We start from the raw sequence: 57,671 nt of genomic DNA, 5'->3' as shown, positions 1-57,671 counted from the left end.
TGATTTGGTGGAGCAGATTCTCGCAGATGCTTTTGTGCCTATTGTTCTGGATGCAGACGGACTGAACACGGTGGCGTCCCATCCTTATCTGACCCGCTATTTTACAGAAAATATTATTATTACTCCTCATATGGGAGAAATGGCGAGGCTGTGTTCCTGTTCCGTAGAGCAGCTGAAGGAGGATCCGGTACAGGCAGCCAGGAGTTACAGCAGCCGATATGGGGTTGTGTGTGTGATGAAGGATGCAGCAACTGTTACAGCGGATAAAGATGGAAATGTGTGGCTGAATCCCAGCGGCTGCAGCGCCATGGCAAAGGCCGGTTCTGGAGATGTTCTGACCGGAGTAATTGCCGGACTTCTGGCAAGAGGGCTGGAATGTACAGATGCTGCTTTTCTAGGCGTATATGTGCATGGACTGGCGGGGGAAGAGGCCGCAAGGCGCTGGGGAATTCACAGCGTACTTGCCGGCAATCTGGCAGACTGTATTTTATGCCATAGGGAAATGCGTTCTATGACATAGGAAGGAAATGATCATGAAGCAGTATACACGGGTTTATGCGCCCATTGATTTAGATGCAATTCGATTTAATATGGAATCCATGAAACGTAATCTTGCTCCTGGAACAGGAATTCTGGGCGTTGTCAAGGCTGACGGCTATGGCCATGGGGCAGTGCCTGCGGCTATAGCTATGGAGCCCTATGTAGACGGTTATGCAGCAGCTACCTTGGAGGAGGCTTTGATGCTGCGCCGTCATGGAATCAGCAAAAGGATCCTGATTCTTGGAGTAACTCATAAAAGCCAATATAGAGAAATGCTGGATGCGGATATCCGCCCTACAATTTTTACTATGGAACAGGCTTTGCCTCTTTCTCAGCTGGCGGAAGCCAGGGGGGTTACAGCCGCAGTACATCTGGCTCTTGATACAGGAATGAGCAGGATTGGGATGACTCCGGATGAAAAGGGAGCTGATCTGGCAGCAGAAATAGCGGGGCTTCCCGGGATTTATGTGGAAGGTCTTTTTACTCATTTTGCCCGGGCAGATGAGCTAGATAAAACCTCTACAGAGGAGCAGCTGGAGCGGTATCTGCATTTTACAGAGCTTTTAAAAGAGAGGGGAGTGGAGATTCCTATAAAACACTGTGCCAACAGCGCGGCAATTATTGATCTGCCCCACATGGGCTTTGATATGGTTCGGGCGGGAATTTCTGTATATGGGCTGTATCCCTCCGATGAGGTGGATCGCAGCCGTGTTCCCTTAAAACCGGCGATGGGATTAAAAAGCTTTGTAACCTACGTAAAAGAGATCCTTCCAGGTCAGGCAGTCAGCTATGGAGGAACCTTTGTCGCAGATCATCCCATGAAGGTAGCAACCATTCCGGTGGGATACGGGGATGGCTATCCGCGCAGTCTTTCCGGAACAGGTTACGTGCTGATTTTTGGAAAAAAAGCGCCGATTCTTGGCCGCGTATGTATGGATCAGTTTATGGTAGATGTAACAGGAATTCCGGGAGTGAAGGAGGAAACGCCGGTTACTTTGATTGGAAGCGATCAGGGGGAAGAAATTACGGTGGAAGAGCTGGCAGAGCTGTGCGGCGGCTTTCACTATGAAATGATCTGCGATTTGGGCAAACGGATTCCGAGGGTTTATTACCAGAATGGACAGGTTGTGGGAACCAAGGATTATTTTGATGACAAATACGAGGATTTTTTTACTGGAAAGAGCCTTTCGTAACGGGAGAAGGTTACTGGGAATGTGTCTTAATTTATTTTTGTTTTAGAGTCAGGATTAACAGGTTTCCGTCTGCAGCATAAAATAATCACAGAAAGGTATACACCGGTCAAAAGACGGCAATACTACTGCTAAACAAGATTGACGGAGTGTGAAAACTGTGATTATCCGACGAGGAGATATTTATTATGCGGATCTGCGTCCGGTAGTAGGTTCAGAACAGGGAGGAGTCCGCCCTGTTCTGATTATACAGAACGATGTGGGAAACAAACACAGTCCAACGGTGATTTGTGCAGCGATTACGTCGAAAATGAACAAGGCGAAGCTGCCTACCCATGTGGAGCTGGATACCCGCAGATGTGATATGGTGAAGGATTCGGTAATTCTTTTAGAACAGCTGAGAACCATAGATAAGCAGAGATTGAAGGAAAGAATCTGCCATATTGACGATGAACTTCAGAAAAGGGTAGATCTGGCGCTGATGGTGAGCCTGGAGCTTCCTGCTCCTACATAGTTCGCCATTGACGAAAATTAATAAATTTAGTACAATAATTTACGTATTATTTATTTTCAAAGGAAAAAGGAGTTCCAAAAAAGCTATGGACGACGGTTATGGGCATCCAGGAATTTTCCTGGCAGCTGCGGCAATTGCAGTAATTGCCGGATACCTGATTTGGAGGTATCAAAAATCAAAAGCAGAAAATGTAACTGAGGAAGACATTAAAACCATGGTCAACGAGGGGCATGAGCAGGGGGTTCTGGAATCCAGTGAGGCAGAGATGATTTCCAACATCTTTGAATTTGACGATAAAGAAGCCGGCGATATCATGACCCACAGGAAGAATATTGTGGCGCTGGACGGTTCCATGACTGTGCGGGAGGCGTCGCGGTTTGTTCTTAAAGAGGCAAGCAATTCCCGTTTTCCGGTATATGGCGAGGATTTGGACGACATTATCGGAACGGTACATATCCGGGATGTGCTGGTTCATGCGGAGAATCCCGGGGAAGCGCAGACGGCTCTTCGCCTAGTTCCGGGAATGCTTAGGTCGGCTCATTTTATTCCGGAAACCCGCAATATCAATTCTCTGTTTAAGGAAATGCAGTCTCAGAAGATTCATATGGAAATCGTGATTGACGAGTATGGACAGACGGCGGGGCTGGTAACGATGGAGGATATTCTGGAAGAGATCGTGGGAAATATTCTGGATGAGTACGATGAGGACGAGCAGTTTATTGTTCGTGGAACAGACGGTATTCTGACGATGAGCGGCATGACGCCTCTGGAGGATGCTCAGGAGGAGCTGGGAGTGACATTCCCTGAGGAGGATCTGGAGAATTACGACACGATTAACGGACTTTTGATTTCCAGACTGGATCGTATCCCTGGCGAAGAGGAGAAGCCGGAGGTTCAGTACCAGGGATATCTGTTTTCCGTACTGAAGGTGGAAAATAAAATGATCGCTTCTGTCCGTGTGACAAGGCTTCCAGAGGAAGACAGGGAGACAGAGACTTCCGGAGAAGGAACTGGAGAGCAAGAACGGGAAGAAACGACCGAATAAGAGGAAAATAACGCTTTTTTCAGAAAAGGCGTTATTTTTATGTCATAGGAAAAGAGAAAAGAAAGAGGTACAGAAAGAAAAATGACACAGATGTTGACGGATACAGGAAATATGCTGAAGGATCGGAGATTTTTGGGGAAGGCAGTGACGATTGCTTTTCCGGTTGCCATGCAGGGGATGCTGAATACCATTGTAAACCTGGTGGATACGATGATGATAGGAACTTTGGGGGAAACCTCCATCGCTGCAGTAGGACTGGCAAATAAGGTGTTTTTTGTGTTTTCTCTGCTGGTTTTCGGAATTGTCAGCGGCTCTGGAGTTCTTGCAGCTCAGTACTGGGGAAACCATGATGTGAAAAATATACGGAAGGTGCTGGGACTGGCTCTTATGATTTCCATAGCCGGTTCCCTGTGTTTTCTGATTCCGGCACAGCTTTGCCCGGAGGCGGTTATGCGGATTTTTACAACCAGTCAGAGTTCCATTACAGTGGGCGCTGCCTATCTGGCTGTGGTATCCCTTTCCTACCCCTGTACGGCAATTTCCAATACCTATGTGGCTATGCTTCGGGCAGTGGGAAAAGTAAAGGCTCCTGTAGTTATCAGCTGCATAACCATTGGAATTAATATTTTATTTAACTATATTTTTATTTTCGGTCATTTTGGAGCGCCGGCCATGGGAGCTCCCGGCGCGGCCCTTGCTACGCTGATTGCCAGAATTGCCGAGTGCGGGGCTCTTCTTGCAGTAACCTTTATCAGCCGTTCCCCTCTTGCATGCCGGATAAAGGAGCTGTGGGGCTACAGCAGTGCGTTTCTGAGGCAGTTTGCCGTGACAACAGGGCCGGTGATTGCCAATGAATTTATGTGGGGCCTGGGAACTACCATGTACTCCCTTGCTTATGGACGAATGGGAGACAATGCCGTAGCGGCAATTACGATTGCGACTACGATTCAGGATATTGTGGTTGTTTTGTTCCAGGGGCTCAGCGCAGCGGCGGCTGTGATTCTGGGACATGAAATGGGCGGAGGAAATCTGAAACGGGCAGAAAAATATGCGAAATATTTCCTGATTCTTCAGTTTCTGGTAACGCTTGCAGCAATGGGAATCTGTTTTGGAATCCGCGGCACCGTGATCGGAATGTACAGTATATCTCCAGAGGTTGCAGATCATGTAAGACGCTGCCTCAATGTATTTATCCTGTATATGCCGGCAAAAATGTTTAACTACGTCAATATTGTCGGTGTCCTCAGAAGCGGAGGAGATACCAGAGTCTGCCTGTTTATTGATACCAGCGGCGTATGGATGATCGGAATTCCCATGGCATTTTTGGGAGGACTTTTCTTAAAGCAGCCGATTTATGTGGTTTACGCCATGGTCATGTTTGAGGAGGTATACAAGGCAGTGATTGGATATGCCCGGTACCGCCAGAAAAAGTGGCTGAGGAATCTGAATATGGAGTTGCAGATGCATCAGGGAGAGGCCTGAGTGAAAAAATGGTTCTCCTGTCAGGGGAAACTCAGGAAGAAAGGGTTGTCATTCCGGGAAAATAGTGCTAGAATGAAAAAGATGTTTTGAACAGGGACGAAAAGAGAAAAAGATAAGGAGTTAGATTTTATGTCAGGACATTCCAAGTTTGCCAATATTAAACACAAAAAAGAGAAGAATGATGCAGCAAAGGGAAAGATTTTTACAGTGATCGGCCGTGAAATTGCTGTAGCTGTAAAAGAGGGCGGTCCCGATCCGGCCAACAACAGCAAGCTGCGTGATGTGATTGCAAAGGCAAAGGCTAATAATATGCCGAATGATACCATTGACCGCGGTATCAAAAAAGCAGCAGGTGATGCAAACTCTGTTAATTATGAGGTGCTGACCTATGAGGGATACGGCCCCAATGGCGTGGCTGTTATTGTAGATACACTGACAGACAACAAGAACCGTACTGCTGCCAATGTAAGAAGCGCATTTACCAAGGGAAACGGAAATATCGGTACCCAGGGAAGCGTATCTTTCATGTTTGACAAAAAGGGGCAGATTGTCATTGATAAAGAAGAGTGTGAAATGGATCCGGATGAGCTGATGATGCTGGCTCTGGATGCAGGCGCAGAGGACTTTGCAGAGGAAGAGGACAGCTACGAGGTAATTACAGCTCCAGAGGATTTCAGTGCAGTGCGTGAGGCTCTGGAGAAGGAAGGTATCCCCATGCTGGAGGCTGATGTAACGATGATTCCTCAGACCTGGGTGGAACTGACCGACGAGGAGGATATTAAGAGAATGAACCGCCTTCTGGATCTGCTGGATGATGATGACGATGTGCAGGCGGTATATCACAACTGGGATACAGACGAAAGATAAGGAATAATGGATGTATAGACAACTCCTTCCTGAGCATTGGTATAATGTGCGGGAAGGAGTTTTTTTAACGATTTAAACAGAGGGGAGCTTTCCCGGTATTGAGGAGGAATAAAAATGGATTTGGCGATGACAGCCATGAGGCAGGTTTTTGTGTTGTTTATTTTGATGTTTGCAGGCTTTGCCGGTGTAAAGACAGGACTGATTCGGATGGAAGGCAAGAAAGCATTTTCGGATTTGCTGGTCAATCTGATCTGTCCCTGCATGATTCTTAATTCCTATTTTGCTGAATTTCAGCCGGAAATTTTCCGGAATCTTCTCTGGGCCTACGGCGTGTCACTGCTGCTGATTTTGGTGGGACTGGCTGTAACTGTGATTTTTACGAAAAAATTCCCCCCATCAGAAAGACCGATTCAGCAATTTGCCTGCATTTATTCCAATGCAGCCTTTATGGGATTTCCCCTGATTCAGGTGATGTTTGGTGAAGAAGGACTTCTTTATGCCAGCGCCTATGTAACGGTATTTAATATTTTGCTATGGACGCATGGTTATATTATGCTCAGCAAAGGAAGAGAAGGAAAGTCCAGAAGAGAAGCAGGGGGCTTCCGGACAACGATGAAAAAGCTTTTCACAACGCCGGTTCTGATTTCAGTGATGCTGGGACTGGTGATTTACCTGGGACGGATTCCGATTCCTGGTGTGCTGGCAGAGCCTATAAAGCTAATCAGCGGGATGAATACGCCTATGGCAATGTTTATTACAGGGATGATTATTGCAGACAGCAATCTGGGGAAGATTATCCGGAATGTACAGATTTCAGCTATGGTTTTACTTAGGCTGATTCTGATTCCTCTGGTATGCTTTGGAATTTATCTGGCTGCTGGATTTACGGGAATGCAGGCCCAGGTAGTCTTTCTTTTGGAGGCCTGTCCCTGTGCGGCGATTACATCTGTATTTGCTGTGCAGTTTGGATACAATGAGGAAATGGCTGCGGGTTCCGTTGTAGTCACTACTCTGCTAAGTATTATTACTCTGCCTTTGTGGGCGGGAATGATTTCTATGATTTAAGGCAACTATTCAGGACAGCGGGAGAACTGGAAGAAAAATCTGTGTCAGGCTTGCCTGTAAGCAGGGCTTTCTTCCAGTTCTCACATCGGAGGAATCTCCGATGCTTCTTGCTCGGCTTTGCCGGACAAGAAGATACCCCGTCCTGAACAGTTACGATTTTAGGAGGAAAAAGAATGTTCAGAAAAATGAGAAGATTCAAGCAGCAGATATCAGAGGAGGAGTGTCGGGAAATTTTGAAGCAGGAGCCCCGGGGCGTTCTGTCTTTAATTGGAGATAATGGATATCCCTATGGAATTCCCATGGATCACTGGTATTGCGAAGAGGATGGGAAGCTTTATTTTCATGGAGCAAAGGAAGGTCATAAGATTGATGCGATTGAGAAGTGTGACAAGGCTTCCTACTGTGTTTATGACAAAGGCTTCCGAAAAGAGGGTGAGTGGGCTCTGAATATAAAAAGTGTGGTGGTCTTTGGGAGGCTCCGCCCAATTCATGACGTGGAAAAGTCCATGAAGATATGCAGGGAGCTGTGCGGAAAATTTACAGAGGATCAGGAATACATTGAGCATGAAGTAAAACATGCCGGACCTCATGTGCTTTGTCTGGAGTTCACCCCAGAGCATATGACGGGAAAACTGGTAAATGAATCATAACAGAAGCATGGCGATCCTCGCGGAGCATTTTTGTTTCACAGGACGTATTTTTTTATGAAAGAAAAAACGGTCACCCCGAAAAGGGTGACCGCCAGATAAGGATATTCTACTGTAGAGTCAGAGAAATGTTCTGGAAGGTAACGTCTGCGCTTTTTGATACAAACATACCCACATAAACAAAATCAGAATCAATGGCAGTCAGCGGGAAATCAAAGCCTGCGCTGACAGGAGCGTTATCACCAAAGATACAGGTGTAGCCATCAGGACCTTTCCGGATTTCCAGATGTACAGTTTCTCCAGGATTGTAAATCCGGGATGCGGTACCGCCGGAGATCAGCTGCCCATTTTTTCGGGCAAAACAGTTCCAGGGCTGGTCAGAGGCCATCTGAAGAGGACCGGCTGCTACATAGTCGCCCATGGTGTCATTGATAACGGTGTCCAGATAAATATCATCACGAACCATCAGTCCAAAGGAATTCTGGTTTTCTTTTTCCAGATAGTTAATTGTCACATCAGCAGACAGGATGAAATTCCGGTTTGCCGGTACCTGCTGATAATACATGGCCAGGCCGTCGCTGGATGCGGCAATCTTTCCGGCATCGGCATCTCTGGTCAGCGGGGAGTCGCCGCCTGCTGCCATGCGGATGGAGCCGTCAGACTGAGGCTGAAGACTGAAATACAGATGATTCAGGAACTCATATCCGTCTATATCTCCAAACACAGTGGGCTTCCAGTCTCCGGAGGGATTCCACAGAGTGCTTGCTGCGGTGGGAGCGGAGAAATTCTGTCCCTGGTAAGAGGGATTTAAGGCCGCCTCTGTAAACTGGGGAACCTGAGGGTTGGCAACTACATAATTCTTCAGATTGCAGTTTGATTTTAACAGCTCGTCTGCAATGAACCAGGCATTGCAGGCAGCGCCGTACTGGTTGGTGTGGGTATTGTCAATGCTGGCTTCCCGCTGAGAGGTCCAGGCGTGGCGCTCCTTAACTCCCTGAGCTCCCAGGCGTTCATAGACGTCCTTGGTACGGGTGGTCAAATCCAGAACGGTTACGCTTTTGCCTACGCCCAGCTGTTTGATAGCCTTAGCATAATTGCCGCCCTGGAAGGTCCCTTCTTCATTGGTAACGGTTTCCGTAATATGTCCGCTTTCTCCTGTGTAATTGTTGCCCAGATCTCTGCGGACAATGGGAGTAACCAGAATCGGGATAGCCCCTCTTTCCTTGGCTGGCTGTATGTATTTTTCAAACAGATAGTACTGGAAGGAGCCGACTACGGAAGGAGAACCGCCGGGATTGGTATAGCGTCCCAGCTCCGGGCGTTTATCGTTGTGGCCGAAGCCAATCATCAGGTAGTCGCCGGCTTTTATATTCTGCAGGATCGTCTGGTACTGATCTGTATCTGCATAGGTTTTAGAACTGGTGCCGGAAACAGCCATATTCTGGATGTTGACACCCTGGATGTAGAGTCCCAGCTGTGTGCCCCAGCCGGCCCGGGGGGAATAATAATTCGTGTCATTAAAAGCTGCTGCAGTCGAGTCGCCGGCAACCCAGAGGGTGGGAATATTTAGTTCAGCGGTGCCGCTTACCAGAGGAGCAGTACCGGAAACAGATGAGGTATTCCCCTGAATCGGCGGAACAATGGTGTCGGCCACGGCCGGAATGGTAGAAAATGCCGAGGTCACAGCACAGATACAGCCCAGAAGAAGGGCTTTGATTCTTCCTGTATGTTTTTTCATGAATCCATTCTCCTAACTTGTATTTTTTTCAATTAGCAACTGTTCAGGACGGGTATCTTCTTGTCCGGCAAAGCCGAACAAGAAGCATCGGAGATTCCTCCGATGCGAGAGCTGGCAGGAAAACCCGCTTATAAGCAAGCTTGACGCGAATTTTTCTGCCAGCTCTCCCGCCGTCCTGAATAGTTACGTCAATTAGACTTATTATAGCGGATTAAAAAATGATTGCCAAGACCTTTTGAACAAATGTCCGAAATGGTCATAAGATTGTAAGAGAAAATTAAAAAAGAAGCTCGGCGGCGAGCTTCTTTGTCTGTGGCGGATCGCTTCTGCGCAAAATTTTTTTTGCTGCATGGCGATCCGCGCGGAAGGTTTTTATTTCATCAGACCTTTCAGATCCTCATAGAAGCCAGGGTAGGAAATGTTGACACATTCTGCCCCAAGAATCTCCGTTTCTCCATCAGCCATGCAGCCGGCAACTGCAAAGGTCATGGCAATCCTGTGATCCAGACGGCTGTCAATCACTGCGCCGTGAAGCGGCCGTCCGCCGTGAATAATCATACCGTCTTCTGTCTCCTCTACATCTGCGCCCATGGCAGAAAGATTGCGAACCATAACCTCGATTCGGTTGGATTCCTTGACTTTCAGCTCAGCGGCATCTCGGATGATGGTGTCTCCCTCGGCAAAGCAGGCCATGGCTGCAATTATGGGAAGCTCATCAATCAGCGTGGGGATAATAGCGCCTTCAATGACAGTTCCATGAAGGGAACTGGACGTGACAAGAATATCAGCGGCGGGTTCCCCTTCGGAGGTTTCATTTAATATGGTAATATTTCCTCCCATGGCTCTGCAGACACGAAGGATTCCATCCCGGGTAGGATTGATTCCTACATGTTTTAAAAGAAGCTCGGAGCCGGGAATGATCAGTCCTGCTGCAAGGAAAAAGGCAGCAGAGGAGATATCACCGGGAACACGGAGCTTCTGTCCGTAAAGTTCTTCTGCTGGAAGAATTCTCGTGGTGGTTCCCTGGTTTTCTACCTTGGCCCCAAAGCTTCGAAGCATTCGCTCTGTGTGATCTCTGGAAAGAAAAGGCTCCGTCACCTTTGTTTCCCCGTCTGCATAAAGACCGGCCAGAAGAATGGCCGATTTCACCTGGGCAGACGCTACAGGCGACTGATAGTGAATTCCGTGGAGATGGGTTCCCTCGATTTCAAGGGGAGCGCAGTCGTTGCCCTGGATGCTGCGGATTTTAGCCCCCATCTGGGAAAGGGGCTGGATAATCCGCCTCATGGGGCGTTTCTGGATGGATGCGTCGCCAGTCAGGGTAACAGAAAAATCCTGAGCAGACAAAATCCCGGAAATGAGCCGGGTGGTTGTTCCGCTGTTGCCGCAGTCCAGAACAGAATCCGGTTTTTTCAGACCATGAAGACCATTGCCATGTACAAGAACGCAGTTTCCTTTGTTTTCAATTTCTATCCCCATGCTGCGGAAGCAGGAGATGGTAGAAAGGCAGTCTGCCCCCTGGAGAAAATCATAGATTTCCGTGGTTCCTTTGGCGAGGGAGCCAAACATGACACTGCGGTGAGAGATGGATTTGTCGCCGGGAATCGTAAGCTCTCCCCGCAGACTGCCGCATTTTCTGAATTTCATAATATTTATACCCCTTTGATTAATTCGTAATTGTATTTTTTCAGCTGTGCCCATGCCTGATTCATGGATGCTTCATCATAAAAAGTAATTCGCAGAGCTCCTTCCCCGTGTTCCCGGTTGTGATTAATGCCGATATTGGACATGCTGATGCCACGGGCGCTTAAAATGCAGGCCAGGGTAGAAATGGCGCCTGGCTCATCCACAACATCCACGGTAAAGGAATAGTCGGGGATGACGGAGCCGCGGACTCCCTCAGAGATAGAGTTACGGTAGGTGCGGGAGGAGTCAAACAGCTGATGAACATAGGAGCCATTCCGATTTTCCAGGGCAGAGAGAATATCCTGAAGAGAGGAAATATAATCCTTCATCATCAAAATAATATTTTCTGTATTGGTCATACAGATCTGTTCCCACATTTCCGGAGACGAGGAGGCGATACGGGTAATATCCTTAAAGCCTCCGGCAGCCAGCCGCTTCATCAGCTCCTGGGTATTGTCAGAATCCCGAACCAGATTGACCAGGCTGGAAGCAATCAGATGAGGAAGGTGGCTGATAGCCGCCACAATCCGATCGTGCTCTCTGTAATCCAGCACAATGGGGATGGCATCAGAGAGCTTTGCTACCTGAACCATCCGGTCAATGTCTTCCTGCCGGGAAAGGGGCGTAGGTGTGATAATATAATAGGCATTTTCCAGAAGGTGATCGGTAGAATTTTCATAGCCGGTCTTTTCTGAACCGGCCATGGGATGACCTCCGATAAAAATCTCTTCCATGCCAAGCTGCCGGGCAGCCTGGTGAATACTGGTTTTTGTGCTGCCCACATCAGTAATCAGCGCTCCTTCCTTCAGGAAAGGACGGATTGCTTCCAGATAACCGGCATTATACTCTACAGGCGTACACAGAAAAATAATGTCACACTGGCCTAACTGGCTTCCGGGCTCATCAAGAATAAGGTCTACAACACCGTCCTGCTTTGCCTGTTCCAGCTTGGAGCGGCTGCGCATATAGGCCATAATCCGGGCCTCGGGGCAGGAGCGGCGGATGCTTTTTGCAATGGAACCGCCGATCAGGCCGAAGCCGATAAAACCAAAGGTTGTATCTGCCATGGTAAAACCTCCCTATTCAATAAACATGCAGTCAGATGCAGAAAGCAGATTAAAATTTCCGTCCGGAAAGCTCGGCATACGGTCTCAACTCTCCTGTAAGTGAATCAAACTGTTCAAAGGTCAAAGACTGAGGACCGTCAGAAAGAGCGCAGGCAGGGCACGGATGAACCTCAATCATCAGTCCGTCAGCACCAGCTGCAATGGCTGCCTTGGAAAGTGGAGCTACATAATCACGGACACCGGTGGCATGGCTGGGGTCTACGATAATGGGTAGGTGAGTCCGTTTACGCAGAACAGGAACAGCGCTGATATCCAGGGTATTTCTGGTGGAGGTTTCGTAAGTGCGGATTCCACGTTCGCAGAGAACAACATTGTGATTTCCCTCCGACATAATATATTCTGCTGCATTCAGCCATTCATCAATGGTAGCGGAAAGTCCGCGTTTTAAAAGAATCGGAATTCCGGAACGGCCAGCAGCCTTTAAAAGCTCAAAATTCTGCATGTTTCTGGCGCCGATCTGAAGCATATCTACATATTTGGATGCGGTATCAATAGCGTGCTCGCTGGTCACTTCACAGATCACGCTCAGTCCGGTAGCTTCCCTGGCCTCTTTCATATAGCGGAGGCCTTCTTCCTCCAGACCCTGGAAGGAATAGGGGGAGGTTCTTGGCTTGTAAGCGCCGCCACGCAGCAGGGTAGCGCCGGCCTTTTTAACGGCAAAGGCTGTTTCCATCAGCTGTTCCCGGCTTTCAATGGCGCAGGGGCCGGCCATAATGGTCAGAGTACCTGGCCCAATGGTGGTATTGCCAAGGGTGACTATGGTATCCTCCGGGTGGAATTTCCGGTTGGCAAGCTTGTAGGATTCGGTTACGGACATAACCTTGTCTACGCCTTCGCTGACTTCAAAATTGACCCCCTGAAGCTTGGATTTATCGCCTACTACCCCGATGATGGTTACCTGGTGACCGTGGGAAAGATGAACCTGAAGTCCCTTGTTTTCAATCTCATGGGCAACCCTTTGAATAGCTTCTTCGGGAGCGCCTGGTTTCATAATAATAATCATAGATAGATGTCCTCGATTTCTTCTGGAATTCTGTCACGTTTTCTGACATAAAGGTATTCTACTCGATTTGATGGTGATTGTCAACGCTTTATTACTTTAAACTTTTGAGCTTTAAAGCGGGCAAAAAAATAATTTGTGCAACTCGTCGGTTTTGCTTGAAAAATTCAAAATTTTTTAGTAAAATAGCATCATAGACAAAATTTGATGTACAGGAGGGAATTATATGAACGTTTATGGAACACAACAAATCCGAAACGTCGTGTTGCTTGGTCACGGCGGGGCCGGTAAGACGACGGTTGCAGAGGCACTGGCACTGGTAACCGGAGTCACGAAACGTATGGGCAAGGTAACCGATGGAAATACCATCAGCGATTACGATAAAGAGGAAATCAAACGTCAGTTTTCCATCTCCACATCTCTGATTCCGCTGGAGTATGAAGGTGACAACGGTATGATGAAGATCAATCTGTTGGATACTCCCGGATACTTCGATTTCGTAGGCGAGGTGGAAGAGGCTGTCAGCGTGGCTGACGCGGCAATCATTGTAGTAAACTGCAAGGCAGGTATTGAGGTTGGTACGGAAAAGGCATGGGAGCTGTGCGATAAGCTGAGACTGCCGAGAATCATTTTCGTAACCAATATGGACGACGATCATGCCAGCTTCCGTGAACTGGTTCTGAAGCTGGAGAGAAGATTCGGCAGAAGCGTGGCTCCGTTCCAGCTGCCGATCCGTGAAAATGAAAAATTTGTGGGCTATGTCAATGTTGTAAAGATGGCAGGACGCCGCTTTACCAATCTGAGCGATTACGAAGAATGCGAGATTCCTGATTACTCTCAGAAAAACCTGGGAATTGCAAGAGACGCTCTGTTAGAGGCTGTTGCAGAGACCAGCGAAGAGTATATGGAGCGGTATTTCTCCGGTGAAGAATTTACACTGGAAGAGATTCAGGGCGCTCTGCGGGAACATGTAATAGATGGATCCATTGTTCCGGTACTGATGGGATCCGGCATTAACTGCCAGGGCTTTAAAACCCTTCTGCAGGTAATTGACCGTTATCTTCCGACTCCGGATAAGTTTGAGTGTATTGGTGTGGATGTATCCACTGGCGAGCGTTTTACAGCCAAGTACAACGACCAGGTATCTCTGTCAGCCAGAGTATTTAAGACCATTGTTGATCCGTTTATCGGAAAATATTCTTTGATGAAGATTTGTACCGGTACTCTGAAACCGGACTGCACGATCTACAATGTAAATAAGGATACAGAGGAAAAGGTTGGAAAGCTGTATCTGCTGCGAGGCAAGGACACCATTGAGGTTCCGGAGTTAAAGGCAGGAGATATTGGTGCTGTTTCCAAGCTGGGCGTTACTCAGACCGGTGATACCATTGCTCTGCGCTCTGCACCGATTGTATACCACAAACCGCAGATTTCTACACCTTATACTTATATGCGTTATAAGACTGTAACCAAGGGCGATGAGGATAAGGTATCCAGCGCTTTAGCTAAGCTGATGGATGAGGATCTGACTCTGAAATCGGTCAACGATAAAGAAAACCGCCAGCTTCTTCTGTACGGTATTGGTGATCAGCAGCTGGAGGTTGTTGTCAGCAAGCTGTTAAACAGATATAAGGTTGAGATTGAATTAAGTAAGCCGAAATTTGCATTCCGTGAGACTATCCGCAAGAAAGTGGAGGTTCAGGGCAAATATAAAAAGCAGTCCGGCGGACACGGACAGTACGGCGATGTTAAGATGGAGTTTGAGCCCTCCGGCGATCTGGAGACACCGTATGTATTTGAAGAACGTGTATTCGGTGGCGCAGTTCCGAAAAACTACTTCCCGGCAGTGGAAAAGGGTATTCAGGAAAGCTGTGTGAAAGGCCCCATGGCTGCTTATCCGGTAGTTGGAATCAAGGCAACCCTGGTAGACGGTTCTTACCATCCCGTAGACTCCTCCGAGCTTGCATTTAAGACTGCAGCATCTATGGCGTTTAAGAAGGGCTTTATGGATGCCAATCCGGTACTCCTTGAGCCGATTGCGTCCCTGAAGGTAACCGTTCCGGATAAATTCACCGGCGATGTAATGGGCGATTTGAACCGCAGAAGAGGACGTGTCCTGGGTATGAACTCTGATCACCATGGCAAACAGGTGATTGAGGCAGATATCCCCATGTCTGAGCTGTTTGGCTACAATACCGATCTGCGTTCCATGACCGGCGGAATCGGTGTGTTTGAATATGAGTTCAGCCGTTACGAGCAGGCACCTGGCGATATCCAGAAGAAAGAAATCGAAGCCCGCGCATCCAAGGTAGACAACGGCAACGATTAAGGTTATACTTACATAAGGTATCCGCAAAAGAAGCAGGCGATATGCCTGCTTCTTTTAATGGAGAAAACACAAACCAGGAGGAAAAGGATGAACGGAAGAAAAGTACTGTCCAGACTTGGCTGGGCATATACTGTATTTTTTCTGGCATCAACGGCAGTGCAATATCTGATTGTTCTGGCATCAGCCGCTGCACCGGAGCCGTGGCAGAAATTTTTATGGAATGATAATGTAACTATGGTTTTATCTCAGGCAAGTATGTATCTTGCGGGATTTCCCCTTTGCTTTCTGACTCTTCGGCGGCTTCCGGCGTGGCACCGCCCGGGGGATCGAAGAATCCGGGGAATGGAGCTGTTTTTCTTGGCTGTATTCTGTATGGGATTTGCCTACATGGGAAATCTTCTGGGAAGTGTGCTGGCGTCGGTGTGGGATATGACAAGAGGGGTTCAGAGCACCAATCCTGTTTCAGATGTGATTCAGACTTTGAATCCTGCAGTTATGATTTTTACAACGGTGGTTATTGCACCTCTTATGGAGGAACTGCTGTTTCGAAAGCTGCTGATTGATCGTCTCATCCCTTATGGACAGCCGCTGGCGGTTATCATTTCCGGAGTCAGCTTTGGCCTGTATCATGGAAATCTGTTCCAGTTCTTTTATGCCTGTATGCTGGGAATGATTTTTGCCTATCTGTACAGCAGTACCGGAAAGCTGCGCTACAATGTGGTACTTCATATGATAATCAACCTGACAGGAGGCGTGATCCCTCTGCTTTTGGTCCGGGGAGCAAATGCATTCCCGTGGATATCCATTGCGTCAGGCCCATTTTTGGTATCAGGAATGGCTGTCAGTATCATAGGAGCTGTGGTCATGGCCTGTATGTGGCTTCCAAAGCTGTCCTGGACCAGGGCATGGGGATGGAAGGAGGGAGAACGCGGACTTTCCGAGCTGTGTAAGGCGCCGGGAGTATGGGCTTTTCTGGCTGTGTGTGCGGTTCAGTTTTTATTTTCATAAAAGTTTTCCTGCCTGAATCTTCCCTGTTATGGCTTGACACATGCATGGGATTGTGATAAATTTAGAATCAGCAAAAATGCAGGGAAGGGAAGCAAGTAGGCTGTACAGATGTGCCCAGAGAACCGCCGGCTGGTGAAAGGCGGAGACAGAAAGACAGCTGAACTGGTCCTGGAGCAGCCATCCGAAGGGAGAGATCCTGGTAGGAGCGGACGGATTCTCACCGTTACAGGAGAAGCGATTTGTGACAGATTATCAGACAGGAGTATCTGCTGATGAAAATTGTCTGTGGCAGATCCATAAGGTGCATGTACAAGCATGAAACAGAGTGGTACCGCGCAGAGCATTAGAGAGAACAAGTGCCTGCGTCTCTGAGGCAAAAGCCTGGAGACGCAGGTTTTTTTATTTTAAATCACTGTTTTGAATAGTTATTCGAAATAAAAAACGCTCCGCGAGGATTCTAAATTCTATAAACAGAAACTGTACCTTATTATTCCATCATGATTCAGGAGGAAAGATTATGGCAAGCTACAACCACAGCGCCATTGAGAAAAAATGGCGGGAAAACTGGGAAAAAAATCCCATCAATGTAAATGACGGAAAAAAATCGAAATATTACTGTCTGGATATGTTCCCCTATCCGTCTGGCAGCGGACTTCATGTAGGTCACTGGAGAGGCTATGTAATTTCTGATGTGTGGAGCCGTTATCAGATGTTAAAGGGTCACTATGTGATTCATCCCATGGGCTGGGATGCATTTGGACTTCCGGCAGAGAACTATGCAATTAAGATGGGCGTTCATCCGGCAAAATCAACTGCGGAGAATGTAAAAAATATTAAACGTCAGATCAATGAAATTGCGGCCATTTATGATTGGGATATGGAGGTCAATACTACGGATCCGGATTTCTACAAATGGACCCAGTGGATTTTTGTAAAAATGTTTAAGGCAGGTCTTGCTTATGAGAAGGAATTCCCCATTAACTGGTGTCCTTCCTGTAAGACTGGTCTGGCAAACGAAGAGGTTGTCAACGGCTGCTGCGAACGCTGCGGTTCTCCTGTTACGAAGAAAAACCTGCGTCAGTGGATGTTAAAGATTACGGCCTATGCGGATCGCCTGTTAAATGATCTGGATAAGCTGGACTGGCCGGAAAAGGTAAAGAAGATGCAGAGCGAGTGGATTGGCAAATCCTATGGTGCAGAGGTTGATTTCCAGGTGGATGGAAAGGATGAAAAGATTACCGTTTATACCACCAGACCAGACACCCTTTATGGAGCAACCTTCATGGTTCTGGCACCGGAGCATCGTCTGGCAAAGGAACTGGCTACAGATGAGACCAGAGAGGCAGTGGAAAAATATATTTTCGATTCCTCAATGCGCTCTAACGTAGATCGTATGCAGGATAAGGAAAAAACAGGCGTATTTACCGGAAGCTATGCCATCAATCCTTTAAACGGCGCGAAGACACCGATCTGGCTGTCCGACTATGTACTGGCAGATTACGGTACCGGCGCAATCATGTGTGTACCAGCTCATGATGACCGTGACTTTGAATTTGCAAAAAAATTCAACATTCCGATCATTCAGGTTATTTCCAAAGATGGCAAGGAAATTGAAAATATGACAGAAGCCTATACCGAAGCCAGCGGCGTGATGATCAATTCCGGAGAATGGAACGGCATGGAGTCAGCAGTTCTGAAAAAAGAGGCTCCTGCCATGATCGAAGCAAGAGGGCTGGGCAAAAAGACTGTTAATTTCAAGCTTCGTGACTGGGTATTCTCCAGACAGCGTTACTGGGGCGAGCCGATTCCGATTGTTCATTGTCCCAAGTGCGGAAACGTTGCAGTTCCGGAGGAGGAGCTGCCCTTACGTCTTCCGGAGGTAGAGAGTTACCAGCCTACCGGTACCGGAGAATCTCCGCTGGCAGCTATCGATGAGTGGGTAAACTGCACCTGTCCGCAGTGCGGCGGTCCGGCAAAGCGTGAGACCAACACCATGCCTCAGTGGGCAGGTTCCTCCTGGTATTTCCTGCGGTATGTAGACAGCCACAACGATAAGGAGCTGGTATCCAGAGAGAAAGCAGACAAGTATCTGCCGGTTGATATGTATATTGGCGGCGTAGAGCATGCAGTGCTCCATCTGCTGTATTCCCGGTTCTATACCAAGTTCCTGCATGATATTGGCGTGATTGATTTTGACGAGCCCTTTAAAAAGCTGTTTAACCAGGGTATGATTACCGGCAAGAACGGCATTAAGATGAGTAAATCCAAGGGCAATGTTGTTTCTCCAGACGCTCTGGTTCGCGATTACGGCTGTGATGCACTGAGAATGTATGAGCTGTTTGTAGGACCGCCGGAGCTGGATGCAGAGTGGGATGAAAGAGGCATTGAGGGCGTTGCCCGTTTCCTCAGCCGTTTCTGGAATCTGGTTCAGGACAGCAAGGACAAGGATGTTGCAGAAACCAGAGAAATGGTTCGCCTGCGTCATAAACTGGTATTTGATATTGAGCAGAGATTCAATCAGTTTAACCTGAATACGGTAATTTCCGGATTTATGGAGTATAATAACAAGCTGATCGATCTGGCAAAGAAGATCGGCGGCATTGACAAAGAAACCTTAAAGACCTTTGTTGTTCTGCTGGCGCCCTTTGCTCCTCATATCGGCGAGGAGCTGTGGGAGCAGCTTGGCGGCACTGACAGCGTATTCCATGCCCAGTGGCCGGAGTGCGATGAGGAAGCCATGAAGGATGACGAGATCGAGATTGGCGTCCAGGTAAACGGAAAGGCAAGAGGCGTAGTTTCTCTTCCGGCAGATGTATCCAAGGAAGATGCCATTGCAGCAGGAAAGGCGGCTGTGGCAGATAAGATTACAGGAACGATTGTAAAAGAAATTTATGTTCCTGGAAAAATCATTAATATTGTTTGCAAGTAAACCCTGGCAACAGAAAATGGCGCAGATAGGAACCTCGTATCTGCGCCATTTTTAGAAAGGCGGATTACAGGATGAAAAAGAAATTTTGGAGAAAGGCGGCCCTTGGGGTAGTATTTCTTGTTATGGGAGCCGTTGGGCTGGGCTGCATTCCGCAGACCGGACTGCAGCTTCGGTCATTGGCAGCATCTCCTGTTGTGGCTGCGGGTCAGTCTGGGGAAACCAAACAGAGCAGAATAGAAGGATTGGTTTTAAGTCCCGGACAGGTGCAGAAGGAGGAACCGCAGATGGTGAAAAATGGGCTGGGCATTGTGCTGGAGCAGTTGGATGCAGCAAACGATCCTATGGTGGATCAGCTTGTAGTTGTCACAGGAACCGGAATGGACAGTTCCAGTGTGAAGGTCGGCTACTATGTGCGGGAGAAGAATGCAGAAGCTTCGGAGGCAGCTCTGGCAGAAAGCTTCTGGAAGGAGGAATTTTGCACAGAGGGCTACTGCGGTCATGACGGAATGTCCGGGGAAAAACGGGAGGGAGATCGGCGGACACCTTTGGGAATCTATTCCTTTACTCAGGCCTTCGGCAGTCTGGAAAATCCAGGAAGCCATCTTCCCTATAAGCAGCTGGATGAGGGGGATTACTGGGTAGATGATGGAAACAGCAGATACTATAATCAGATGGTAAATATCAGCCAGGTGGAAAAAGACTGGAGCTCTGCGGAGCATCTGATTGGGGTGATGCCTCAGTATCGGTACAGCCTGGTTTTGAATTATAATACAGAGGAGAGAACTCCGGGAAAAGGATCTGCTATTTTCCTTCATGGGCTTCATACCTGGAAAACCTGGACAGAAGGGTGTATTGCCATTCCAGAAGAATATGTCAGGCTCCTGGTGCAGCAGCTGGGGGAAAATGCCCGGATTGTGATTATGCCTCAGATTCCGGAAGTACAGATGGAGTAAACAGTTTTTTGATGAAACAGGATGATAAACAGGAAAAGGAAACCGGCTGTCAGGAGGACCTGGCAGCCAGTTTTTTTGCAAAAAATCGCAGAGTTTCCAGCTTCTTTTTTTCAGCAGGATTCATGTCTGCGCTAAGAATAGAAACCAGAAGCTCTGTTTCCGAATCGGAAAAGCGGATGTGGTTTCTGGCCGCATCGGCCTGAAGCTGGAGAAGTGCAGGAATCAGCTGATTTTTGGACATGGAGGTGAGCCGTCCGGCAAAATCGGTTATGTACTGCAGCTTTTTCGGATCCATCTGCTTCAGGCGCGGATCCTCCTGCCAGTGCTTCATATCAATCATAAAGACCTCCTTTTAGGGCATCTGCATGGCCTGCAGCATAACCTGCAGGTTTTCTATCATTTCAATCATGTCCCGTTCTTTAGGGCCAGCGTAGGGCTTCATGGCCTGCAGCATTTCCAGGGGAGAGTATCTGGAAGAGGAGCTGTGGGAAAGTCCCATGGCAGAGACGCCTTCCTCGGAAAACATGGTTCTGGCTCGGTTGAGCTCCTGCATTTTAACAAGAAGACAAATGAGCCTTTGCTGAGGAACCGGCATATAGGGAAGGGCGGCCTTGATCATTTGCAGCTTTGGATCTGCTGTCAGATAATCGAATTCGGTCAGGTGTATGTCTTTTTCCGCATCATCGTTCATGAAAAAATCCTTTTTTGTTTTGAAACAATATATGCGTTTTTCAAGGAATTCATTCCGACTGCATATAGTAATGGTACAGGAGGCTGATTTTATGTCAATAAGACTTGTTATAGATGGAAATGCGGTTTACGAAATAGATGAGGATTGTGAGGTATGCCGGAGAAATAAAGAGAAGGAAGAAGAAAGACAGATTCAGAGAACGCAGGAGGGAAATACAGGAAAGAAACAGAAAACATAAACGGTTTGCCGGCAGAAAGACGCCCCCTGGATGCAGGGGGCGAAGCCGGTTTCAGAAAAGAACCGTTTTAGCTGCACTTTTATCAGCAGAAGGAATTGCCTCCGCAGCAGCAAAGAAGGAGAATAATCCAGATCCAGTCACATCCACTATGTTCACATCCTCCGCATCCACATCCTCCGCTGTTTCCAAAATTACCGCCGCAGCAGCACAGAATCAGAATCAGCCAGATCAGATTGCAGCCGTTTCCTCCTGTATTACAGCCGCAGTTACAGTCACATCCACAGTTTGTTGCTGCTAAATCACTCATATTGAAGCCTCCAAAACTTATTTACACTGAAATTATATGTCAGGTGGCCTGTCACTGTTTCCATGTTTAGAAATAATTCAGAAAGTTTTACGTTACAGTCCAGGATTTGTTGTGTATAATAAGAGGTAAATGTGAAAAAAGGGAAAGGCGTGAAAAAATAGTATGAACATGAATGAAGAAACAGTCCGCCGACTTCGGGGACTGATTGTATTTACGGTGGCGGTTGTTGTAGTTGGTGTCAATTACCAGAAGCTGTTTGCTGCCGCAGGGGCACTGCTTAAGATGCTGGCGCCCTTTCTTCTGGGCGGAGCCATCGCATTTGCTTTGAATGTGCCGATGCGTTTTTTGGAAAATCGTCTGTGGAGCCATCTTGTGAAAAAGGAAAGCCGTTACAAGCGACCGGTTTGTTTGATTCTTGCCATTGTTGGGGTTGCTGGCGTTCTGGCTGTGGTGATGGTATTGGTAGTCCCGGAGCTGTTTCGAACCATTATGACACTGGAGCGGAGTATTCCGCAGTTTTTTGCTAATGTGCAGAGGGCTCTGGAAGGGCTGTTTGCAGATTATCCAGAGATAGAAACCTATATCAGCAGTGTGGAGATTGACTGGAAAAGTACGCTGGAGCAGATTGTATTCTTCCTGGGACATGGAGCGGGAACTGTGCTGTCTACGACAGTTTCGGCAGCAGTAGGCATTGTCAATGGCGTGGCTACCTTTTGTATTGGCTTTGTGTTTGCCCTGTATATTCTTCTTCAGAAAGAGAATCTGGCTCGTCAGGCAGGACGTCTTTTGCAGGCTTTTCTGCCGGAAAAAGCGGCATTGGAGACGGCTCGTGTGGCAAAGCTTACAGAAAAGACCTTTTCCAGTTTTCTTACGGGACAGTGTCTGGAAGCTATGATTTTAGGTTCTATGTTTTTTATTACTCTGACATTGCTGCAGATGCCCTATGCTCTGTTGATTGGAGTTCTGATTGCTTTTACAGCGCTGATTCCTATTTTTGGCGCTTTTGTAGGCTGCGCAGTGGGAGCCTTTTTGATTCTCTTGGTCAGTCCGGTGCAGGCCCTGATTTTTATTGTAGTATTTCAGATTCTCCAGCAGATTGAAGGCAATCTGATTTATCCGCATGTGGTAGGCGGGTCAGTAGGACTGCCGTCCATCTGGGTGTTGGTAGCCGTGACCTTGGGCGGCAGTATGATGGGTGTCCTTGGAATGTTGATTTTCATACCGCTGACTTCTGTGCTGTATGCGCTTTTACGGGAAACCGTGCACCGCAGACTGAGGGTTAAGCAGGAGGAGAAAAATACAGATAAAAAACTATCCAAAATTGACAGAAAAAGATAGATAATTTTAAAGATTTTTGCTAGTTCTTTTTTTAAAATCTATGCTATACTGAGTAAGTGCAAGACTACAAAAACTGTGTTACAAATAAAATTAATAACTGTTTAGGACGGAATATCTTCTTGTCCTGAATAGTTAGCAAAATTACAGGTGAGAATATGAATCTGAATGAACATGAAAGCAGCCGTGGAGCAGGACGCTCCAGGGCAAGAGGAAATTCCCGCGGCCGCAGTTCCTCTGCAGGAAGCAGAAAAACGGGGCAGTACAGGGAAGAAAGAGGAAGCTGCAAAGCTTCCCGCAGCACAAGAAGTAGTTCAGGAAGAAGCACTTCTTCCAGAACCTCTTCGGCAAGAGGCGGTCAGGGGAACAGAAACAGCCGGAGAAACGGAGGATCTGATTCTGGCTTTATGAAAATTGCCATAGGAGGTGTGGTGCTGATTTTGGCAATCAGCTGTATCGCCTTTTTGATAAAGGGAATGAATGGGGCAAAGCCGGAGGAAACAGAGTCAGAAAGCGCTGTGGAGTTGACTACAGGGCCGGAGAAGACCGTATACGTGGAAGGCATTGATATTACCGGCATGACTATGGATGAGGCGCGAAGTGCTATTTTGGACAAGTTTGGCTGGTCGATGAAGGTGACCTGGCAGGATCAGACCTATGAGGTTGCAGATCTGATGGAAGAAAAGGTATCGGCTCTTCTGACAGAGATTTATTCCGGAATGCCGAAGGAGTCGTATACGCTGGATACCAGCGGACTGGAAGACGCAGCGAAGTCTGAGGCAGCCAAGGCAGCTGCGCAGTGGGATAAAAAGGCCAAAAACGGTTCTATTTCCAGCTACGATGCTTCCTCTGGAAAATTTGTATTTTCTGGAGAGGAGGCCGGTCAGGCAGTGGATCAGGAGAAGCTGGCTGCAGATATTCTGGATGCTGTGAATCGAAAGGATTTCGGCGCAGTGGTGACAGCAGTGATGAATCCCGTAGAGCCGGAGATTTCTGAGGCTGCTGCCAGGGAAAAGTATAAGACCATTGGAAGTTTTACAACAAAGACAACGTCCAACAGCAAGCGCAATAACAACATTAAGCTTTCTTGTCAGGCGATCAACGGCATTGTTCTCCAGCCAGGAGAAGAATTTTCTTTCAATGACCGGGTTGGTCAGAGAACAGAAGCCAAGGGATACCAGGGGGCAGCTGCTTATAACAACGGCGAGGTCGTACAGGAGATTGGCGGTGGTGTATGTCAGACTTCTTCTACCTTATATAATGCGGTTGTCAAGGCTGGATTGAAAACCACAACCCGCCGTTCTCATACCTTTGAGCCGTCTTATGTAACGCCGGGAACAGATGCGACTGTAAGCTGGGGTGGACCAGATTATGCTTTTGTCAACAATTCCTCTACTGCAGTAGGCATTCGAGCCAGCTATGCAAACCAGGAGGTGACGATTTCCATATATGGAATTCCTGTTCTGGAGGAAGGCGTAAAGCATTCTTTAAAATCCACTAAGCTGAAGGACATGGATCCTCCGGCTCCGGTTTATGAAGAGGACGGAACCGTAGAACCGGGTGCAGAAAAGGTGAAGAGCTCCGGCAGCAAGGGTAGCCAGTGGGAGACGAGACTGGTGATTACTAAAGACGGAGAAGTGGTCAGCCAGGAGGTGGATCACACGGTTACTTATAAAGGACATGCGCCGGTTATCCTGCGGAATACTTCAGGAACAATGGCGCCTACAGAGTCCTCCGGTGACACTCAGCTGATTGAGAGCATTACAGATCCGTCCAATCCGTCTGTCAGCGGACCGCAGGAGGGAAGCTCTTCTGCAGTAGTATCTCCAGATGGAAACAGCGGACCGGGAAGTGCTCCAGGAACAGACAGCAGTTCCTCTGGAGCTGCACCAGGAGGAAACAGTGGGGCAGCGCCTGCGCCGGAAGGCAGCAGCCAGCAGGTTTCTCCGACTCCGGGAGCAGCGCCGGGAGGTTCAAATGGGCCAGGATCTGCAGCTCCGGGAAGCGCCGAGGTGTCTGGTGCGCCGGGAGGAGACGGAGCACAGCTGATTGTTCCAAATCCGGGAACATGAGAAAGTTTATAGAGAACGGATGATTCAGGGGTCTGAGAAAAACAAATTTTGTTTTTCTCAGACCCATTTTTTTTTGTTTGCTTTTTTCGGGAAAAAGAGATTGTATGCAAAATAATACGTGATTTTGTTGTTTTCCGGTTTGCAAAATGATAAAAAGTTGCTATAATATTAACAGGTCGGTCTCTCATTATCTGAGGGACTTAAAGTCCGGCTCATTTTTCCGGACAGACGCTGTTTCCGAAAAAGCCTTTCGGGGACAGGCACATTCACATTTGTAGGAGGAAAATCAAATGGCAAGAAAAATGAAAACCATGGATGGTAATCAGGCTGCCGCTCATGCATCATATGCGTTTACTGAAGTAGCAGCTATGTACCCCATCACCCCTTCTTCTGTAATGCCTGAGCATACAGACGAGTGGGCAACAGAAGGCAGAAAGAATATTTTTGGCCGTACCGTTCAGATTACAGAGATGCAGTCCGAGGCAGGTGCAGCAGGTGCAGTTCACGGTGCTCTGGCAGCAGGCGCTCTGACCACAACCTACACCGCTTCCCAGGGTCTGTTACTGATGATCCCGAACCTGTACAAAATTGCAGGTGAGCAGCTTCCGGGCGTTATCAACGTATCCGCTCGTGCTCTGGCAAGCCATGCACTTTCCATTTTTGGCGATCACTCCGACGTATACGCATGCCGTCAGACCGGATGCGCTATGCTGTGTGAATCCAGCGTTCAGGAAGTTATGGACCTGACTCCGGTTGCTCATCTGTCTGCAATCAAGGGCAAGGTTCCGTTCATTAACTTCTTCGACGGTTTCCGTACCTCCCACGAGATTCAGAAGATCGAAACTTGGGATTATGATGATCTGGCTGAGATGGCTGACTGGGACGCAATCGCAGAGTTCCGTAACCACGCTCTGAACCCGAATCATCCGTGCCAGAGAGGTTCTGCTCAGAACCCGGATATCTTCTTCCAGGCAAGAGAGGCATGCAACCCCTACTACGATGCTCTTCCGGCAGTAGTTCAGGATTACATGGACAAAGTAAATGCAAAACTGGGAACCGATTACAAGCTGTTTAACTACTACGGCGCAGAGGATGCCGAGCAGGTTATCGTAGCTATGGGTTCTGTAAATGATACCATCGAAGAGACCATCGATTACATGGCAAAGACCACCGGCGCAAAGGTTGGTGTTGTTAAGGTTCGTCTGTACAGACCATTCTGCGCACAGGCTCTGATCGATGCTATTCCGGATACCGTTAAGAAGATCACTGTTCTTGACAGAACCAAAGAGCCAGGCGCTCTGGGCGATCCGCTGTATCTGGATGTTGTTGCTGCATTAAAGGGCAGCAAGTTTGACGCTGTTGAGATTTACGCAGGCCGTTATGGTCTTGGTTCCAAGGATACCACTCCGGCACAGATCGTTGCTGTATACAACAACACCGAGAAGAAGAAATTCACCATCGGTATCGTTGATGATGTAACCAATCTGTCTCTGGAAACCGGTGCTCCCATCGTTACCACTCCGGAAGGAACTACCAACTGTAAGTTCTGGGGTCTGGGCGCTGACGGTACCGTAGGTGCAAATAAGAACTCCATCAAGATCATCGGTGACAATACCGATATGTATGCACAGGCATACTTTGATTATGACTCCAAGAAGTCCGGCGGTGTTACCATGTCTCACCTGCGCTTCGGTCATAAGAAGATCAAATCTACATACCTGATTCGTCAGGCAAACTTCGTAGCATGTCACAATCCGGCATATGTACGTAAGTACAACATGGTTCAGGAGCTGGTTGACGGCGGTACCTTCCTGTTAAACTGCCCGTGGAGCGCTGAAGAGTTAGAGCAGCATCTGCCGGGTCAGATGAAGAAGTTCATCGCTGATCACAACATCAACCTCTACACCATCGACGGTGTTAAGATCGGTATCGAGACCGGCATGGGCCCGACCCGTATCAATACCATTCTGCAGTCCGCATTCTTCAAGCTGACCGGCATTATCCCGGAGGAGAAGGCAATTCAGCTGATGAAGGACGCAGCTCAGAAGACCTACGGCCGTAAGGGTGAGGACGTTGTTAAGAAGAACTGGGCAGCTATCGATGCTGGTGCTACCGGCGTTGTTAAGGTAGAGGTTCCGGAGAGCTGGAAGAACTGCGAAGACGAAGGTCTTGATTACAAGGTAGTAACCGATGGAAGAAAAGACGTTGTTGACTTCGTAAACAACATCCAGACCAAGGTAAGCGCTCAGGAAGGTAACTCCCTGCCTGTATCTGCATTCAAGGACTACGTAGACGGCAGCACTCCGTCCGGTTCTGCAGCATACGAGAAGCGCGGTATTGCAGTTAACGTTCCGGTTTGGAATTCCGATAACTGTATCCAGTGTAACTTCTGTTCTTATGTCTGCCCGCATGCAGTAATCCGTCCGGTTGCTATGACCGCTGAGGAAGCTGCAAACGCACCGGCTGGCATGAAGATGCTGGATATGACCGGTATGCCTGGTTACAAGTTTGCTATCACCATCTCCGCACTTGACTGTACCGGATGTGGTTCCTGTGCAAACGTATGTCCTGGCAAGAAGGGCGAGAAGGCTCTGACCATGGACAAGCTGGCTGACCATATGGATGAGCAGCCGATTTTCGATTTCGGTACCACTGTTTCCGAGAAAGAAGACGTTGTTGCTAAATTCAAAGCTAACACCGTTAAGGGCAGCCAGTTCAAGAAACCGCTGCTTGAGTTCTCCGGCGCATGCGCAGGCTGTGGCGAGACTCCGTACGCTAAGCTGATCACCCAGCTGTTTGGTGACAGAATGTACATTGCAAACGCAACTGGATGTTCCTCTATCTGGGGTAACTCCTCACCGTCTACTCCTTACACTGTAAACGCTAAGGGCCAGGGTCCTGCATGGGATAACTCCCTGTTTGAGGATAACGCTGAGTTCGGTTATGGTATGCTGCTGGCTCAGAATGCAATCCGTGATGAGTTAAAGGAGAAGGTAGAAAACGTTGCTGCAAGCGAAGAGGCTTCTGAGGAAGTTAAGGCTGCATGTGCAGAGTGGCTGGATACCTTTGGAAGCGGCGCATTAAACGGCGTTGCTACTGACAAGCTGGTTGCAGCTCTGGAAGGCATCGACTGCCCGACCTGCAAGTACATTGTTGCTAACAAGGCATTCCTGGCTAAGAAGTCCCAGTGGATCTTCGGTGGTGACGGATGGGCTTACGATATCGGCTTCGGCGGCGTAGACCACGTTCTGGCATCTGGCAAGGATATCAACATTATGGTATTCGATACCGAGGTTTACTCCAACACCGGCGGTCAGTCTTCCAAGTCCACAAAGACCGGTGCAGTTGCTCAGTTCGCAGCTGGCGGTAAAGAGACCAAGAAGAAAGACCTTGCAAGCATTGCAATGTCCTACGGCTATGTATATGTAGCTCAGATTTCCATGGGTGCTGATTATGCTCAGACCGTTAAGGCAATCGCAGAGGCAGAGGCTTATCCGGGTCCGTCCCTGATTCTGGCTTATGCTCCGTGTATCAACCACGGTATTAAGAAGGGCATGAGCAAGGCTCAGACTGAGGAGAAGCTGGCTGTTGAGACCGGTTACTGGAACAACTTCCGCTTCAACCCGGCTGCAGAGAAGAAGTTTACTCTGGACAGCAAGGCTCCGAACATGGAAGGATATCAGGACTTCCTGAAGGGCGAGGTTCGTTATGCATCTCTGGCTATGAAGAATCCGGAGAGAGCAGCAAAACTGTTTGCTAAGAACGAGGCTGAGGCTAAGGAAAGATACGAGTATCTGACCAAGCTGGTTACCCTGTACGGAAACGAAGAATAATAAATACGCTTTTTCACTCGACTCCCTGAGTTATACTGACCGGGCAATCCGGTCAGTGCAGTGAGTCGTCTGAAATGGTGATTCGATTTCTAAAATTAGAAAATAAAAATCTCCCGTATCTGCAGTATTGCGGATACGGGAGATTTTTTAGTCATAGGAAAGTGCGTCCTATGACATAAAAACGCTCCGTGAGGATCGCCATGGGTGGAAGAGAATTGGGCTGATGAGACGACCCGTAGCAGGCGGAGAAGCCCACGAGCGAGCTTCTTTTTTATTAGCCGAAGAGGGCTCCTAAAAGTCCATAGGAAAGCAGGGACATAATAATAGTTGCCATTGCGATTCCAACAAGAATAGCAGCGATAGCCTTGCCAAATTTCATATGGAGCAGAGCGGCAACCAGGGAACCAGTCCATGCGCCTGTTCCGGGAAGAGGAATTCCCACAAACAGTGCCAGACCCCAGAAACCAAATTTTTCAATCTGTCCTTTATTTTTGTCAGCCTTCTGGCGAACCCAACGGGCGATTTTACAGAGGCCGGGGATTTTTTCCATTAAATCCAGTACCTTTTCAATCAAAAGCAGGATAAAGGGAATCGGGAGCAGGTTTCCGATGATGCAGATGGGAATGGCTCTTAAAATCGGAACATTCAAAAGAGCCGGTGAGGCAGCTAACAGGCCGCCGCGCAGTTCAAGAATGGGAATCATGGAAATGATAAAAATAATGATCTCTCCGGATACTTTGCCGCCTAAAGCCGCTGTAAGTCCCTGTACCAGTGAATCTGTCATAATAATCTCCTTTATAAAATCTTTTGCTGCCCATGCATGGGGCAAATCAAATCTCATTATATGCGATACTGCGCAAAATTTCAATTATAATCGGAAAAAAACCAGAAGGCTGCAGTATGTTTTGTGTAAAAAGACTATGTTGTTTTGCAGGAAAATATGTTAGACTAAAGCCTGATTTAAAATATCTGGCAGAAAGAACGAGGTAAAAAAGCATGAAGCGACTGTGGACACTGTTGGGAAGGCTGGTTTTGATTTCCATGGCGGTTAATCTGGCAGTGGAACTGTTTTCCAGAAAATCCCTGTCTGGCCTGGGCGGATATGTTTTTGGCAGTCCGCTGGTATTTCTGTTAAACGTACTGCTGACGCTGATTCCGTTTCTTTTCGTGTTTTTCATAAAAAGAAAAATCTTTTATATCGTACTGGTGGTTTTGGTTGAAATAGCAATGGGAATTGCTAATGGCGTTCTTCTGATGTTTCGGACAACACCCTTTACTGCGGCAGATTTGCGTCTGCTCAAATATGGGGCGACTCTGCTTACGACATATTTATCCTGGCCACAGATTATTATGGGAGCAGCCGCGCTGGGAGCGGCAGTTCTTGTCTGTGTTTTGCTTTGGAAAAAAGCGCCGGTAGATCCCTGTCCGGTCAACCTGACAGAATCTGTCTGCGTGGCTGCGGTTGCTTCTACGGTAATCTGGGCAGGGCTGAACCTTGCTGTATTTACTCAGGTAGTTGCAGTGCATTTTGGCAATATCGGACAGGCCTTTCAGGATTATGGATTTGCCTACTGTTTTGGCAACTCAGTTTTTAATACAGGAATCTCAAGACCGCAGGAATACGGGCAGAAAGAATTGGAGCGGCTAAAGGAGAAGGAGCTGGTTCCGGAAAATACATACTCTCTTGAAGAATACACAACTCCCAACATTATTATGGTACAGCTGGAATCCTTTTTCGATCCAACGCTCTGGGAGAATAACCCGGTGAAGCAGGATCCCATTCCCCTGTTTCGTTTTCTGACAAAGCATTTTCCATCGGGATATCTGAGTGTGCCTTCTGTGGGGGCAGGAACTGCCAATACGGAGTTTGAGTGCATTACCGGCATGAATCTTGATTTTTTTGGGCCCGGTGAATACCCGTACAAAACGGTTCTGCAAAAAAAGACCTGTGAAAGTATCGCATTCAATTTAAAGGATTTGGGATATCGGACCCATGCCATTCACAACAATGAGGCAACCTTTTACGACCGGTATAAGGTATTTCCACGTCTCGGTTTTGACACCTTTACTCCGATTGAATATATGTATCATGTGGAAAAAAATCCTACAGGGTGGTGTAAGGATCAGATACTGACAGAGGAAATTGAGAAAGCCCTTGATTCCTCTATAGGACAGGATTTTATTTATACGATTTCTGTTCAGGGACATGGAAAATACCCGTCTTTTTCTTATTACTGCGAACAGATTGGAGAAATGGATCTGTTTATCAGTCAGCTGATTACCATGCTGAATCAGAGAAAGGAGCCGGCAGTTCTGGTGCTGTATGGAGATCACCTTCCTGGCTTTGAATGGACGGAAAAGGAAATGAAAAACCGTTCTCTGTTTCAGACTCCCTATGTTATCTGGAATAATCTGGATCTTCCAAGGGAGAAGAGGGATATTGAGTCCTACCAGCTTACTTCTCATGTGCTGAATCTGATCAATATCCATGAGGGAACGATGATTCGTTTTCATCAGCGCCATCTGGAACGTGGAGATTCGAAAACTCAGGCATGCCTTGATGATATGAAAATCCTGGAGTATGATATTCTCTATGGAAAACAGAAGGTGTACGGGGGAAGCTCTCCTTATCAGGAAACAAAAATGGAATACGGAACCAGGCCAATTATTCAGAAGTCTACCGTGCGTTCGGGAAATCAGATTATTGTATCTGGTGAGGGCTTTAATGAGTGGTCGAAAATTTGTGTGGACGGAAAGCCGGTGGACACCTACTTTCATGATAACCGGCTGATTTCCATGGATGTTCCGCCAAAGGAAGGGGAGGACATTACGGTTTGGCAGATTGGCCGGGATAAAATCGGTTTGGGAATGGCAAGAAAGGCGGCTGCAGCTGTTGGGGAACAAAGAGAAAAATAGTCCGGAATGGGAAGCGCGCAGCTGGTTTTATAAAACAAAAAAGAGAGGATATCTGAAAGATGAAAACACGTATGATGGCATGGCTCAGAGAGGAGACGGTTCTTGTTGTTTCTGCGCTTCTGGCAGCAGGCTCCTGCTTATTGGTAAAGCCGGACGAGGAATATCTGTCTTATTTTTCGGGAAATATGGATACCATTTTGATTCTGTTTTGCCTGATGACTGTGGTGGCAGGACTGAGAAGTCTGGGAGTGTTTCGTTATGTGGGGCACTGCCTTTTGGAGAAAATCCGCTCAGAGCGGGGAATTGTGCTGCTTCTTGTATTTTTGTGCTTTTTGGGCAGTATGGTAATTACCAATGATGTGGCTTTGATTACCTTTGTGCCTTTTGGACTTCTGGTTCTGGAAATGGCCGGTATGACAAATCGGGTTTGCTTTGTGATTACTTTGATGACAATTGGAGCTAACTTAGGGAGTATGCTGACTCCAATGGGCAATCCGCAGAATTTGTATCTGTACAGTCTGTCGGGGATGAGCCTTTTGGAATTTGTGAAACTAATGCTTCCCTACACTTTAGCGGCGGCGTTAGGGCTCTTTCTCTGCAGCTTTTTTGGTTTCCGCGGAACAGAGATCTCTGTAGAAAAAGGGAAGAAAGAGGAAAAGCCGGAAATACCGTCAGTTATCTACTACAGCCTCCTGTTTCTGATCTGTCTTCAGACTGTAAGCGGAGGAATTCCGGCTTTTGCCCTTCTTCTGATCATATCAGGGGCTGTGATTGTCCGGGATCGGGGACTGTTTGGAAAGGTAGACTATTCGCTTTTGCTGACCTTTCTGTTTTTCTTTGTTTTTATTGGAAATATGAACCGCTATGCCCCGTTTCGCGATTTTGTGGTGTCCATGATTTCCGGTCATGAAACCCAGGCGGCAATTTTGATGAGCCAGGTGATCAGCAATGTTCCGGCAGCTTTGCTTCTGTCCAATTTTACCGGAGAGTGGGAAAGTCTGATTGTAGGAACGAATCTGGGAGGCCTTGGAACTTTGATTGCGTCTATGGCAAGTCTGATTTCCTATAAGCAGGCGGTTTCATACTGCCCGGAAAAGAAAAATCGTTATCTGGCTGTTTTTACCGGATGGAACCTGATTTTTCTGGCAGCACTGTGGGCGCTGAAGCTGTGTCTGTAAAAAGGAAAACTTGTGAAATTTATCGGGATGTGATAGACTATGCTTAATTCTTTTTAAAAGATTTTTAAAAGATATTTGAAGGATACAGGAGGAGAGACTATGGATAAGAAACAGTCACGAGATACTATCTGCATTCAGGGCGGATGGCAGCCGAAAAATGGAGAGCCGAGAGTGCTCCCTATTTATCAGAGCACTACTTTTAAATACGAAACCAGCGAGCAGATGGGACGTTTGTTTGATCTGGAGGAGAATGGTTATTTTTATACCCGTTTGGCAAATCCCACCAACGATGCAGTGGCGGATAAGATCTGCGCTTTAGAGGGCGGTGTGGCAGCGATGCTGACTTCTTCTGGACAGGCAGCTAATATGTATGCTGTTTTGAATATCTGTTCTGCAGGCGATCACATTATCAGTGCGGCAACCATATATGGCGGTACCTCCAATCTGTTTACGGTTACCTTAAAGCGGTTTGGAATTGAATGCACTCTGGTGGATCCGGATGCGCCGGAGGAGGAACTGGAAAAGGCTTTCCGTCCCAATACAAAGGCAGTGTTTGGAGAATCCATTGCCAATCCTGCACTGGTTGTGCTGGATCTGGAAAAGTTTGCCGGTCTGGCTCACAGACATGGGGTTCCTTTTATTGTGGACAATACCTTTGCGACACCGATTAACTGCCGTCCTTTTGAGTGGGGTGCAGACATTGTCACCCATTCTACTACAAAATATATGGACGGTCATGCCATGTGTGTAGGCGGCTGTATCGTAGACAGCGGTAATTTTGACTGGGAAGCTCACGCAGATAAGTTCCCGGGCCTGACTACACCGGACGAATCTTATCATGGCGTGATTTATACAAAAAAATTTGGCAAGGGAGCCTATATCACCAAGGCAACGGCACAGCTGATGCGGGATATGGGTTCGATTCAGTCTCCGCAGAATGCATTCCTGCTGAATATTGGTCTGGAAACCCTTCATTTAAGAATGCCCCGTCACTGTGAAAATGCGCTGAAGGTGGCTCAGTATCTTCAGAACAGAGAGGACGTGGCCTGGGTAAAATATCCGGGACTGAAAGGAGACCGCTATTACGAACTGGCTCAGAAGTATATGCCAAATGGAACCTGCGGCGTGATTTCCTTTGGATTAAAGGGAGGAAGAGCGGCTGCCGCAGAATTTATGGATAAACTGAAGCTGGCAGCGATTGTAACCCATGTGGCAGATGCAAGAACCTCTGTGCTTCATCCGGCCAGTCACACCCACCGGCAGTTAAATGACGAACAGCTGGTAGAGGCAGGGGTTGATCCGTCTCTGATTCGCTTCAGCGTAGGAATTGAGGCGGCAGAGGATATTATTGCAGATTTGGAGCAGGCTCTGGCATAAGACATCTTCGGAGAAGGTAAATGGGGAAAATGGAGAGAAAAGGCGGCCAAACAGAGAAAAAGTCAGGAGGAACAGAGCATGAGTGCTGTAGATAAGGCCAGAGGAAAGCTGAACAAGAAAACTCTGGGAAAACCACTTCGGATTATATTTGGGCGGACATCCTTTGTCGTTTTGTCGCTGCTGCTTCAGGTAGTTGTGCTGTTGGGGGCGTTTCAATGGCTCAGTGATCATTTCTTCTATGTATATGGAGGATTTACGCTGCTTAGTGCAGTTATTGTCATTTATATTATTAATAAAAGACAGAATCCGTCGTATCAGATGGCTTGGATTATTCCGGTTCTGGTATTTCCGGTATTTGGAGCGCTGTTCTATCTGTTTGTGGAATCACAGGTAGGCGTGCGGATCATTGACCGGCGGCTTCGCAGCTTGATTCAGGAGACAGAACCGTATTTAAAGCAGGATGAGGATGTTATGAATCGGCTGCGGCTGGCCAGCCGGGGCAATGCCCAGCTGGCAGTCTACATGAAAAATCATGGCGGCTATCCGATTTATGACAAGACCTATGCGGAATATTTTCCCCTGGGCGATGATATGTACCCGAAGCTTTTGGAGGAACTGAAAAAGGCAGAACGGTACATTTTTATGGAGTATTTCATTGTAGAAGAAGGGGAGATGTGGGACAGTGTTCTGGAAATTCTGAAGGAAAAGGCATCTCAGGGTGTGGAGGTCCGGTTTATGTATGACGGAACCTGCAGTCTGACGCTGCTTCCTTACGGATACCCCAAACAGCTGGAAAAATATGGAATCCGGTGCCGGATGTTTTCACCGGTTCGTCCCATGCTTTCCTCTTATCAGAATAACCGGGATCACAGAAAGATTACTGTGATTGACGGACACACTGCCTTTACCGGAGGAGTTAATCTGGCTGACGAATATATCAATCAGAAGGAACGGTTTGGCCACTGGAAGGATACGGCGATTATGCTGAAGGGGGACGCAGTCAACAGCTTTTTGATGATGTTCCTACAGATATGGAATATTACCGAGCAGAAGCCGGAGGATTACAGAAAATATCAGCTGGATCCAGGATACCAGTTCCCGCCGGAGCTGGATCGAAAGGGATATGTTATGCCTTACGGAGACAGCCCTCTTGATGAGGAGACCGTGGGACAGCATGTATATATGGATATTCTGAATGAATCACGATACTATGTACATATTATGACGCCGTATTTGATTCTTGACAGCGATATGATTACGGCGCTGACCTTTGCGGCAAAGCGGGGAATAGAGGTTATTATTATTATGCCCCACATTCCTGACAAAATTTATGCTTATGTTCTGGCAAGATCCTACTATGAGGAGTTATTACTGGCTGGCGTTCGGATTTTTGAGTATACTCCCGGATTTATTCACGCAAAGGTATTTACCAGTGATGATACGAAAGCTGTGGTGGGCTCAATTAATCTGGATTACCGCAGTCTCCACCTTCATTTTGAATGTGCCGCCTATCTGTTCCGCAATCAGGCAGTAGCACAGGCTGAGGCAGATTTCCAGGATACGCTGAAAAAAAGCCAGGAGATTACGGTGGAGGACTGCCGGAATTATCCCTTGGGGCGGAGAATGGCAGGAAAAATGCTGCGGCTGATTGCTCCGCTGATGTAGAGGAAGAATTTGGAAATAACACAGGAAGCGTTTGCCTGTTTAATAGTGGCGAACCTCATTGGCTTCTCGAATTTTTTGTAAAACAGGGGCAGCTTTTTCAGAAGAAAAGTATCGGAATGTAGATTCCGGTACTTTTTTTTGCAGATCGTCCCAGTTTCCGTCACGGAGAAGTTCCCGGACTCCAGAGGCGCTGATAGGACCGTCTGCATCTTCTCTGCGGGGGATGATGGTGCAGGAAATTCCGGCGGCCTCCAGCTCCTCCTTCATAACCTGATTATAAATTCCTGTTACCTGGCTGAAAGGCTCTTCGCCTACAAAGCGCTGGGAAATGTTCAGTGCCCCGGCAATTTTCTGGAAAACTTGAATGTCCAGACGGGCGTGAGAGCGGATCACGGTGTCCTTGTCCTTTAAAAAATAAGAAGGGAAGGTGGCATTGGAGATCATATAGGGGCCGGTCTGATGATAAACCAGATTGCCCAGATCCGCAGTTCCCTCCCGTACCAGCTGCTCCCGAACAGAGAGGGGAACCAGGGAAACGTCTTCGGATACAATAAATACATGAAGCAGATCTACTTTGGAAGCTGCGTATTCCACAAGCCAGCGATGACCCAGGGTAAAAGGATTGGCATTCATAACAACAGCGCCTGTCCGTGGATTTGCCAGCAGAGAAACCGCTTTTGCAGCTGAAGACTGACTGGTTTCCGTCTGAAGCTTTTTCAGATAATCAGCAAAGCCGGTACGCCTGTTTTCCATAAACACGACCTTTCCCTCAACCCGGGCGATTTCGTAGAATCCCAGATCGCCAAAAAATTTGGCAGTGCCGCATTTGGTATAAAGGAACAGACTGGTATTGCCTCTGCTGTACTGGTATTCCATAAGATGAGATAAAACCTGATTTAAAAGCCCTTCCCCCTGATGGTCTGAAGAGACGGCAAGACAGCGCAGGGTGTTGGAAAAGCAGGAACCGGTAGCGGCCAGATTGTAATCTTCATCGAAAAGGCCGACGCTGTAATCAAGATTCTTGTCCCGTTCGATTCCCTCCTGCTGTAAAAGCGCATCCATCTGCTTAGATGCACGGCGATCGGAGGGCCTTATTTGGCTGAGAATATATTCGGACATAGAGATTTCCTGCCACTCAAAATGTGATTAAATATACTCACATCGAGATAATGTAGACTTTCGCAAGTTCTACTTACTGCTTCTTCGTGTATGCTTTTGATTGACTAAAGCCATATCTACTCACAGGTTCCTGTACACTCCACAGTCGTCAATTCCCGAAATAGCCTTCGGTACATACTTACGTTTGCGTTTCATGATGCAACTTCGTAAGTCTTCGCATCTTTCAAATTGAGAGCAGCATTCATATCCCTGTTTTCGACGTAACCACAATTACATCGAAAGATTCTATCTGAAAGCTTTAAGTCTTTCTTAATAACTCCACAACAGTGGCAGGTTTTTGATGATGGATACCATCTGTCTACTACTCGTAATTCAATACCATTCTCCTTACATTTTGCCTGAAGTTTCACTTTAAATTCATAAAACCTCTGAGAAGCAACTGTTTTTGAAAGATGCCTGTTCTTCATCATTCCTGATACATTCAAATCCTCAATCGTTATATAAGATGGCTTGGTTTTTACTATCTCAGCGATTGTTTTGTTCATGTAATCCGTGCGGACATTGTCTATCCGATGATAAAGCTTCTGTACCTTAAGCTTTTGCTTTTGTATATTTGCTTTTTGAGTGGACTCTCCTTTCTTTAAATTTTCATACTTACGGGAGAGACATCTCTGCTCCCGAATCAGTCGTTTTTCAAGTTTTTTTAATCTTGCTGATTTGTTAATATTTTTATATGTCTTACCATTTGAAAGAATGGCAAAATCCTTTAACCCAAGGTCTATGCCAATTCCTTCACTGTAATCATTGGTAGTTATCTTGCTATCCGGTATTTCTGCCAGAACTGAAACATAAAACCTGCCAGCTTTCATAGAAACCGAACCGCTTTTTATGACATATCCATCTTTTGTAACAGGGATATATCCCTTTTCCTTCACTCTAACCCATCCAAGGGATGGAATGTTAATTCTATGTCTTTCGCAGCGGCAATCCTTTGGATTATTCTTTACGAAATACATTTTTACATCTGATTTTCCCTTCTTTTTAAACTTAGGGAAACCACTTTGATGTTTGAAAAACTTTTTAAATGCGGTTTGTCCATGATTTACTGACTGTGTTATTGCTTTTGAATAAGCCTCCTTAATCCATGCATATTCTGGGTGATTTGGTATATATTCATTGTTAAGCCAGACTCTGAATTGATGACTGCTCATAAACTTTTCACCATTTTCATGAAGTTCTTTATTATGAGCAAGATAGAAATTATAGATAAATCTACAGGTTCCTATCGTCTTACGAATCTTAACCTTTTGCTCCTCGGTTGGATTTATTTCCGTCTTGAAGCTCTTTAGCAATCTCCCCATCTCCTTCTATTTGTTTTTTATACTTACGAAGTCCGTATAACCTACAGGAGAATACATGAAGGTTTCTTGTAGATACTCTGGTATAAATAACCATCTGACGATTATCATTTTCTGTATGAATGCCTTTAAACGGAAGGTATTGGTCATAAGTGTTATCCCAACGCTGCAACGTTTTAACAGAGACACCTTTAAGCACTAATGTGAATCATTTTAATTACTTAATATTTCCTCCTCTGTGATAAATTGTCGATTGGTAACTGTTCAGGACGGATATCTGACACGAATTTTTCTGCCAGTTCTCCCGCCGTCCTGAATCGTAACGTCTATTGGTATTATACAACAAAAACAGAAAAAAGGCGAATACATCCCTGCCTATGGACTGTATGTGACCGGACTTATGGGGGGATTGTCCTGATATAAAAACGCACATAAAAACAAGAATCCTGGGTACACTAAGAAGGAAAAGCGAAGGTTTTCGAAGAAGATCTTTGAAAGATCCTATGTCAAATCAGAAAAGCAGGAGATGAAAATAATATGAGAGATCAATGTAGGCAGAAAGAAAACAGGATGGAAGAATACGACAAAACATTAGACAGTAACTCCAGGAGAGAAGAACAGGAAATCGAAGAAAAGGAGAATCAGAAGCTGGAGGACTACGGACAGATGACGCTGGAGGGAAACCAGAGGAAGCGGAAAATCCACCTGCTGTCGATTATCGGTGAAGTGGAGGGGCATGAAAATCTTTCTGGGAATTCCAAGGCAACCAAGTATGATCATGTGCTTCCTCAACTGGCTCAGCTGGAGGATGATGATTCGGTAGAGGGGCTTTTAGTACTGTTAAATACCTCTGGCGGAGATGTGGATGCAGGTCTTGCCATTGCGGAAATGATAGCCTCCATGAGTATGCCGACGGTATCTCTGGTGCTGGGAGGCAGCCATTCTATCGGCGTTCCTCTTGCGGTTTCTACGGATTATTCCTTTATTGTTCCGACAGGCACCATGATGGTGCATCCTGTGCGGATGAATGGAACCGTAATCGGCGCCTCTCAGACCTATGAGTATTTCGATATGATTCAGGACCGGATTTTAAGCTTTATCAGTTCTCATTCCCGGATTGCCTATGATCAGGTAAAACGGCTGATGCTGAATACAGAGATGCTGACCCGGGATCTGGGAACGGTGCTGGTAGGAGAAGAAGCGGTTAAGCAGGGGCTGATTGACCAGGTAGGAGGGATTCGGGATGCCCTTGTAAGGCTGTATGAGATGATTGACGGTCAGGCTGTCTGAGAAGATGACGGGCTTGCAATTCCCTGATTTTTTTTGTATACTATCCTCAATGGGAAAGAGGAGGCATACATTTGTGGCATCATCGAAGAATAAAACAACCAATTCGGTAAAAGGAAAGACAGCAGCAGGAAAGACATCGGGAAGAAAGCCCGGAAGACCGAGGAAAAATCCAGTGCCCGTACAGGAGGAGCCGGCAGGCTTTCTTCGGGCGGAGGTTATGATTCTTCTGTCTTTTGCGGCCGCAGTGCTGCTTTTTTTAAGCAATTTTCACCTGTGCGGCGTGGCAGGTGACTTTTTGCGTGGAGTACAGCTTGGATTATTTGGAATGGCGGGATATATTGCTCCGCTTATTTTGTTTGTGGGAACCTGCTTTGCCATGTCGAACAGGGGAAACCGTGCGGCTGCCAGAAAGCTGGCGGCTGCAGTAACCGCTTTTTTTCTTCTCTGCGGCTTCGCTCAGCTTTTTTTCGGACAGGATCCGGAAGAGGGCAAATCCATACTGGCTTATTACACCATGTCTGCCCGCAGCGGCTTTGGAGGCGGTCTGGCAGGCGGTCTGCTTTGCGCAGTTCTGAAGGGAATTTTAGGAACCATCGGCGCGTTTCTTGTTATGGCTGTCTTGATAATTATCTGCGCTGTGATTATTACAGAGCGTTCTTTTGTAAAGGCGGTCAAAAAGCACAGCGATGCAGCTTATCAGTACGCAAAGGAAGATATGGATCGGAGGCGGGAGCTTCATGCGGAGCGCCAGGAGGAGAGGCGCAGACGCAGGGAGGAGCAGGTTTCAGGCGTAAACTTAAGCTCAACGGATCTGTCTGCTTATGCCAGCGGGGATGAGGACTTTGAGGATGAGCTTCTGAGCCGGCCGGAGCCGGATTTCCGGGAGGATTCCACAGCTGGTGCTGATGACAGCATCCGCAGAGATCCTGCTCTGGCAGAAGGCCCGGATGAACAGTCGGATTTTGGTGCTTTCCATACAGAAAAGCCGGAAGTGGTTCCCTCGGAAGCAGACGTATTTACAGGCAGCATTTCTCTTCCGCCGGAATATCAGGATGAGGATGATACGGTTCCCTTTGATGTGGATGGGGAAATGCCGGAGCTTTCGGCACAGAGTCTTGCAGCAGACGGCATTCGTCGGTTTGAGGAGGCAGGGAATGTATTTTCTGACAGCTCAACAGGACAGGCAAAGGGGCTGGATCTGTTCCAGCCGGAAGAGATTTATATGCCGGAGACAAGAGAAACATCTTCGGAATCAGCTACATATGATCCGAAAGCACCTCTGGAGGAACAGGATCCGGGACAGGTGGTGAAAACCCTGTCCGGCAGTGAATTTGTAATTCCTGAGGAGGAAAAAAGGGTTGTAACTGCCGGCGGCAAGGTGATTGAGACAGAGACAGAGGCTCTGCAGAAAAAACTGGAGTCCAGACGTCAGGAGGCAAAGGCAGCTGTGGAGGCCGGAGAGGCTTCGGTTCAGCAGCAGATCCAGGCGAAGGAGGAAAAGCCCAAAAAGGAATATGTATTTCCGCCGGTCAGCCTGCTGAAGCGGGCGGCCCGCCCGACTGGAGGCCATTCCCAGCAGGAGTACAGAGAAACGGCGGTTAAGCTTCAGCAGACTCTGAGAGATTTTGGAGTAGGCGTGACTGTGACAAATATCAGCTGTGGTCCCTCTGTGACCCGGTATGAGCTGCACCCGGAGCAAGGGGTTAAGGTCAGCAAGATCGTAGGTCTGGCAGATGACATTAAGCTGAGTCTGGCAGCAGCGGATATCCGGATTGAGGCCCCGATTCCCGGAAAGTCGGCGGTAGGAATTGAAGTGCCCAACAAGGAGAATAATACTGTTTATTTAAGAGAACTGCTGGAATCGGACAATTTTAAAAATCATGGTTCCCGTCTGGCGTTTGCTGTAGGAAAGGATATCGGCGGCCAGGTGGTGGTAACGGATATTGCGAAAATGCCCCACCTGCTGATTGCAGGCGCGACGGGATCTGGTAAATCCGTATGCATCAACACACTGATTATGAGTATCATATACAAGTCCAGTCCAGAGGATGTAAAGCTGATTATGGTGGATCCTAAGGTGGTGGAGCTGAGTGTGTATAATGGTATCCCACATCTGCTGATTCCCGTAGTGACCGATCCGAAAAAGGCCTCTGGTGCATTAAACTGGGCAGTGGCAGAGATGACGGATCGATACAAAAAATTCGCTGAGTACAATGTCCGGGATTTGAAGGGTTATAATGCAAAGGTAGAGGGAATTCAGGATATTGAGGATGAGAAAAAGCCGAAAAAGCTGCCTCAGATTGTGATTATTGTAGACGAGCTGGCAGATTTGATGATGGTGGCTCCCGGTGAGGTAGAGGAAGCCATCTGCCGTCTAGCACAGCTTGCCCGTGCAGCAGGCATCCATCTGGTTATTGCGACTCAGCGTCCGTCGGTGAATGTTATTACTGGTCTGATTAAGGCCAATGTGCCTTCCCGTATTGCCTTTTCCGTATCCTCCGGTGTGGATTCCCGGACAATTATTGATATGAACGGAGCAGAAAAGCTGCTTGGTAAGGGCGATATGCTGTTTTATCCAGCAGGCTTCCCCAAGCCGCAGCGAGTGCAGGGTGCCTTTGTTTCGGATCAGGAGGTTCAGAAGGTGGTGGATTTCCTGACAGAGCAGGGAATGACCGCGGATTATAATCCTGAGGTAGAGCAGCAGATGAATGCGGCGCCTGCGGCAGCGGCAGCAGGTGGAACAAATGGCAGGGACGAATATTTTGAGCAGGCAGGAGCCTTTATTATTGAAAAGGAAAAAGCTTCAATCGGTATGCTGCAGCGTATGTTTAAGATAGGTTTTAACCGGGCAGCCAGAATTATGGATCAGCTTGCAGAGGCAGGCGTGGTAGGCGAGGAGGAAGGAACCAAGCCGAGAAAGGTTCTGATGACGATGGAAGAGTTCCGGCAGATGACGGGACAGAGAGAGTAATATCACAGAGAAACCATCAGAGCAGAAAGACCGGGAAAAAGGCGCCGGTGGAAACCGCCGGAATACAATCAGGTTAGCAACAGGAAACACCCATAAATACGAAAGCACAGGAGGATGGAGAAATGAAAACAGACATTGAAATTGCTCAGGAGGCAGAGATGCTCCACATTCGCGAGGTTGCACAGCGGTATGGAATTACAGAAGAGGAGCTGGAGCTGTACGGAAAGTATAAGGCCAAGCTGACAGATGAACTGTGGGAGCAGGTTAAGGACCGCAAGGATGGAAAGCTGGTTTTAGTAACTGCGATTAACCCGACTCCGGCCGGAGAGGGAAAGACAACCACCAGCATTGGTCTGGCAGATGCTTTAAACCGTAAGGGAACAAAAACCATGCTGGCTCTGCGGGAGCCGTCTTTAGGACCGTGCTTTGGCATTAAGGGAGGAGCTGCAGGAGGCGGTTATGCCCAGGTAGTGCCTATGGAGGATTTGAACCTGCATTTTACAGGAGATTTTCATGCAATTACTTCTGCAAATAACCTACTGGCGGCTCTGCTTGACAACCACATTCAGCAGGGAAATGCACTTCAGATCGATCCCCGGCAGATTCTGTGGAAGCGCTGTATGGATATGAATGATCGTGTCCTGAGAAATATCGTAGTAGGTCTTGGCGCAAAGGCAGACGGAGTAGTGAGAGAGGATCATTTTGTTATTACAGTTGCATCTGAGATTATGGCGATTCTCTGTCTGGCATCCGATATGGAGGATTTAAAGACCCGTCTGGGAAGAATCATTGTTGCATATAATTATGCAGGCGAGCCGGTTACTGCAGAGCAGCTTCATGCAGTAGGCGCTATGGCAGCACTGTTAAAGGATGCGATTAAGCCGAACCTGATTCAGACTCTGGAACATAACGGAGCCCTGGTTCATGGAGGACCCTTTGCAAACATTGCTCATGGCTGTAACAGTGTGCGTGCTACAAAGACAGCCTTAAAGCTGGCTGATGTAGTAGTGACAGAGGCTGGTTTCGGAGCAGATCTGGGCGCGGAAAAGTTTCTTGATATCAAGTGCCGGATGGCAGGCTTAAAGCCGGATGCAGTCGTTCTGGTGGCAACAGTGCGTGCGCTGAAATATAACGGCGGTGTTCCTAAGACAGAGCTGTCTCAGGAAAATCTGGAGGCATTAAAGAAAGGGATTGTGAATCTGGAGAAGCATATTGAGAATATCCAGAAATACGGAGTTCCGGTAGTGGTTACTCTGAATTCCTTTATTACAGATACAGAAGCAGAATATGCGCTGATCCGCGATTTTTGCGAGTCCAGAGGCTGTGAGTTTGCACTGTCCGAGGTATGGGCCAAGGGCGGCGAGGGCGGCGAGGTTCTGGCAGAAAAGGTTCTGGAAACTCTGAGTCATAAGGAAAGCCATTATCATCCTCTGTATCCGGATGAGATGAGCCTGAAGGATAAGGTATTTACCATTGCATCAGAGATTTATGGGGCAGACGGCGTTTCCTATACTCCGGCAGCAGAGCGGGCTCTGGCCAGAATTGAGCAGATGGGCTTTGGTTCTATGCCGGTATGTATGGCAAAAACCCAGTACTCCCTGTCTGATGACCAGAATAAGCTGGGACGACCCACCGGTTTTACGATCAATGTCCGGGATGTCTACGTTTCTGCAGGCGCAGGCTTTGTGGTTGTGCTGACCGGCGCGATTATGACAATGCCGGGTCTTCCAAAAAAACCGGCAGCAGACGGAATTGATGTAAATGAGGACGGAAAAATCACAGGATTATTCTAAAGATGATTCCAAAGAAAGCAGAAGCAATGCCATGGGCAGAAAGGAGCAGGCAGCTTGAAAGAAGCTGTCGGAAAATCAGATGAAAATTCGGGAATGGCTTGGAGAGATTTCCTATACGCTGCAGCAGGGAAGCCTGGATGCAGAGGTGTCTGAGGTAGTATATGATTCAAGAAAGGCCGGACCGGGAGCAGTGTTTATCTGCATGAAGGGAACCAGAAGGGATTCCCATGACTTTATTCCCCAGGTGACAGAGGCTGGAGTCCGGGTGCTTGTAACAGAGCATCCGGTAGAGGTATCTTCCCAGGTGACAGTGATTGTGGTGGGAAATGGAAGGGAAGCCCTGGCCAGACTGTCGGCAGCGCGGTTTGGAAACCCTTCTCGGAAGCTTTTGATGATTGGGGTTACAGGAACCAAGGGAAAGACCACAACCACCCATATGGTAAAAACCATTTTGGAGGCGGCGGGGAAGAAAACGGGGATGATTGGAACCAATGGCGTGATGATTGGAACGGATCATTATCCCACAGTAAACACAACGCCGGAGTCTTATGATCTCCACCGGTATTTTGCACAGATGACAGAGGCCGGATGTGAGTGCTGCGTCATGGAGGTATCCTCCCAGGCAATGAAAATGCACCGGGTGACGGGGATTGTGTTTGACTGTGCAGTCTTTACCAATATTTCTCCAGATCATATCGGACCAGATGAGCACGCAGATTTTGCGGAGTATCTTTTCTATAAAAAGCAGCTGTTTACCCAGAGCCGGAGAGCATTTGTCAATCTGGATGACGAACACTTCCAGGAGATTATAAAGGACATTCCCTGCCCATGGACTGGTTTTGGTCTTATGGAAAATCAGAAGGATTGTCCGCGTGCAGAGGATAGCTCAGAGAAAAACCATACAGGCAGTGATTATCTGGCTGAGCACATTGAGTATGTATCAGAGCCGGATTTTGTAGGAACTGGATTTGACATCCGGGGAGAGCATGAGATCCCGGTACGGGTCAGCATCCCTGGAAAATTCAATGTCTACAATGCGCTGGCAGCTGCAGCAGTTACCCTTTGGTGCGGAGTGCCAAAAGAGCGTCTTCAGCATGCCATGGAGCATTTGAAAATCAATGGACGCATGGAGATTGTACATACTTCCCAGCGGTGCTGCGTGATTGTGGATTATGCACACAATGCAGTCAGCATGGAAAGCCTTCTGTCCACTTTGCGGGACTATCATCCCAGACGTCTGGTGGTTGTGTTTGGCTGCGGCGGAAACCGTTCCAAGGATCGCCGGTATTCTATGGGAGAGATTGGCGGAAGAATGGCAGATCTTTCTATTATTACAGCAGATAATTCCCGGTTTGAGAAGGTAGAGGATATTATTGCAGATATCCGGGGAAGCATTGAGAAAACCGGAGGAAAATTTGTAGAAATTCCGGATCGGAGAGAGGCCATTGCCTACAGCATTACCCATGCAGAGCCAGGGGATATGATTGCTGTGATCGGCAAGGGACATGAGGATTATCAGGAAATCGAAGGTGTCCGTTATCCATTTTTGGATCGGGCTGTGGTTGAGGAGGTTATTGCCGGACTTGAGCAGAAGGATGCCGGACAGGAGAATAAATAAAAAAGAAAAGAGATACCAGATATGGAATGTATGACGGTAAATGATATTGTAAAGGCAACCGGCGGGAGATTGCTGTGTGGGGACGGGGAAATGGAATTAAAGCATATCAGCATTGATTCCCGAACCATGAAGGGGCAGGATCTGTTTGTTCCGATTATTGGAGAAAAGGTAGATGCCCACCGGTTTATTTCCCAGGCGTTTGAGGCAGGGGCGGCAGCTGTTTTGACCAGCGAGCACAACGAGATGGAGGATATGCATCCGTGGATTCGCGTAGAGGACACAAAGAAGGCTCTCCAGGCAGTGGGAAAGTATTACAGAAGCAGACTGAGCCTTCCCCTTGTGGGAATTACCGGAAGCGTAGGAAAAACTACAACCAGGGAAATGGTGGCCGCGGCTCTTTCCGGAAAATACCGGGTATATAAAACGCCGGGAAATTCCAACAGCCAGGTTGGCCTGCCAATTACTCTGTCAGAGATTGCTTCTGCAGATGAAATCGGCGTGATAGAACTGGGAATGAGTATGCCGGGAGAACTGACAGTCATTGCCCGGATTGCACAGGTAGATATGGCGGTGATTACCAATGTGGGAATTACGCATATTGAGCAGCTGGGAAGTCAGGAAAACATTTACCGGGAGAAGCTGACAATTCAGGATGGTCTGAAGGAGGGCGGCGTTCTGTTCCTGAACGGGGATGATCCGTTGCTGAGGGAAACCAGGGCAAAGGAGGGCTGCCGGACGGTATATTACGGAACCGGAGAAAACAGCAGCTACCGGGCAGAAAATATCCGGATTGTCAATGGATATCCGGTATTTACTGCTGTGTGCAAAGACAGACAGATGACAGTGGCGCTGAAGGTGATGGGACGCCATAATGTGCTGAACGCTATGGTGGCGCTGGCTGTGGCGGATGAAAATGGTGTGCCTCTGGACGCGGCTGTCCGGGCTCTGGAGCAGTTTACCGGATTCCAGAACCGCCAGCAGATCTACGAAAAGGACGGGATTACGGTGATTGATGATACTTACAATGCCAGCCCTGTTTCCATGATCGCCGGGCTGGAGGTTCTTCATTCCATGGAAAAATCAGGACGTCGGATTGCAGTTCTGGCAGATATGAAGGAGCTGGGGCCGGAGGCGCCGAAATTCCATCGTCAGATTGGTGAGTGGCTGGCAGAGCATCCGGTGGATCTTTTATTTACGCTGGGAGACCTGGCGGCAGAGATTGCTGAAGGTGCGCAGGAAAACGGCGGCAGAGGCAGCAGAGAGTTTTATCATTTTTCCGGAGAAGACAGAGACGGTCTTTATCAGACTCTTTCTGCTCATCTGAAACCGGGAGACTGCGTTTTGCTGAAGGGATCTAACAGCATGAAGCTGGGGCAGGTTGCTGCAAGGCTTTTGGAAAAACAGGAAAAGTAACAGACAGGTGCAGGTGAGTGTATGGCAGAACAGTATGCCAGTATTATTATAGATATTTCCCATGAAAACGTAGACCGCGTGTTCCAATACCGGATTCCCCCTCAGCTTCTGGGGGAAATTCAGGTGGGAATGCAGGTCTGCGTTCCTTTTGGTTCTGGGAACAGAACCAGAACGGGGTATGTGGTAGATATTTCAGAAAAAGCGGAATATGATGTGACAAAGATGAAGTCCATAGCCGGGATTGTTGCAGGAAGTGTAACCGCAGATTCCAGAATCATCAGTCTGGCCTGGTGGATGAAGGAGCGGTATGGCTCTACTATGAACCAGGCTTTAAAAACAGTGCTTCCTGTAAAGCGAAAGGTAAAAGCCAGAAACCGGCAGGTAGTCCGCTCCATGGTTGATGTACAAATCAAGGAGGCCGAAATTCTTCTTAATGAAGAGCAGCGGCAGATTGCAGAGGATTTCTGCAGCCGCTATGACAGAGGGGACAGAGCTCCTTCCCTGATTTATGGCATTACTGGAAGCGGGAAAACAGAGGTTTACATGGAAATGATTTCCCATGTGCTGAAGCAGGGACGGCAGGTCATTGTTCTGATTCCGGAAATTTCTCTGACCTATCAGACGGTTATGCGGTTTTACCGGCGTTTTGGATCCTGTATCAGTGTCATGCATTCCCGCCTTTCCGCAGGCGAACGGTGGGATCAGTATGAGCGGGCCAGACAGGGGGAAACTCAGGTTATGATAGGAGCCCGATCGGCCTTGTTTACGGATTTTCCTGATCTGGGCCTGATTATTATGGACGAGGAGCATGAGGGGGCTTATAAAAGCGAGTCCACTCCCCGCTACCATGCAAGAGAGGTGGCAGAGAAGCTGGCCGGGATGCGGGATGCCGCCTTTGTTATGGGTTCTGCCACGCCTTCTCTGGAGGCCTATACCCGGGCGAGAGAGGGGATTTATCGGTTGTATACCTTAAAGAACCGGGCAGGAGAGGGAAGTGTGCTGGCAGCTGCAGAGGTAGTGGATTTGAGAAAAGAAATGGAGGCAGGGAACAAATCCATTTTCAGCCGCCGCCTTCAGGAGCTGATAAGAGATCGCCTGGAAAAGAAAGAACAGGTGATGCTGTTTATGAACCGAAGAGGATATTCCTCCTTTGTTTCCTGCCGTTCCTGCGGGGAGGCTGTCAAATGTCCTCACTGTGACGTAACCCTGACTTTGCACAACAAAACCCGTCTTGTCTGTCATTACTGCGGATATACGGTTCCTCTGCCGAAAAAGTGTCCTTCCTGCGGTTCCCCTTATCTGGCAGGCTTTGGAACAGGAACCCAGAAAATTGAGGAGCTGACGAAAGCCATGTTTCCTCAGGCAAGAGTTCTCCGGATGGATCTGGATACCACATCGAAAAAGGGCGGTCATCAGGAAATCCTGTCCGCTTTTGCAAAGGGAGAGGCAGATATTCTCATTGGAACCCAGATGATTGTAAAGGGTCATGATTTTCCCGGAGTGACTCTGGTTGGAATTCTGGCGGCAGATGCTTCCCTTTACGCGCCGGATTACAGGAGCGGAGAGCGGACATTCCAGCTTCTGGTTCAGGCGGCTGGCCGGGCAGGGAGGGGAAAAAAGCCTGGAACAGCAGTGATTCAGACCTACACGCCGGATCATTATGTGGTAAAGGCATCTGCTGTTCAGGATTATCTGGAGTTTTACCGTCAGGAAATGGGATATCGGAAATTGATGAAATATCCGCCTGCCGCTCATATGCTGAGCATTCAGATCGGCGGAAAAGAGGAGGAGCTGACAGCCCATATGACGGAAGCTGTGGCAGAAGCAGTTGGGCGGAGATTCGGGCAGCAGGCGGAGCTTATCGGGCCTGTTTTTGCCCCAGTATATAAAGTTAATGATATTTACAGAAAAATTTTATATATCAAACAGGAAAATTATGATATACTAATAAGAATTCAGAAGTATGTCCAAAATCGGTGGGATGAAACGGAGATCTGCCGCAAGCTGACGATTCAGTACGATTTTTCGTAAGGAGGAAAGGCAGGGAGCTGGCGTTTTGGCCCGGGACAGGAAAGAAAGGAATTGGGAGAAGCAGATGGGAATCAGACAGATCAGAACTATTGGAGATGAAATTTTAACAAAGCAGTGTAAGCCGGTAAAGGAGATGACTCCGCGGATTCAGCAGCTGATTGATGACATGTTTGAGACAATGTATGAGTCAAACGGCGTAGGCCTGGCAGCGCCTCAGGTTGGCGTATTAAAGCAGATTGTGGTAATGGATGTAGATGATGAGAATCAGTATGTTCTGATCAATCCGGAGATTATAGAAACCAGCGGAAGCCAGACCGGTCCTGAAGGATGCTTAAGTGTTCCGGGAAAGAGCGGTATGGTGACACGGCCGGATCATGTGGTGGTGCGCGCTCTTGATGCCAATATGCAGCCGATTGAACTTGTAGGAGATGAGCTGCTTGCCAGATGTATCTGCCATGAGTGCGCTCATCTGAAGGGACAGCTGTATGTGGAGCTGGTAGAGGGAGAACTGATGGATGTAGCTGCGGAGGACGAGGAATAATATGAAAATTGTATTTATGGGAACCCCGGATTTTTCTGTGCCGACTCTGGAGAGTCTGATTGCATCCCGCCATGAGGTTGCAGCTGTAGTGACACAGCCGGATAAGCCGAAGGGAAGGGGCAAGGAGATTCACATGACGCCGGTAAAGGAAACGGCCCTGCGTCATGGAATTCCGGTCTATCAGCCAGCGCGGGCCAGAGAGGCTTCCTTTGTGGAGGAGATGCGGGCGCTGGAGCCAGATGTTATGGTAGTGATTGCTTTTGGGCAGATTCTTTCCAGAGAGCTTCTGGATGTCCCCAGATATGGCTGTGTGAATATTCATGCATCCCTGCTTCCTAAGTATCGGGGTGCAGCGCCGATTCAGTGGGCAGTGATCAACGGAGACCGGGAAACGGGAATTACCACGATGATGATGGATACCGAGATGGATACGGGCGATATGCTGGAGAAGAAGGTGATTGCCCTGGATGAGAGAGAAACAGGCGGAAGTCTGTTTGACCGGCTAAGCCTCTTGGGCGGCGAGCTTATTTTGTCAACTCTGGACAAGCTGGAGGCAGGAACTCTGGTTCCGGAAAAGCAGGATCATGAAAAAGCGACCTATGTAAAGAAGATTTCCAAATCCATGGGCGATATTGACTGGACTATGGACGCAGCGGCGATTGAGCGCCTGATTCGGGGACTGAATCCCTGGCCCAGCGCCTATACCCGCTTAAACGGCCGGATGTTGAAGATCTGGCAGGCTCAGGTGCTTGAGGGCTGCCAGGAAGGGGCAGTTCCGGGACAGATTCTTGAGGCTGCCGGCAGCACTTTGACAGTACAGACCGGAAATGGGATTTTGAAAATTGAGGAGCTTCAGCTGGAAGGCAAAAAGCGGATGGATACAGCAGCCTTTTTGAGAGGATTTCCGGTAGAGGCCGGTGCAAGAATGGAAAGGAGCGAGTAAAACATGCCATTTTACGGCTATGGTTATGGATACCGAATGATGTGGGATCCAACTTATATTTTAATTATCGTTGGAGCCCTGTTGTCCATGTGGGCGTCGGCGCGGGTCAACAGCACTTTCCGCCGTTATGCCCAGGTGCGGAGCATGACTGGAATGACGGGGGCAGAGGCAGCTATGCGTCTGCTTCACTCTCAGGGGATTTATGATGTGACTGTGCGTCAGGTACGGGGGCATCTGACGGATCACTATGATCCGCGGACAAAGACTGTAAACCTGTCTCAGGCAGTGTATTCCCAGACCTCTGTAGCGGCTCTGGGAGTTGCAGCCCACGAGTGCGGCCATGCGATCCAGGATAATGTCGGATATGCGCCTCTTCGTCTTCGGTCCGCATTTGTTCCGGTGGCCAATCTGGGAAGCACCTTATCCTGGCCTTTGATTGTTATTGGCCTGCTGATTGGTATGACCCCCTTTATCCGTCTGGGTATCTGGATGTTTACTCTGGCCCTCTTGTTTCAGGTGATTACCCTTCCTGTGGAGTTTAACGCTTCCTCACGGGCAGTAACGCTTCTTGACCAGCTGGGAATACTCTCCGGTCAGGAGGTTGACGGAACCAGAAAGGTACTGGGAGCGGCGGCCCTGACTTATGTTGCGGCAGTGGCAGTATCTCTGCTCCAGCTGCTGCGCCTTGTTTTGCTGTTTGGAGGACGCAGAGACGATGACTAAGCCTACACAGAGCAGAGAATTGATTCTCGATATTTTAATGGAGATTTTGGAAAAGGGCGGCTACAGCCATGTGGTGCTGCGGCAGGCGCTGGAGAAATATCAGTATCTGGAAAAGCAGGATCGGGCTCTGATTACGAGAATTACAGAAGGAACTATTGAATACAGGATGACCATTGACCAGGTGCTGAATCAATGCTCCAAGGTTCCTGTAGAGAAAATGAAACCGGTAATCCGGACGATTTTGAGAATGTCTGTCTATCAGATTTTCTGGATGGATCGGATTCCGGATCGGGCGGTATGCAGTGAAGCTGTGAATCTGGCTGTGCGCCGCCGGTTTTCGGGGCTGAAGGGCTTTGTAAACGGTGTATTAAGAACCATTATCCGGGAAAAGGACAGTTTTGATTTTTCAGATTTGTCTTTGCGTTATTCTATGCCTTCCTGGCTGATTGACATGTGGCAGAGGGAGTACGATTCAGAGACAGTAGAGTCCATGCTTCGGGCATTTCTGGAGGATCGCCCTACATCTGTCCGGTGCAATCTGGATCGGGCTTCTATGGAGGAAATTTGCAGCTCGCTGAAGGAAGAAGGGGTATTGGCAGAGAAAAGTCCTCTGGCAGATCACGGTCTTCTGATTTCCGGATACGATTATCTGGAGGCGCTGTCAGCATTTCAGAAGGGCTGGATCCAGGTTCAGGATGCCAGTTCTGCTCTGGTAGGACAGGCTGCTTCTCCCTGTGCCGGAGATCGGATTCTGGATGTGTGCGGAGCGCCAGGAGGGAAAAGCCTGGATCTGGCAGATCGTCTGAAGGGAACAGGACTGGTGACAGTCCGTGATCTGACGGAGCAGAAGGTGGCTCTGATTGAGGATAATATTGAACGGAGCGGATTTACCAATATCTGTGCCCAGGTATGGGATGCAAGAGAGTTCGATTCCCGATGGGAAAAGCAGGCAGATATCGTCATTGCGGATCTGCCCTGCTCCGGTCTTGGAATCATCGGAAAAAAACCAGATATTAAATATCAGGCTTCACCGGAACAGATAGAAAGTCTGGCTGCTTTGCAAAGAGAGATTCTCTCTGCGGTCATTCGGTATATAAAACCTGGCGGAAAGCTGATTTACAGTACCTGTACTGTCAGCAGAAAAGAAAATCAGGGGCAGAGGGACTGGATTTTACAGGAATTTCCGGAATTGGAGCCTTTGAGCCTGGAAAAAGAACTGGGCAGCTCTGTGCAGGAGCCTTCACTCAAGGAAGGATATCTTCAGCTGCTTCCGGGAAAGCATCCCTGTGACGGCTTTTTCATTGCAGCTTTCCGAAAAAAGGAAGAGTGACAGGAGCTTGAAAAGAGAGTTTGGGAAAGAGAAGACATTTATGGAAAAAAAGGACATCAAATCGCTGTATTTAGAGGAACTGGAGGAAGAGCTTGGACAGCTGGGAGAAAAATCTTTCCGGGCCAAGCAGATTTATCAGTGGGTTCATCAGAAGCTGGCAGCGGATTTTGAAGATATGAGCAACTTATCGAAGGCGCTCCGGGAAAAGCTGCGTCAGCAGTATACTCTGACAGCATTAAATCCAGTGGAGGTAAAGATTTCCAAGATTGACGGAACAAGAAAATATCTGTTTCGTCTGTCTGACGGAAATGTAATTGAAAGTGTCTGGATGCAGTATCATCACGGCAACTCCGTATGCATTTCATCTCAGGTGGGATGCAGAATGGGCTGCCGTTTCTGCGCGTCAACGTTGGATGGCCTGGAAAGAAATCTTACAGCAGGAGAGATGCTGGATCAGATTTACCGCATTCAGGCTGATACCGGGGAGCGGGTTTCCAATATTGTAATTATGGGATCCGGTGAGCCGATGGATAATTATGATAACGTAGTACGTTTTATCCGTCTGATATCCCATGACCAGGGGCTGAATATCAGTCAGAGAAACATTACCGTATCCACCTGCGGCATTGTGCCGGGAATCCGCAGACTGGCGAAGGAGGGGCTTTCTGTTACGCTGGCCCTGTCTTTGCATGCGCCCAATGATGAAGTAAGAAAAACACTGATGCCCATTGCAAACAAATACAGGATTCAGGAGATTCTGGATGCCTGTCAGGAGTATTTTGAGGAAACCGGAAGAAGGCTTACCTTTGAGTACAGCCTGGTAAGCGGTGTCAACGACAATTTAGAAGAGGCCCGGGCATTGGCTTCTTTGCTAAAGGGTATGCACGGTCATGTCAATCTGATTCCTGTCAACCCCATTCAGGAGAGGGATTACGTTCAGTCTGACCGCCGTGCCATTGAGGCTTTTCAGCACTATCTGGAAAGTCAGAAAATCGCAGTTACGGTGCGCCGGGAAATGGGAAGAGATATTAACGGCGCCTGCGGTCAGCTGCGGAAAAGCTTTATGGATGAAGAAAAAGGAGGCTGAGGACCGATGGATGCTTACGCGCTTACAGATGTGGGACAGGTACGCAGTATGAACCAGGACTCGATATTTTCCTCAACTGAACCCATTGGCTCTCTGCAGAATCTGTTTCTTGTGGCAGACGGCATGGGAGGGCATAAGGCAGGGGATTTTGCTTCCCGCTTTGTGATAGAGAAACTGGTAGAATTTTTCAGCCATGAATACCCGGAGCGGGATGTTCATGGAATTCTGAAAGAGGGAATTCGCACAGTTAACCGGGCGCTGTTTGAAGCGGCCAGTGAAAATCCGGATCTGCTTGGAACCGGAAGCACCCTGGTGGCAGCTACCATCAAGGGAAATGTTCTTTATGTGGCAAATATTGGTGACAGCCGCCTGTATCTTCTGCGGGAGCAGTTAGAGCAGGTGACCAGGGATCACTCTTATGTAGAAGAGCTGGTTGCTCTTGGAAAAATGAAGAGAGGCAGTCACGATTACATAGAAAAGAAAAATATCATCACCCGTGCAGTGGGAACAGGGCGGGAGGTGGATATCGACCTGTTTGCACTGAAATTAAAAAGCAGAGACTATGTACTGATGTGCTCGGATGGGCTGAGCAACATGGTGGATGAATTTGAGATTGAATATATTATCCGCTCTGAGGAGGGGATGCGGCAGAAGGTGGAAAGCCTGGTGGCAGCAGCGAACCGAAACGGCGGCAGAGACAATATTTCCGTTGTTTTGATAGAGCCGCAGATAAGTGAGGTGGGCTTATGATGCTGAGACCCGGAACATTTTTACAGGATCGCTATGAAATACAGGAACAGATTGGTTCTGGAGGAATGTCGGTTGTTTACAGGGCGAAATGCCATAAGCTGAACCGGTTGGTAGCGATTAAAGTTTTAAAAGAAGAATTCTGCAACGACATGAATTTTGTCAGCAAATTCAAAATGGAGGCTCAGGCGGCTGCAGGACTTTCTCACCCCAATATTGTCAGTGTATATGATGTTATTGATGAGGGAAAGCTTCACTATATTGTGATGGAGCTGATTGAAGGCATTACCCTGAAAAGTTACATTGCAAAGAAGGGACAGCTGGAAATCAAAGAAAGCATCGGTATTGCCATTCAGGTTGCCCAGGGTATGGCCGCAGCTCACGAGCAGCATATTATTCACCGGGACATTAAGCCTCAGAATATGATTATCTCCAGAGATGGAAAGGTGAAGGTGGCAGATTTTGGTATTGCAAGAGCTGTGTCTGCACAGACACTGAACTCAGCAGCTATGGGCTCTGTCCATTATATTTCTCCAGAGCAGGCCAGAGGTGGCTTCAGCGATGAGAGAAGCGATATCTATTCTCTGGGAATTACCATGTATGAAATGGTGACCGGGCGGCTTCCCTATGAGGGGGAAAATACTGTAGCTATTGCCCTTGCCCATTTAGAGGATGCTATGGTTCCCCCCAGCGTTTACAATCCCCAGATCCCGCAGGGGCTGGAGCGGATTATTCTGAAGTGTACGGAGAAAAAGCCGGAGCGCAGATATGCAAGTGCTAATGAGGTGATTGCAGACCTGCGCCGGGTGCTGGTTCAGAGTGACAATTCCCATTCCGGAGAGCGGGAAGGCAGACGCGTATCTGCTGTTCACGGAACGGATCTGACTGTGGAAGGAAATACGGTAGAGATCCGCGGAGAGGATCTGAATCGGATTAAAGAATGGAATCGTTCAAAACTGGAACTGGAGCTGACCAGAAATTTGTCAGCAGATTTGAAGGACGAGGCTGCTGCGCGGCGGATTTCTTCCGAACCCAGAAAGCCGGAAGGGTACCGCAGGAAGGACGGATACAGCCAGAATGAGGACGAACTGGTACGGGAACAGCGGCGTCCAAGAAAGAAGGACAGGCATCAGGAGGAAGATGAGCTGAATCCTGGCATTGAGCGGCTTCTGACAGGAGCGGGTATTCTTGTTGCCATTATTATTGTGGCAGTGCTGCTTGTGGTATTTACGAAGCTGGGAGGTGTGTTTCAGTCGGGAACCGGCATTTTTTCCGGAGGGAACCGGACAGAAGCCTCTGTGGAGGCGGGAACGCAGGAAAATGATGCGGCGAGCGGAACCCAGATTCCTATGCCGGATCTGAGAGGAATGGATGAGGATGCAGCAGAGGCCACTTTGGAGCAGAATTTCATCAACATGAAGCGTACTTATGAGAATTTTGATGATGTAGATAAGGGAAAGATTGCCAGACAGACCCCCCTGCCCGGTGAAATGGTTTTAAAGGGAGGAACTGTGCAGGTAGTAGTCAGCAGCGGCTCTTCCAAGCTGAACCTTACCGATCTGGGAATTGGAAAGCTGGACAGCACTACAGCAGAGAAATTTCTTCTCAGTAAAAATATAAAAGTAAAAATTGTAGAAGAGGAAAACGAAACGATTCCGGCTGGAGATATTCTTCGTTATGAGCCAGAACTGGCAGAAGAGGGAGAAACGGTGACGCTTTATGTGAGCAGCGGTCCTCATGTAAATATGGTTCCGGTTCCCTATCTGGTAGGAAAACAGGAGACAGAGGTAATTGCCTTGATTGCAGAAGCAGGACTTCAGCCAGGAGATACCAGCCAGGAAAGCAGTGACACAGTACCCAAGGGGGCGGTTATCAGCCAGGATGTGGAAGCAGGAACTCAGGTAGAGCCTGGCAGTAAGGTGGGGTATGTGGTCAGCAGCGGCCCGGAGATTCGAAAGCAGCGCTATGTGGCATCCATCAGTGAGGTATATGATCTGAGCAATCTGATTGGACCGGGCGCAGGAAGCTCCAGCGTTACAGTTATGATCCGCCTTCGCCAGGGAACAGATGAGGATCCCCTTTATAAAATTCTCACCCAGTCCATGAGTGTCAAGGGAGATGTTCTTCTGCCAATCAACTATACGAGTATTGAGAGTATGGACGGCACAGATCAGGGACAGTTAGAGATTGTGGATGTGAATTCCGGACAGGTGATCAAAACCTATAAGCTTACGTTTTTCCCAATGGATTAAGCAGGATGTAAAAGAATGACAGGAAAGATAATCAAAGGAATTGCAGGATTTTATTATGTCCATGACAGGCAGAGCAGGGTCTATGCCTGTAAGGCAAAAGGAATTTTCCGGAACCGGGGAATCAAGCCGGTTGTGGGAGATGATGTGGAATTTACGGTACTGGATGAAGAGAATGGGGAGGGCAGTATTGAGGGAATACTGCCCAGAAAGAATGTGCTTATTCGCCCCGCATCGGCTAACGTAGATCAGGCGCTGGTGGTATTTGCAGTGACTCAGCCGGAGCCGAATTTCAATCTTCTGGATCGATTTCTGATTATGATGGAAGCGCAGGAGATTCCCGTTACGATCTGTTTTAACAAAATAGATCTGGATGAGGACGGGAAACAGGAGGAATTTCGAAGAATCTATGAAAGGGCCGGATATCAGGTGCTTTTGGCCAGCACCTGCAGTCAGACGGGGATGGATGAGATCCGCCGGTTTCTTCAGGGAAAGACAACGATTCTGGCAGGGCCCTCCGGCGTAGGAAAGTCTTCTCTGACCAACCTTCTCCAGCCTGAGGCAGCGATGGAGACAGGAAGCATCAGTCAGAAAATCCAGCGAGGAAAGCACACGACCCGCCATGCAGAGCTGTTTTGCGTGGAGGGAGATACGTATCTGATGGACACTCCAGGGTTTAGTTCTATGTATCTGGAGGAGATTGAACCGGAAAAGCTGAAATATTAT

43 protein-coding genes and 2 pseudogenes (2 of these 45 cut by a window edge) are annotated in these 57,671 nt (G+C 48.0%); 34 read left to right on the top strand and 11 right to left on the bottom strand.

Annotated elements, in window-relative coordinates; genetic code table 11:
• The 8 genes and pseudogenes from ACESON_RS03395 to ACESON_RS03360 form a co-directional block, all read left to right on the top strand.
• Positions 1–520: the 3' portion of an NAD(P)H-hydrate dehydratase gene (locus ACESON_RS03395; RefSeq protein ID WP_373108510.1), read on the top strand. The gene continues 1,085 nt to the left of window position 1, outside the view; 520 of the gene's 1,605 nt are visible here — the last part of the coding sequence; its start codon lies beyond the left edge, outside the window; it ends in the stop codon at positions 518–520.
• A gap of 13 nt (positions 521–533) precedes the next feature.
• Entirely contained in the window at positions 534–1,733 is a 1,200-nt protein-coding gene (gene alr, locus ACESON_RS03390; RefSeq protein WP_373108509.1) for an alanine racemase, read from the top strand.
• A gap of 157 nt (positions 1,734–1,890) precedes the next feature.
• Positions 1,891–2,244, top strand: a complete 354-nt coding sequence (locus ACESON_RS03385) for a type II toxin-antitoxin system PemK/MazF family toxin (RefSeq protein ID WP_177958634.1) — start codon at positions 1,891–1,893, stop codon at positions 2,242–2,244.
• A gap of 187 nt (positions 2,245–2,431) precedes the next feature.
• Positions 2,432–3,289 (top strand): annotated as a pseudogene (locus ACESON_RS03380) (hemolysin family protein); the annotation flags it as partial.
• A gap of 81 nt (positions 3,290–3,370) precedes the next feature.
• Positions 3,371–4,771 (top strand): MATE family efflux transporter, encoded by a 1,401-nt coding sequence (locus tag ACESON_RS03375; RefSeq protein WP_373108507.1) that lies wholly within the window; start codon positions 3,371–3,373, stop codon positions 4,769–4,771.
• Between the two features lie 129 nt (positions 4,772–4,900).
• The gene (locus ACESON_RS03370) at positions 4,901–5,638 is read left to right on the top strand and encodes a YebC/PmpR family DNA-binding transcriptional regulator (RefSeq protein ID WP_177958631.1); all 738 of its coding nucleotides are present in this window, start codon (positions 4,901–4,903) and stop codon (positions 5,636–5,638) included.
• A gap of 114 nt (positions 5,639–5,752) precedes the next feature.
• Positions 5,753–6,703 (top strand): AEC family transporter, encoded by a 951-nt coding sequence (locus ACESON_RS03365; protein WP_373108506.1) that lies wholly within the window; start codon positions 5,753–5,755, stop codon positions 6,701–6,703.
• A 173-nt stretch (positions 6,704–6,876) separates the two neighbouring features.
• On the top strand, positions 6,877–7,353 hold the full coding sequence (locus tag ACESON_RS03360; RefSeq protein WP_373108505.1) for a pyridoxamine 5'-phosphate oxidase family protein: 477 nt from the start codon (positions 6,877–6,879) through the stop codon (positions 7,351–7,353).
• A 106-nt stretch (positions 7,354–7,459) separates the two neighbouring features.
• Here the strand turns inward: ACESON_RS03360 and ACESON_RS03355 are convergent, their stop codons facing one another.
• The 4 genes from ACESON_RS03355 to aroF form a co-directional block, all read right to left on the bottom strand.
• A complete protein-coding gene (locus ACESON_RS03355) occupies positions 7,460–9,088 on the bottom strand; it encodes a GDSL-type esterase/lipase family protein (RefSeq protein ID WP_373108503.1) in 1,629 nt (542 codons plus the stop codon).
• A 372-nt stretch (positions 9,089–9,460) separates the two neighbouring features.
• Positions 9,461–10,735: a 3-phosphoshikimate 1-carboxyvinyltransferase gene (gene aroA, locus ACESON_RS03350; protein WP_373108502.1), complete on the bottom strand. Its 1,275-nt coding sequence runs from the start codon at positions 10,733–10,735 to the stop codon at positions 9,461–9,463.
• A gap of 5 nt (positions 10,736–10,740) precedes the next feature.
• Positions 10,741–11,841: a prephenate dehydrogenase/arogenate dehydrogenase family protein gene (locus ACESON_RS03345; protein WP_373108500.1), complete on the bottom strand. Its 1,101-nt coding sequence runs from the start codon at positions 11,839–11,841 to the stop codon at positions 10,741–10,743.
• 49 nt (positions 11,842–11,890) lie between these two features.
• Positions 11,891–12,904, bottom strand: coding sequence for a 3-deoxy-7-phosphoheptulonate synthase (gene aroF / locus ACESON_RS03340; RefSeq protein ID WP_373108499.1), 1,014 nt, complete (start codon positions 12,902–12,904; stop codon positions 11,891–11,893).
• A 223-nt stretch (positions 12,905–13,127) separates the two neighbouring features.
• On the opposite strand from aroF, the gene ACESON_RS03335 reads away from it, so the two are divergent.
• The 4 genes from ACESON_RS03335 (at position 13,128) to ACESON_RS03320 (ending at position 20,120) form a co-directional block, all read left to right on the top strand.
• The gene (locus ACESON_RS03335) at positions 13,128–15,230 is read left to right on the top strand and encodes an elongation factor G (RefSeq protein ID WP_373108497.1); all 2,103 of its coding nucleotides are present in this window, start codon (positions 13,128–13,130) and stop codon (positions 15,228–15,230) included.
• An 87-nt stretch (positions 15,231–15,317) separates the two neighbouring features.
• Complete coding sequence (locus ACESON_RS03330) at positions 15,318–16,238, top strand: lysostaphin resistance A-like protein (protein WP_373108496.1); 921 nt, start codon at positions 15,318–15,320, stop codon at positions 16,236–16,238.
• 514 nt (positions 16,239–16,752) lie between these two features.
• Positions 16,753–19,167 carry a leucine--tRNA ligase gene (leuS, locus tag ACESON_RS03325; protein ID WP_373108617.1) on the top strand — a complete coding sequence of 805 codons (2,415 nt, stop codon included), beginning with the start codon at positions 16,753–16,755 and terminating at the stop codon, positions 19,165–19,167.
• Between the two features lie 71 nt (positions 19,168–19,238).
• A complete protein-coding gene (locus ACESON_RS03320; protein WP_373108494.1) occupies positions 19,239–20,120 on the top strand; it encodes a L,D-transpeptidase in 882 nt (293 codons plus the stop codon).
• Positions 20,121–20,169: 49 nt separating this feature from the next.
• Here the strand turns inward: ACESON_RS03320 and ACESON_RS03315 are convergent, their stop codons facing one another.
• Both ACESON_RS03315 and ACESON_RS03310 read right to left on the bottom strand, forming a co-directional pair.
• Entirely contained in the window at positions 20,170–20,460 is a 291-nt protein-coding gene (locus ACESON_RS03315; protein WP_373108492.1) for a hypothetical protein, read from the bottom strand.
• A 12-nt stretch (positions 20,461–20,472) separates the two neighbouring features.
• Complete coding sequence (locus ACESON_RS03310) at positions 20,473–20,811, bottom strand: hypothetical protein (RefSeq protein ID WP_177958801.1); 339 nt, start codon at positions 20,809–20,811, stop codon at positions 20,473–20,475.
• Between the two features lie 91 nt (positions 20,812–20,902).
• On the opposite strand from ACESON_RS03310, the gene ACESON_RS03305 reads away from it, so the two are divergent.
• Complete coding sequence (locus tag ACESON_RS03305; RefSeq protein ID WP_177958800.1) at positions 20,903–21,049, top strand: hypothetical protein; 147 nt, start codon at positions 20,903–20,905, stop codon at positions 21,047–21,049.
• 82 nt (positions 21,050–21,131) lie between these two features.
• Here the strand turns inward: ACESON_RS03305 and ACESON_RS03300 are convergent, their stop codons facing one another.
• Positions 21,132–21,356 (bottom strand): hypothetical protein, encoded by a 225-nt coding sequence (locus ACESON_RS03300; RefSeq protein ID WP_177958799.1) that lies wholly within the window; start codon positions 21,354–21,356, stop codon positions 21,132–21,134.
• Between the two features lie 162 nt (positions 21,357–21,518).
• Here ACESON_RS03300 and ACESON_RS03295 point away from each other — a divergent pair, with 162 nt between their 5' ends.
• From ACESON_RS03295 to nifJ, 3 genes are all read left to right on the top strand, one after another.
• A complete protein-coding gene (locus tag ACESON_RS03295; RefSeq protein WP_373108488.1) occupies positions 21,519–22,694 on the top strand; it encodes an AI-2E family transporter in 1,176 nt (391 codons plus the stop codon).
• Positions 22,695–22,849: 155 nt separating this feature from the next.
• On the top strand, positions 22,850–24,763 hold the full coding sequence (locus tag ACESON_RS03290; RefSeq protein WP_373108486.1) for a VanW family protein: 1,914 nt from the start codon (positions 22,850–22,852) through the stop codon (positions 24,761–24,763).
• A gap of 290 nt (positions 24,764–25,053) precedes the next feature.
• Entirely contained in the window at positions 25,054–28,596 is a 3,543-nt protein-coding gene (gene nifJ, locus ACESON_RS03285; protein ID WP_177958797.1) for a pyruvate:ferredoxin (flavodoxin) oxidoreductase, read from the top strand.
• Positions 28,597–28,870: 274 nt separating this feature from the next.
• On the opposite strand, the gene ACESON_RS03280 is transcribed toward nifJ, so the two are convergent.
• Positions 28,871–29,380, bottom strand: coding sequence for a small multi-drug export protein (locus tag ACESON_RS03280; protein ID WP_177958796.1), 510 nt, complete (start codon positions 29,378–29,380; stop codon positions 28,871–28,873).
• Between the two features lie 212 nt (positions 29,381–29,592).
• Between ACESON_RS03280 and ACESON_RS03275 the strand changes: the two genes are divergently transcribed.
• The 4 genes from ACESON_RS03275 (at position 29,593) to cls (ending at position 35,732) form a co-directional block, all read left to right on the top strand.
• Positions 29,593–31,512, top strand: a complete 1,920-nt coding sequence (locus tag ACESON_RS03275) for a sulfatase-like hydrolase/transferase (protein ID WP_177958795.1) — start codon at positions 29,593–29,595, stop codon at positions 31,510–31,512.
• A 59-nt stretch (positions 31,513–31,571) separates the two neighbouring features.
• Complete coding sequence (locus ACESON_RS03270) at positions 31,572–32,690, top strand: SLC13 family permease (RefSeq protein ID WP_373108483.1); 1,119 nt, start codon at positions 31,572–31,574, stop codon at positions 32,688–32,690.
• A gap of 99 nt (positions 32,691–32,789) precedes the next feature.
• On the top strand, positions 32,790–34,067 hold the full coding sequence (locus ACESON_RS03265; protein WP_177958793.1) for an aminotransferase class I/II-fold pyridoxal phosphate-dependent enzyme: 1,278 nt from the start codon (positions 32,790–32,792) through the stop codon (positions 34,065–34,067).
• Between the two features lie 78 nt (positions 34,068–34,145).
• Entirely contained in the window at positions 34,146–35,732 is a 1,587-nt protein-coding gene (gene cls, locus ACESON_RS03260; protein ID WP_373108480.1) for a cardiolipin synthase, read from the top strand.
• A 39-nt stretch (positions 35,733–35,771) separates the two neighbouring features.
• On the opposite strand, the gene citC is transcribed toward cls, so the two are convergent.
• The 3 genes and pseudogenes from citC to ACESON_RS03245 all read right to left on the bottom strand — a co-directional run.
• Positions 35,772–36,851, bottom strand: coding sequence for a [citrate (pro-3S)-lyase] ligase (citC, locus tag ACESON_RS03255; protein ID WP_373108478.1), 1,080 nt, complete (start codon positions 36,849–36,851; stop codon positions 35,772–35,774).
• Between the two features lie 191 nt (positions 36,852–37,042).
• Entirely contained in the window at positions 37,043–38,203 is a 1,161-nt protein-coding gene (locus ACESON_RS03250; protein WP_373108476.1) for an RNA-guided endonuclease InsQ/TnpB family protein, read from the bottom strand.
• A pseudogene (locus ACESON_RS03245) lies at positions 38,151–38,273 on the bottom strand (IS607 family transposase); the annotation flags it as partial. The gene ACESON_RS03250 and the pseudogene ACESON_RS03245, both read right to left, overlap by 53 nt.
• 506 nt (positions 38,274–38,779) lie before the next feature.
• Between ACESON_RS03245 and ACESON_RS03240 the strand changes: the two are divergent.
• From ACESON_RS03240 to rsgA, 14 genes are all read left to right on the top strand, one after another.
• Positions 38,780–39,499, top strand: a complete 720-nt coding sequence (locus tag ACESON_RS03240) for a ClpP family protease (RefSeq protein WP_373108616.1) — start codon at positions 38,780–38,782, stop codon at positions 39,497–39,499.
• A 49-nt stretch (positions 39,500–39,548) separates the two neighbouring features.
• Complete coding sequence (locus ACESON_RS03235; protein WP_373108474.1) at positions 39,549–42,470, top strand: DNA translocase FtsK; 2,922 nt, start codon at positions 39,549–39,551, stop codon at positions 42,468–42,470.
• A 122-nt stretch (positions 42,471–42,592) separates the two neighbouring features.
• A complete protein-coding gene (locus ACESON_RS03230; RefSeq protein WP_373108472.1) occupies positions 42,593–44,263 on the top strand; it encodes a formate--tetrahydrofolate ligase in 1,671 nt (556 codons plus the stop codon).
• Positions 44,264–44,342: 79 nt separating this feature from the next.
• Positions 44,343–45,881, top strand: a complete 1,539-nt coding sequence (locus tag ACESON_RS03225; protein WP_373108471.1) for a UDP-N-acetylmuramoyl-L-alanyl-D-glutamate--2,6-diaminopimelate ligase — start codon at positions 44,343–44,345, stop codon at positions 45,879–45,881.
• 21 nt (positions 45,882–45,902) lie between these two features.
• A complete protein-coding gene (gene murF, locus ACESON_RS03220) occupies positions 45,903–47,294 on the top strand; it encodes a UDP-N-acetylmuramoyl-tripeptide--D-alanyl-D-alanine ligase (protein ID WP_373108469.1) in 1,392 nt (463 codons plus the stop codon).
• Positions 47,295–47,315: 21 nt separating this feature from the next.
• Positions 47,316–49,325, top strand: a complete 2,010-nt coding sequence (gene priA, locus ACESON_RS03215) for a primosomal protein N' (protein WP_373108468.1) — start codon at positions 47,316–47,318, stop codon at positions 49,323–49,325.
• A 64-nt stretch (positions 49,326–49,389) separates the two neighbouring features.
• The gene (gene def, locus ACESON_RS03210; protein ID WP_177958385.1) at positions 49,390–49,866 is read left to right on the top strand and encodes a peptide deformylase; all 477 of its coding nucleotides are present in this window, start codon (positions 49,390–49,392) and stop codon (positions 49,864–49,866) included.
• A 1-nt stretch (position 49,867) separates the two neighbouring features.
• A complete protein-coding gene (gene fmt / locus ACESON_RS03205) occupies positions 49,868–50,809 on the top strand; it encodes a methionyl-tRNA formyltransferase (protein ID WP_177958386.1) in 942 nt (313 codons plus the stop codon).
• Positions 50,810–50,812: 3 nt separating this feature from the next.
• The gene (locus tag ACESON_RS03200) at positions 50,813–51,532 is read left to right on the top strand and encodes a zinc metallopeptidase (protein WP_177958387.1); all 720 of its coding nucleotides are present in this window, start codon (positions 50,813–50,815) and stop codon (positions 51,530–51,532) included.
• Complete coding sequence (rsmB, locus tag ACESON_RS03195; protein ID WP_177958388.1) at positions 51,525–52,862, top strand: 16S rRNA (cytosine(967)-C(5))-methyltransferase RsmB; 1,338 nt, start codon at positions 51,525–51,527, stop codon at positions 52,860–52,862. Before ACESON_RS03200 ends, rsmB begins: the two co-directional genes overlap by 8 nt.
• A 40-nt stretch (positions 52,863–52,902) precedes the next feature.
• Positions 52,903–53,949: a 23S rRNA (adenine(2503)-C(2))-methyltransferase RlmN gene (gene rlmN / locus ACESON_RS03190; RefSeq protein ID WP_177958389.1), complete on the top strand. Its 1,047-nt coding sequence runs from the start codon at positions 52,903–52,905 to the stop codon at positions 53,947–53,949.
• 6 nt (positions 53,950–53,955) lie between these two features.
• A complete protein-coding gene (locus ACESON_RS03185; RefSeq protein WP_373108464.1) occupies positions 53,956–54,699 on the top strand; it encodes a Stp1/IreP family PP2C-type Ser/Thr phosphatase in 744 nt (247 codons plus the stop codon).
• The gene (gene pknB / locus ACESON_RS03180) at positions 54,696–56,948 is read left to right on the top strand and encodes a Stk1 family PASTA domain-containing Ser/Thr kinase (RefSeq protein ID WP_373108463.1); all 2,253 of its coding nucleotides are present in this window, start codon (positions 54,696–54,698) and stop codon (positions 56,946–56,948) included. Before ACESON_RS03185 ends, pknB begins: the two co-directional genes overlap by 4 nt.
• A gap of 15 nt (positions 56,949–56,963) precedes the next feature.
• Positions 56,964–57,671: the 5' portion of a ribosome small subunit-dependent GTPase A gene (gene rsgA / locus ACESON_RS03175; RefSeq protein ID WP_177958392.1), read on the top strand. Its footprint extends 192 nt past the window's final position; the window shows 708 of its 900 coding nt (coding positions 1–708); it begins with the start codon at positions 56,964–56,966; its stop codon lies beyond the right edge, outside the window.

Origin of the sequence: Lachnoclostridium sp. Marseille-P6806 (assembly GCF_964238185.1) — a bacterium.
In the GTDB taxonomy this organism is placed as follows: domain Bacteria; phylum Bacillota; class Clostridia; order Lachnospirales; family Lachnospiraceae; genus Brotaphodocola.
This window is presented reverse-complemented; position numbering and strand designations above follow the sequence as displayed.

What these genes read in the sequence shown, in the direction of transcription:
- citC (WP_373108478.1), bottom strand. Translation starts at nt 36,851, where the DNA reads ATGTCCGAATATATTCTCAGCCAAATAAGGCCCTCCGATCGCCGTGCA.
- ACESON_RS03230 (WP_373108472.1), top strand. Translation starts at nt 42,593, where the DNA reads ATGAAAACAGACATTGAAATTGCTCAGGAGGCAGAGATGCTCCACATT.
- ACESON_RS03310 (WP_177958801.1), bottom strand. Translation starts at nt 20,811, where the DNA reads ATGAACGATGATGCGGAAAAAGACATACACCTGACCGAATTCGATTAT.
- ACESON_RS03330 (WP_373108496.1), top strand. Translation starts at nt 15,318, where the DNA reads ATGAACGGAAGAAAAGTACTGTCCAGACTTGGCTGGGCATATACTGTA.
- ACESON_RS03295 (WP_373108488.1), top strand. Translation starts at nt 21,519, where the DNA reads ATGAACATGAATGAAGAAACAGTCCGCCGACTTCGGGGACTGATTGTA.
- ACESON_RS03370 (WP_177958631.1), top strand. Translation starts at nt 4,901, where the DNA reads ATGTCAGGACATTCCAAGTTTGCCAATATTAAACACAAAAAAGAGAAG.
- ACESON_RS03185 (WP_373108464.1), top strand. Translation starts at nt 53,956, where the DNA reads ATGGATGCTTACGCGCTTACAGATGTGGGACAGGTACGCAGTATGAAC.
- aroA (WP_373108502.1), bottom strand. Translation starts at nt 10,735, where the DNA reads ATGAAATTCAGAAAATGCGGCAGTCTGCGGGGAGAGCTTACGATTCCC.
- ACESON_RS03270 (WP_373108483.1), top strand. Translation starts at nt 31,572, where the DNA reads ATGAAAACACGTATGATGGCATGGCTCAGAGAGGAGACGGTTCTTGTT.
- murF (WP_373108469.1), top strand. Translation starts at nt 45,903, where the DNA reads ATGGAATGTATGACGGTAAATGATATTGTAAAGGCAACCGGCGGGAGA.
- ACESON_RS03315 (WP_373108492.1), bottom strand. Translation starts at nt 20,460, where the DNA reads ATGATTGATATGAAGCACTGGCAGGAGGATCCGCGCCTGAAGCAGATG.
- cls (WP_373108480.1), top strand. Translation starts at nt 34,146, where the DNA reads ATGAGTGCTGTAGATAAGGCCAGAGGAAAGCTGAACAAGAAAACTCTG.
- ACESON_RS03375 (WP_373108507.1), top strand. Translation starts at nt 3,371, where the DNA reads ATGACACAGATGTTGACGGATACAGGAAATATGCTGAAGGATCGGAGA.
- ACESON_RS03290 (WP_373108486.1), top strand. Translation starts at nt 22,850, where the DNA reads ATGAATCTGAATGAACATGAAAGCAGCCGTGGAGCAGGACGCTCCAGG.
- ACESON_RS03305 (WP_177958800.1), top strand. Translation starts at nt 20,903, where the DNA reads ATGTCAATAAGACTTGTTATAGATGGAAATGCGGTTTACGAAATAGAT.
- priA (WP_373108468.1), top strand. Translation starts at nt 47,316, where the DNA reads ATGGCAGAACAGTATGCCAGTATTATTATAGATATTTCCCATGAAAAC.
- ACESON_RS03320 (WP_373108494.1), top strand. Translation starts at nt 19,239, where the DNA reads ATGAAAAAGAAATTTTGGAGAAAGGCGGCCCTTGGGGTAGTATTTCTT.
- ACESON_RS03265 (WP_177958793.1), top strand. Translation starts at nt 32,790, where the DNA reads ATGGATAAGAAACAGTCACGAGATACTATCTGCATTCAGGGCGGATGG.
- aroF (WP_373108499.1), bottom strand. Translation starts at nt 12,904, where the DNA reads ATGATTATTATTATGAAACCAGGCGCTCCCGAAGAAGCTATTCAAAGG.
- ACESON_RS03200 (WP_177958387.1), top strand. Translation starts at nt 50,813, where the DNA reads ATGCCATTTTACGGCTATGGTTATGGATACCGAATGATGTGGGATCCA.
- ACESON_RS03275 (WP_177958795.1), top strand. Translation starts at nt 29,593, where the DNA reads ATGAAGCGACTGTGGACACTGTTGGGAAGGCTGGTTTTGATTTCCATG.
- alr (WP_373108509.1), top strand. Translation starts at nt 534, where the DNA reads ATGAAGCAGTATACACGGGTTTATGCGCCCATTGATTTAGATGCAATT.
- pknB (WP_373108463.1), top strand. Translation starts at nt 54,696, where the DNA reads ATGATGCTGAGACCCGGAACATTTTTACAGGATCGCTATGAAATACAG.
- ACESON_RS03365 (WP_373108506.1), top strand. Translation starts at nt 5,753, where the DNA reads ATGGATTTGGCGATGACAGCCATGAGGCAGGTTTTTGTGTTGTTTATT.
- ACESON_RS03225 (WP_373108471.1), top strand. Translation starts at nt 44,343, where the DNA reads ATGAAAATTCGGGAATGGCTTGGAGAGATTTCCTATACGCTGCAGCAG.
- ACESON_RS03240 (WP_373108616.1), top strand. Translation starts at nt 38,780, where the DNA reads ATGGAAGAATACGACAAAACATTAGACAGTAACTCCAGGAGAGAAGAA.
- ACESON_RS03300 (WP_177958799.1), bottom strand. Translation starts at nt 21,356, where the DNA reads ATGAGTGATTTAGCAGCAACAAACTGTGGATGTGACTGTAACTGCGGC.
- rsmB (WP_177958388.1), top strand. Translation starts at nt 51,525, where the DNA reads ATGACTAAGCCTACACAGAGCAGAGAATTGATTCTCGATATTTTAATG.
- ACESON_RS03235 (WP_373108474.1), top strand. Translation starts at nt 39,549, where the DNA reads ATGGGAAAGAGGAGGCATACATTTGTGGCATCATCGAAGAATAAAACA.
- ACESON_RS03360 (WP_373108505.1), top strand. Translation starts at nt 6,877, where the DNA reads ATGTTCAGAAAAATGAGAAGATTCAAGCAGCAGATATCAGAGGAGGAG.
- ACESON_RS03335 (WP_373108497.1), top strand. Translation starts at nt 13,128, where the DNA reads ATGAACGTTTATGGAACACAACAAATCCGAAACGTCGTGTTGCTTGGT.
- nifJ (WP_177958797.1), top strand. Translation starts at nt 25,054, where the DNA reads ATGGCAAGAAAAATGAAAACCATGGATGGTAATCAGGCTGCCGCTCAT.
- ACESON_RS03355 (WP_373108503.1), bottom strand. Translation starts at nt 9,088, where the DNA reads ATGAAAAAACATACAGGAAGAATCAAAGCCCTTCTTCTGGGCTGTATC.
- fmt (WP_177958386.1), top strand. Translation starts at nt 49,868, where the DNA reads ATGAAAATTGTATTTATGGGAACCCCGGATTTTTCTGTGCCGACTCTG.
- def (WP_177958385.1), top strand. Translation starts at nt 49,390, where the DNA reads ATGGGAATCAGACAGATCAGAACTATTGGAGATGAAATTTTAACAAAG.
- ACESON_RS03345 (WP_373108500.1), bottom strand. Translation starts at nt 11,841, where the DNA reads ATGGCAGATACAACCTTTGGTTTTATCGGCTTCGGCCTGATCGGCGGT.
- ACESON_RS03280 (WP_177958796.1), bottom strand. Translation starts at nt 29,380, where the DNA reads ATGACAGATTCACTGGTACAGGGACTTACAGCGGCTTTAGGCGGCAAA.
- rlmN (WP_177958389.1), top strand. Translation starts at nt 52,903, where the DNA reads ATGGAAAAAAAGGACATCAAATCGCTGTATTTAGAGGAACTGGAGGAA.